Annotated in this window: 54 protein-coding genes, 2 tRNA genes and 6 pseudogenes (1 of these 62 cut by a window edge); 15 read left to right on the top strand and 47 right to left on the bottom strand. The window is 34.9% G+C overall.

Annotated elements, in window-relative coordinates:
• On the top strand, positions 1 to 270 hold a 270-nt coding region (locus AN957_RS12205), incomplete at its 5' end, for a transposase (protein WP_218970982.1).
• A 268-nt stretch (positions 271 to 538) separates the two neighbouring features.
• Here AN957_RS12205 and AN957_RS12200 read toward each other — a convergent pair.
• From AN957_RS12200 to AN957_RS12185, 4 genes are all read right to left on the bottom strand, one after another.
• Positions 539 to 1,513, bottom strand: coding sequence for a phage lytic cycle repressor MrpR family protein (locus tag AN957_RS12200; protein ID WP_056684351.1), 975 nt, complete (start codon positions 1,511 to 1,513; stop codon positions 539 to 541).
• Between the two features lie 11 nt (positions 1,514 to 1,524).
• The gene (locus AN957_RS12195; protein ID WP_056684348.1) at positions 1,525 to 2,862 is read right to left on the bottom strand and encodes a DNA sulfur modification protein DndB; all 1,338 of its coding nucleotides are present in this window, start codon (positions 2,860 to 2,862) and stop codon (positions 1,525 to 1,527) included.
• Positions 2,863 to 3,590: 728 nt separating this feature from the next.
• Complete coding sequence (locus tag AN957_RS12190; RefSeq protein WP_056684344.1) at positions 3,591 to 4,877, bottom strand: S1 family peptidase; 1,287 nt, start codon at positions 4,875 to 4,877, stop codon at positions 3,591 to 3,593.
• A gap of 147 nt (positions 4,878 to 5,024) precedes the next feature.
• Positions 5,025 to 5,528: a hypothetical protein gene (locus tag AN957_RS12185; protein WP_053475779.1), complete on the bottom strand. Its 504-nt coding sequence runs from the start codon at positions 5,526 to 5,528 to the stop codon at positions 5,025 to 5,027.
• Between the two features lie 230 nt (positions 5,529 to 5,758).
• Here AN957_RS12185 and AN957_RS12180 point away from each other — a divergent pair, with 230 nt between their 5' ends.
• Complete coding sequence (locus AN957_RS12180) at positions 5,759 to 6,463, top strand: DUF4163 domain-containing protein (RefSeq protein ID WP_056684340.1); 705 nt, start codon at positions 5,759 to 5,761, stop codon at positions 6,461 to 6,463.
• A 55-nt stretch (positions 6,464 to 6,518) separates the two neighbouring features.
• Here AN957_RS12180 and AN957_RS12175 read toward each other — a convergent pair whose 3' ends face one another.
• The 16 genes from AN957_RS12175 to yneA all read right to left on the bottom strand — a co-directional run bounded on the left by AN957_RS12175 (position 6,519) and on the right by yneA (position 17,034).
• Positions 6,519 to 7,076, bottom strand: a complete 558-nt coding sequence (locus tag AN957_RS12175; RefSeq protein ID WP_056684338.1) for an HNH endonuclease — start codon at positions 7,074 to 7,076, stop codon at positions 6,519 to 6,521.
• Between the two features lie 97 nt (positions 7,077 to 7,173).
• Positions 7,174 to 7,485 (bottom strand): hypothetical protein, encoded by a 312-nt coding sequence (locus AN957_RS12170; RefSeq protein ID WP_056684335.1) that lies wholly within the window; start codon positions 7,483 to 7,485, stop codon positions 7,174 to 7,176.
• A 309-nt stretch (positions 7,486 to 7,794) separates the two neighbouring features.
• Complete coding sequence (locus AN957_RS27680; RefSeq protein WP_156341140.1) at positions 7,795 to 7,956, bottom strand: hypothetical protein; 162 nt, start codon at positions 7,954 to 7,956, stop codon at positions 7,795 to 7,797.
• 49 nt (positions 7,957 to 8,005) lie between these two features.
• On the bottom strand, positions 8,006 to 8,179 hold the full coding sequence (locus AN957_RS27675) for a hypothetical protein (protein WP_156341139.1): 174 nt from the start codon (positions 8,177 to 8,179) through the stop codon (positions 8,006 to 8,008).
• A gap of 62 nt (positions 8,180 to 8,241) precedes the next feature.
• Complete coding sequence (locus AN957_RS12165) at positions 8,242 to 8,430, bottom strand: hypothetical protein (RefSeq protein WP_053475774.1); 189 nt, start codon at positions 8,428 to 8,430, stop codon at positions 8,242 to 8,244.
• 286 nt (positions 8,431 to 8,716) lie between these two features.
• Positions 8,717 to 9,121, bottom strand: a complete 405-nt coding sequence (locus AN957_RS28515) for a hypothetical protein (protein WP_231690055.1) — start codon at positions 9,119 to 9,121, stop codon at positions 8,717 to 8,719.
• 12 nt (positions 9,122 to 9,133) lie between these two features.
• Positions 9,134 to 9,325: a hypothetical protein gene (locus AN957_RS28510; RefSeq protein ID WP_245637780.1), complete on the bottom strand. Its 192-nt coding sequence runs from the start codon at positions 9,323 to 9,325 to the stop codon at positions 9,134 to 9,136.
• Positions 9,326 to 9,587: 262 nt separating this feature from the next.
• Positions 9,588 to 9,896: a hypothetical protein gene (locus tag AN957_RS12155; protein ID WP_053475773.1), complete on the bottom strand. Its 309-nt coding sequence runs from the start codon at positions 9,894 to 9,896 to the stop codon at positions 9,588 to 9,590.
• Between the two features lie 1,528 nt (positions 9,897 to 11,424).
• Entirely contained in the window at positions 11,425 to 12,027 is a 603-nt protein-coding gene (locus AN957_RS28505) for a tyrosine-type recombinase/integrase (protein ID WP_056684333.1), read from the bottom strand.
• A gap of 150 nt (positions 12,028 to 12,177) precedes the next feature.
• Positions 12,178 to 12,438: a phage integrase SAM-like domain-containing protein gene (locus tag AN957_RS28500; protein ID WP_056684330.1), complete on the bottom strand. Its 261-nt coding sequence runs from the start codon at positions 12,436 to 12,438 to the stop codon at positions 12,178 to 12,180.
• 201 nt (positions 12,439 to 12,639) lie between these two features.
• A complete protein-coding gene (locus tag AN957_RS12140) occupies positions 12,640 to 12,852 on the bottom strand; it encodes a YneF family protein (RefSeq protein ID WP_053475770.1) in 213 nt (70 codons plus the stop codon).
• A gap of 88 nt (positions 12,853 to 12,940) precedes the next feature.
• The gene (sirA, locus tag AN957_RS12135) at positions 12,941 to 13,378 is read right to left on the bottom strand and encodes a sporulation inhibitor of replication protein SirA (protein WP_053475769.1); all 438 of its coding nucleotides are present in this window, start codon (positions 13,376 to 13,378) and stop codon (positions 12,941 to 12,943) included.
• A gap of 180 nt (positions 13,379 to 13,558) precedes the next feature.
• Positions 13,559 to 15,565, bottom strand: coding sequence for a transketolase (gene tkt / locus AN957_RS12130; protein ID WP_053475768.1), 2,007 nt, complete (start codon positions 15,563 to 15,565; stop codon positions 13,559 to 13,561).
• 170 nt (positions 15,566 to 15,735) lie between these two features.
• Positions 15,736 to 15,966: a DUF896 domain-containing protein gene (locus AN957_RS12125; RefSeq protein ID WP_053475767.1), complete on the bottom strand. Its 231-nt coding sequence runs from the start codon at positions 15,964 to 15,966 to the stop codon at positions 15,736 to 15,738.
• Between the two features lie 73 nt (positions 15,967 to 16,039).
• Positions 16,040 to 16,690, bottom strand: a complete 651-nt coding sequence (locus tag AN957_RS12120) for a YneB family resolvase-like protein (protein ID WP_056684327.1) — start codon at positions 16,688 to 16,690, stop codon at positions 16,040 to 16,042.
• A gap of 20 nt (positions 16,691 to 16,710) precedes the next feature.
• Positions 16,711 to 17,034: a cell division suppressor protein YneA gene (gene yneA, locus AN957_RS12115; protein WP_172797636.1), complete on the bottom strand. Its 324-nt coding sequence runs from the start codon at positions 17,032 to 17,034 to the stop codon at positions 16,711 to 16,713.
• Positions 17,035 to 17,188: 154 nt separating this feature from the next.
• Here yneA and lexA point away from each other — a divergent pair, with 154 nt between their 5' ends.
• Positions 17,189 to 17,812 (top strand): transcriptional repressor LexA, encoded by a 624-nt coding sequence (gene lexA, locus AN957_RS12110; RefSeq protein ID WP_053475764.1) that lies wholly within the window; start codon positions 17,189 to 17,191, stop codon positions 17,810 to 17,812.
• A 95-nt stretch (positions 17,813 to 17,907) separates the two neighbouring features.
• Here lexA and glnA read toward each other — a convergent pair whose 3' ends face one another.
• The 4 genes from glnA to hflX all read right to left on the bottom strand — a co-directional run bounded on the left by glnA (position 17,908) and on the right by hflX (position 22,384).
• Entirely contained in the window at positions 17,908 to 19,242 is a 1,335-nt protein-coding gene (gene glnA / locus AN957_RS12105; protein WP_053475763.1) for a type I glutamate--ammonia ligase, read from the bottom strand.
• A 35-nt stretch (positions 19,243 to 19,277) separates the two neighbouring features.
• Complete coding sequence (locus AN957_RS12100) at positions 19,278 to 19,679, bottom strand: MerR family transcriptional regulator (protein WP_053475762.1); 402 nt, start codon at positions 19,677 to 19,679, stop codon at positions 19,278 to 19,280.
• A gap of 162 nt (positions 19,680 to 19,841) precedes the next feature.
• Positions 19,842 to 21,113 carry a methionine gamma-lyase family protein gene (locus AN957_RS12095; protein WP_053475761.1) on the bottom strand — a complete coding sequence of 424 codons (1,272 nt, stop codon included), beginning with the start codon at positions 21,111 to 21,113 and terminating at the stop codon, positions 19,842 to 19,844.
• Positions 21,114 to 21,127: 14 nt separating this feature from the next.
• Positions 21,128 to 22,384, bottom strand: coding sequence for a GTPase HflX (hflX, locus tag AN957_RS12090; protein WP_053475760.1), 1,257 nt, complete (start codon positions 22,382 to 22,384; stop codon positions 21,128 to 21,130).
• Positions 22,385 to 22,651: 267 nt separating this feature from the next.
• Between hflX and AN957_RS12085 the strand changes: the two genes are divergently transcribed.
• Positions 22,652 to 23,254 (top strand): trimeric intracellular cation channel family protein, encoded by a 603-nt coding sequence (locus tag AN957_RS12085; RefSeq protein WP_053475759.1) that lies wholly within the window; start codon positions 22,652 to 22,654, stop codon positions 23,252 to 23,254.
• A gap of 71 nt (positions 23,255 to 23,325) precedes the next feature.
• On the opposite strand, the gene spoVK is transcribed toward AN957_RS12085, so the two are convergent.
• Positions 23,326 to 24,273 carry a stage V sporulation protein K gene (spoVK, locus tag AN957_RS12080; RefSeq protein ID WP_053475758.1) on the bottom strand — a complete coding sequence of 316 codons (948 nt, stop codon included), beginning with the start codon at positions 24,271 to 24,273 and terminating at the stop codon, positions 23,326 to 23,328.
• Positions 24,274 to 24,838: 565 nt separating this feature from the next.
• On the opposite strand from spoVK, the gene AN957_RS12075 reads away from it, so the two are divergent.
• From AN957_RS12075 to AN957_RS28495, 3 genes and pseudogenes are all read left to right on the top strand, one after another.
• Positions 24,839 to 25,129 (top strand): DUF4257 domain-containing protein, encoded by a 291-nt coding sequence (locus AN957_RS12075; RefSeq protein ID WP_053475757.1) that lies wholly within the window; start codon positions 24,839 to 24,841, stop codon positions 25,127 to 25,129.
• A gap of 388 nt (positions 25,130 to 25,517) precedes the next feature.
• Positions 25,518 to 26,288, top strand: coding sequence for an anti-sigma-V factor RsiV (rsiV, locus tag AN957_RS12070; protein ID WP_245637779.1), 771 nt, complete (start codon positions 25,518 to 25,520; stop codon positions 26,286 to 26,288).
• 206 nt (positions 26,289 to 26,494) lie between these two features.
• A pseudogene (locus tag AN957_RS28495) lies at positions 26,495 to 26,626 on the top strand (ABC transporter permease); the annotation flags it as partial.
• Positions 26,627 to 26,800: 174 nt separating this feature from the next.
• Here AN957_RS28495 and hfq read toward each other — a convergent pair.
• On the bottom strand, positions 26,801 to 27,031 hold the full coding sequence (gene hfq, locus AN957_RS12065; protein ID WP_053475754.1) for an RNA chaperone Hfq: 231 nt from the start codon (positions 27,029 to 27,031) through the stop codon (positions 26,801 to 26,803).
• A 28-nt stretch (positions 27,032 to 27,059) separates the two neighbouring features.
• On the bottom strand, positions 27,060 to 28,070 hold the full coding sequence (gene miaA, locus AN957_RS12060) for a tRNA (adenosine(37)-N6)-dimethylallyltransferase MiaA (protein ID WP_053477510.1): 1,011 nt from the start codon (positions 28,068 to 28,070) through the stop codon (positions 27,060 to 27,062).
• Positions 28,071 to 28,375: 305 nt separating this feature from the next.
• Between miaA and mreBH the strand changes: the two genes are divergently transcribed.
• Both mreBH and AN957_RS12050 read left to right on the top strand, forming a co-directional pair.
• On the top strand, positions 28,376 to 29,383 hold the full coding sequence (mreBH, locus tag AN957_RS12055; protein ID WP_053475753.1) for a rod-share determining protein MreBH: 1,008 nt from the start codon (positions 28,376 to 28,378) through the stop codon (positions 29,381 to 29,383).
• A gap of 397 nt (positions 29,384 to 29,780) precedes the next feature.
• On the top strand, positions 29,781 to 30,080 hold the full coding sequence (locus tag AN957_RS12050) for a hypothetical protein (protein WP_056684322.1): 300 nt from the start codon (positions 29,781 to 29,783) through the stop codon (positions 30,078 to 30,080).
• A 336-nt stretch (positions 30,081 to 30,416) separates the two neighbouring features.
• On the opposite strand, the gene AN957_RS12045 is transcribed toward AN957_RS12050, so the two are convergent.
• The 3 genes from AN957_RS12045 to AN957_RS29170 form a co-directional block, all read right to left on the bottom strand.
• Positions 30,417 to 31,226: an alpha/beta fold hydrolase gene (locus AN957_RS12045; RefSeq protein WP_056684319.1), complete on the bottom strand. Its 810-nt coding sequence runs from the start codon at positions 31,224 to 31,226 to the stop codon at positions 30,417 to 30,419.
• 143 nt (positions 31,227 to 31,369) lie between these two features.
• Complete coding sequence (locus tag AN957_RS12040; protein ID WP_053475750.1) at positions 31,370 to 31,999, bottom strand: hypothetical protein; 630 nt, start codon at positions 31,997 to 31,999, stop codon at positions 31,370 to 31,372.
• Positions 32,000 to 32,348: 349 nt separating this feature from the next.
• A complete protein-coding gene (locus tag AN957_RS29170) occupies positions 32,349 to 32,480 on the bottom strand; it encodes a hypothetical protein (RefSeq protein WP_379999487.1) in 132 nt (43 codons plus the stop codon).
• A 195-nt stretch (positions 32,481 to 32,675) separates the two neighbouring features.
• Between AN957_RS29170 and AN957_RS12025 the strand changes: the two genes are divergently transcribed.
• Positions 32,676 to 33,808, top strand: a protein-coding gene (locus tag AN957_RS12025) for an IS3 family transposase (RefSeq protein WP_425388891.1) whose coding sequence is annotated in 2 segments (ribosomal slippage) — positions 32,676 to 32,910 and positions 32,910 to 33,808 — 1,134 coding nt in all. Because the reading frame shifts where the segments join, the coding sequence is not laid out codon by codon here.
• 741 nt (positions 33,809 to 34,549) lie between these two features.
• On the opposite strand, the gene AN957_RS12015 is transcribed toward AN957_RS12025, so the two are convergent.
• From AN957_RS12015 to AN957_RS11995, 5 genes and pseudogenes are all read right to left on the bottom strand, one after another.
• A complete protein-coding gene (locus tag AN957_RS12015; protein ID WP_056684313.1) occupies positions 34,550 to 35,662 on the bottom strand; it encodes a DegT/DnrJ/EryC1/StrS family aminotransferase in 1,113 nt (370 codons plus the stop codon).
• Between the two features lie 132 nt (positions 35,663 to 35,794).
• Positions 35,795 to 36,359: pseudogene (gene pdxT / locus AN957_RS12010) on the bottom strand (pyridoxal 5'-phosphate synthase glutaminase subunit PdxT).
• A gap of 24 nt (positions 36,360 to 36,383) precedes the next feature.
• Complete coding sequence (pdxS, locus tag AN957_RS12005; RefSeq protein ID WP_056684310.1) at positions 36,384 to 37,271, bottom strand: pyridoxal 5'-phosphate synthase lyase subunit PdxS; 888 nt, start codon at positions 37,269 to 37,271, stop codon at positions 36,384 to 36,386.
• 1,310 nt (positions 37,272 to 38,581) lie between these two features.
• Positions 38,582 to 38,776: a LysR substrate-binding domain-containing protein gene (locus tag AN957_RS12000; RefSeq protein ID WP_056684308.1), complete on the bottom strand. Its 195-nt coding sequence runs from the start codon at positions 38,774 to 38,776 to the stop codon at positions 38,582 to 38,584.
• A gap of 481 nt (positions 38,777 to 39,257) precedes the next feature.
• Positions 39,258 to 39,332: transfer RNA gene (locus AN957_RS11995), tRNA-Cys, on the bottom strand.
• 212 nt (positions 39,333 to 39,544) lie between these two features.
• Here AN957_RS11995 and pdxR point away from each other — a divergent pair.
• Complete coding sequence (pdxR, locus tag AN957_RS11990; RefSeq protein WP_056684305.1) at positions 39,545 to 40,945, top strand: MocR-like pyridoxine biosynthesis transcription factor PdxR; 1,401 nt, start codon at positions 39,545 to 39,547, stop codon at positions 40,943 to 40,945.
• A 162-nt stretch (positions 40,946 to 41,107) separates the two neighbouring features.
• On the opposite strand, the gene gcvPB is transcribed toward pdxR, so the two are convergent.
• The 4 genes from gcvPB to AN957_RS11975 form a co-directional block, all read right to left on the bottom strand.
• On the bottom strand, positions 41,108 to 42,571 hold the full coding sequence (gene gcvPB, locus AN957_RS11985; RefSeq protein ID WP_056684302.1) for an aminomethyl-transferring glycine dehydrogenase subunit GcvPB: 1,464 nt from the start codon (positions 42,569 to 42,571) through the stop codon (positions 41,108 to 41,110).
• Positions 42,564 to 43,913 (bottom strand): aminomethyl-transferring glycine dehydrogenase subunit GcvPA, encoded by a 1,350-nt coding sequence (gene gcvPA, locus AN957_RS11980; RefSeq protein ID WP_056684299.1) that lies wholly within the window; start codon positions 43,911 to 43,913, stop codon positions 42,564 to 42,566. Before gcvPA ends, gcvPB begins: the two co-directional genes overlap by 8 nt.
• Before the next feature lie 12 nt (positions 43,914 to 43,925).
• Positions 43,926 to 44,066, bottom strand: a complete 141-nt coding sequence (locus AN957_RS26845) for a glycine cleavage T C-terminal barrel domain-containing protein (RefSeq protein ID WP_342668514.1) — start codon at positions 44,064 to 44,066, stop codon at positions 43,926 to 43,928.
• A 262-nt stretch (positions 44,067 to 44,328) separates the two neighbouring features.
• Positions 44,329 to 44,402: transfer RNA gene (locus tag AN957_RS11975), tRNA-Cys, on the bottom strand.
• Positions 44,403 to 45,043: 641 nt separating this feature from the next.
• Here AN957_RS11975 and AN957_RS11970 point away from each other — a divergent pair.
• A pseudogene (locus AN957_RS11970) lies at positions 45,044 to 45,487 on the top strand (site-specific integrase); the annotation flags it as partial.
• A 599-nt stretch (positions 45,488 to 46,086) separates the two neighbouring features.
• On the opposite strand, the gene AN957_RS28295 reads toward AN957_RS11970, so the two are convergent.
• Together AN957_RS28295 and AN957_RS29165 are read right to left on the bottom strand one after the other, a co-directional pair.
• A complete protein-coding gene (locus tag AN957_RS28295; protein WP_056684290.1) occupies positions 46,087 to 46,587 on the bottom strand; it encodes a recombinase family protein in 501 nt (166 codons plus the stop codon).
• A gap of 161 nt (positions 46,588 to 46,748) precedes the next feature.
• Positions 46,749 to 47,164 (bottom strand): annotated as a pseudogene (locus AN957_RS29165) (MOSC domain-containing protein); the annotation flags it as partial.
• A gap of 376 nt (positions 47,165 to 47,540) precedes the next feature.
• Here AN957_RS29165 and AN957_RS11950 point away from each other — a divergent pair.
• Entirely contained in the window at positions 47,541 to 48,437 is an 897-nt protein-coding gene (locus AN957_RS11950) for a LysR family transcriptional regulator (protein ID WP_056684283.1), read from the top strand.
• A gap of 29 nt (positions 48,438 to 48,466) precedes the next feature.
• Here AN957_RS11950 and AN957_RS11945 read toward each other — a convergent pair whose 3' ends face one another.
• Together AN957_RS11945 and AN957_RS11940 are read right to left on the bottom strand one after the other, a co-directional pair.
• Positions 48,467 to 49,009 carry an aminotransferase class III-fold pyridoxal phosphate-dependent enzyme gene (locus AN957_RS11945; protein WP_082446538.1) on the bottom strand — a complete coding sequence of 181 codons (543 nt, stop codon included), beginning with the start codon at positions 49,007 to 49,009 and terminating at the stop codon, positions 48,467 to 48,469.
• 102 nt (positions 49,010 to 49,111) lie between these two features.
• Positions 49,112 to 49,378 (bottom strand): aminotransferase class V-fold PLP-dependent enzyme, encoded by a 267-nt coding sequence (locus AN957_RS11940; protein ID WP_056684280.1) that lies wholly within the window; start codon positions 49,376 to 49,378, stop codon positions 49,112 to 49,114.
• 103 nt (positions 49,379 to 49,481) lie between these two features.
• Here AN957_RS11940 and AN957_RS29160 point away from each other — a divergent pair.
• Together AN957_RS29160 and AN957_RS29155 are read left to right on the top strand one after the other, a co-directional pair.
• A pseudogene (locus AN957_RS29160) lies at positions 49,482 to 49,820 on the top strand (transposase); the annotation flags it as partial.
• Positions 49,821 to 49,925: 105 nt separating this feature from the next.
• A pseudogene (locus AN957_RS29155) lies at positions 49,926 to 50,453 on the top strand (IS3 family transposase); the annotation flags it as partial.
• A gap of 80 nt (positions 50,454 to 50,533) precedes the next feature.
• Here the strand turns inward: AN957_RS29155 and thiD are convergent.
• The 4 genes from thiD to AN957_RS11915 all read right to left on the bottom strand — a co-directional run.
• Positions 50,534 to 51,370: a bifunctional hydroxymethylpyrimidine kinase/phosphomethylpyrimidine kinase gene (thiD, locus tag AN957_RS11930; RefSeq protein ID WP_056684275.1), complete on the bottom strand. Its 837-nt coding sequence runs from the start codon at positions 51,368 to 51,370 to the stop codon at positions 50,534 to 50,536.
• Positions 51,371 to 51,461: 91 nt separating this feature from the next.
• Positions 51,462 to 52,127 carry an aminotransferase class V-fold PLP-dependent enzyme gene (locus tag AN957_RS11925; RefSeq protein ID WP_056684272.1) on the bottom strand — a complete coding sequence of 222 codons (666 nt, stop codon included), beginning with the start codon at positions 52,125 to 52,127 and terminating at the stop codon, positions 51,462 to 51,464.
• Positions 52,128 to 52,135: 8 nt separating this feature from the next.
• Positions 52,136 to 53,443, bottom strand: a complete 1,308-nt coding sequence (hemL, locus tag AN957_RS11920) for a glutamate-1-semialdehyde 2,1-aminomutase (protein ID WP_056684269.1) — start codon at positions 53,441 to 53,443, stop codon at positions 52,136 to 52,138.
• A gap of 245 nt (positions 53,444 to 53,688) precedes the next feature.
• On the bottom strand, positions 53,689 to 53,706 hold the final stretch of the coding sequence (locus AN957_RS11915; RefSeq protein WP_056684266.1) for a MarR family winged helix-turn-helix transcriptional regulator. It continues 588 nt past the right edge of the window; the window shows 18 of its 606 coding nt (coding positions 589-606); its start codon lies beyond the right edge, outside the window; the stop codon is at positions 53,689 to 53,691.

Raw genomic sequence — 53,706 nt, 5'->3', positions numbered from 1 at the left:
TGTTGTTTTGGGGAAACAGCAAGTAAAAGAACGATTTCTCGACCAATTGCACATGAATTGTTGGAAGCAAATACTCAGAGGGCAAAAACTAGTGAATATAAAGCATTCCAAAAGCTCCGAAGAGTTTGGTGTGAAGGTTCCTTCGGAACATTGAAATCTAAGCATAACCTGTATAAAACATATAAGAGGGGCATTGAAAAAATTTCTGAACAATGCCTTTTTTCAGCGTTGGCATTAAATTTAAAAAGAATTATAAAGGTAATGAATTAAGACAAAAATTATAAAGAAAACTAATAAATATACTCTTAAAAAGAAAATGGGAAAGGAGCAAAGCTCTTTTCCCATTTTGTCAACAGCCCCATAATTGGAGGGTTTTTCCTTTTGTCTAGATTTGTCGAATGCATTGAAGCCTTATCGAAAATGAATAAATGGAAATAATTACTTTATAAATTCCATCCCCCATAACGTTTTAATGATCTATAATTTATTTTAGTAATTATGTATAGCCTTAACCCCAATATTAGGGCTAGGTTAAAGATTATTTATACAGTTTATTTATGTTCTCTTCATTAATAAATCCGCTCATATATGCCCTATTATAACTTTCATAGCCATTATTGTTTATTTTAGACAAATTAAAGTGTTCCCCTATTTTATCAAAGTCCTCTTTAATTAATTCATTTCTACCTTGCATTAATTGACTAGCCATGTACAACATTCCGGATCTCCATATACTTTTTGGAGTTAAGTCTAACCAACCAATGTACTCTTTTATTATATTTATTCTAGATATTATACTACTCTGACCTATTCTATGTCCTTCTTTTGCTGCACCACGCTTTAGACTCTTTACTATAAATTCACTATTAACTAAGTGTGAATTCGGACTCCTTCCTTCAGCCATACCATTCTTATTCATATATTCTTCTTCAAAATTTGCTTTATGAAGCAATTCTATAACATTTTCATCCAACTTGATATATCTTTCACCTTTAACATCATCATATAACCTAGTTGTGCCATCTTCTTGAATATCAGTTAATTTTAAGTTTCTTATTTCCGAGCTTTCTGTTCCATATACACCATTAAATAATAACACAGGAATGATCTTATCTTGATAATTAACTAATTGACTCACCATTTCATCTAATTCTGTTTTAGAAATAAATTGTTTTAAACTTGTATCTACAAATTGAGCATACCAAGATTCATCAATATTTTGTAAAGGATTAAGGTTATCTCTTCTCAAGTTTACATCTGGAGAAATAGCCCATGAAATATATTGAGAGATAAAACTTCCTCTTGTCTTTGCTACATTGAGGCTTTTAGGGTTTGAGTTAGCAATAACGCTTCCTATTTGATCCAAACTAAAGTCATACAAATCTTTCCCTAAAGGCAACTCATTTAAATATGCGTAAAAGAATATATACTTAATAACTTTTCTTGTTTCTTTTGAATCATATTTTTCTTTTAAGAATCTCCATTTAATATCTTCATTGTACATCTTGTTCATACCTTAAACACCTACTCTTCAATATTTAACTCACTGAAATATTTTGCAATAATTTTTCTTACTTTACTAGTATCTTCAATATTTCCTTTATCATTTAAAATCCCTAGCTCTTTCCAAAATGAATTATCTTTTGAAAAGTCTATACTCTTAATTATTTCTGTTAATTTTTCAACAGGGATTTGATTAACCATCATTTTATTTGCTAAAACTACATAACCAACAAATAAATTGTTATGATTGATTAAGCTTTTATTTCTATATTCAATTGTATTAAAAATAAATTCTTCTGGAAATGCTCCAATAAGTTCATCAAAAAACTCTATGAGAAAATCCCCAACTTTTTTTGCATCTCTTTTTGAAATAATATTCATATAACTGTCTATGCTATCAGCCAAAACATTATAGCTTACAAGTTGATTTGCTGTAGTTTTGAGCTGTGTATTTTGGGAAATTCTATCTTTTAAATCACTCTCTTGCATTAATCTTGTAACTATTCCATCACTATATCTCGCATTCTTCAATTGAGTTTGTCTGTTTTTAGAAATAGGAGTGGCTTGTGCAAGCTGATATTGATACTGTTGAGCCATAGATTTACTGTAATTTGTAATTATTAATACAAAATTAAAATCTAAATCTGGTCGTTGACGAAGTGCCTTTTGTAATCCTTTGTGTCGGTGAAAACCATCTACAATGGCAACCTTAGTATTTTCAGTAATAGTTAAGGTATTAGTTTTGTTGTCAAATACTAACTCTTCACCTGAATCAGACGAACCTAACGCAGCGTTCCAAACTAAAGTCGTTGGAACAAGAGTTCCGTTTATCATATGCTCAGCAATTTCGTCTACATTCTTCTTAATCACTGTAGGTTCATAACGTATCCCTTTTTTATCTGTAATAACAGTCCTTTCTCTTTGCAATTCTGGATCGTAGTGTAACAATTGATTATTTAACATCATATCAATCATTTTGATATCAATTGGAATAGAGTGTGCTCCATTACCAACAATAGTAGCATTTTCAAACGTTATTGGAAAATCAAAGTGTGGTCTTTTTATTGAAGCATCATATATTCTAGACTCTCTAATTTCTACATCAGTGAAATAAGATTTAGGGTTAATAATCAAATCGCCAGTCTTTAAATACACTTGTTCAGTGAATAAATACAGTTCTCTAATATCTAATTCTTGAAGTTTTTCCTTTGGGCTATTTATCCATTCTTGTATATCTCCAGCTAAAATATCATGCTTTTGAGCTAACTCTAATTTAATATCATTAACAATATTACGTTTTCTTTTAATTTCTTGGATATTACTAGATAAATTTTCAATTAATTCTGCTTTATCTTTCAAGTCGATAAACCTCCGATAATTTATTTTATTATCTATAAATAATTTAGACTATAGTCAATAAAGTGTAAATATATTTATACTATTTTTACCCAATCTCTGATCTTTATTTAAACTTTCAATTCCTCTGAGCAACTCTTCATGTGAAACTTTCTTTAATAATTCATTATCTAATTTTCCTGATGAAGAAACTGCGCCTAGAATACCATAATCAGTCTCACCAACATAAATCTGAGTATTGTTTAAATTATATGCCCTGCTGCCTTTTTAGCCTGCATAATGTCATTACTTAAACGAAATTGAAAAGTTACCCCACACTTACGAATTGAATGAAAAACCACGTTTCTTTTATCCTCAAATTGCATTTGTGATTTTAGATAATTCATCATGTCTTGAATTGAAGTTTCACTTATATTAAAGACTTTACCATCTTTAGATTCAGATTTAATTTGTAGTAACTCATCATAAAACTCTTTAGAAATTCTTAAATTTCTTTCCTCATTCCCCTTATCTATAGCTTTAATTTCAATATACTCTTAATGTTCTATAAAATCACTCCATGTTAAATTTAACAAAGCACTCTTTCTCAGGCATGTATCATAGTGCATAATTCGAAAAATCAATCTTTTATTTAATTTAAAGTATTAATTTATTTAATTAATAATATTGTTTTTAAAGAGCTTGTCTAAACAAGCTCTCCATTTACTAATACTACATAAATCAATATTTTACTAATTTACTATTTTATAATTCGTATCTGAGGTGTAGAGTGTAATTGAGTATAATGCTTGAATATCTCTATATTGTGTAACGTAGCCACCAACAATAGTACCATTTGTTTCTTTCAGTCCAGAAACAATACCACTTAGATATAGATCATTTCCTGTTTGGAAGAATGCAGCTCCACCGCTATCACCTTTTTTAACGTAATCTGTTCCTTTAATTTCTGAAACATTAAATGTTGGATATCCAGTATATTTAACAGTTGTGTTTGCATTTACAACCGTTCCACAAGTAGTGTTAGTGGTCTTTCCTGTTTTACATATTTGTACACCATCATACATTGTTGTCCAGTTCTTAAAAGATCCATCGAAAACATCAGTAGATGACCAACGCTTGATTTTATTAGTAGCATATCTACCACCTGTTAGATAAGTTCCAGTGACTCTCACTAGTCCAACATCTAGTGAACTTCCACTACCAATAGCATGTTGACGACCAACGTTAGTATTATATTGTCTAATTAAGTCTCCACCAGTTGAAGAGGTATCACCAGCAAAGCAGTGTGCAGCTGTCAGAATAAAGTAGTTACCATTTTTACTTGCCATACCTGCAGTTGAACAAGTACCACCATTGATATTTTTAATACCTAATCCAGCACCTAATTGATTCCAATCTTCTTCTCTACCTTTTGCCACTTCTGATGTTGTATCAGTAAGTTTTTCTTCAAAGACATTACCATATGAGTTTTTCAATTCATTTACTAGTTCTTTATCTAAGCTGTTATGCTCTAATATAACTTTTTGGTTAGGAAAAGATGCAGCGATATTAAAAGAAAGTTCATTGTATTCTTCTGGTGTATAAGCACTCTTAATATCAGTTAATACTTTTTCTTTGATATTATCCAATTCCCATGTAGAGTATTCAACTGTATTGTCTGTAATAATACTATCATTTACTAATTCAGTAATACTTTGAACAGCTTTTGAGTTTGTGTCAGATTTAAGTTTTGCAGAAGATTTAGAGAATCCTAGATGTACAAAGCCATCCTCATCAAAATAAAGACCGCCAATTTTCTCGAAATTTTCCAGAGATCCATAAACTTTTTCAATTTCATTAGTTATCTCTAAAACATAATCCGATGCATCCACTTCAGTAGATACATTTTTCGAGTTTTTCTCTTGATTCAAAGCATTTGAGTTGTTTTTACTATTATTCTCACTATCAGCAAAAACATTCAGTCCACTCAACCCTAAAATCAAAGTACTTACGAGTGACAAAACCCATACTTTCTTCAAATCGTTACCTCCTAATATAGTATTTTTACAAGGTAACAATAACATAATAATCCAAAATTTTACAGTATATTCTATTATTTTAACATAAATGTAATATTTTGTATTTTTTATTAATGTTTGATATACATCTTATTGCTTGCTATATGATTATTTTCCTTTTATAGGTAGCACAATCTCTTGTTTACCTTGTACAAGTGCAACCTCCGCTATATTATTTGAAAAGGTTTTATCTATAGCTATTACAAAGCTACGCGGACTTTCATCTGCTGTACAGTTTGCTTCCATATCTGAAAAAACTATTGTCATTTTTGATTTTTCTGAAGTAGTTAATTCTTTAATAGAATAGGGACAACTACTTGATTCATATAGCCCTAAAAAAATTACATCCTTTTTTTCCAGATCAATTTCCATCAAGTCTTTTTTAATTTGAAACGTATCCCACATTTCTTGGTAGTCTTCATTATTCTTAACTCTCATAACTAGAAACTTGCTATTGGACTTTTTATCAATAGTAGACATTTGATCAAATGAGGTAGGTAGAGTTTTATCTGTAGCCATTAAACTTGAATTAATATCTAACCCCTCCTTACTTTCACAGCCAGAAACAAACAATAATAATGATAAAAGAACGATAAACATTATTTTATTCACCAATTCCTCCTCCTTACAGATATTTGATGTGTAAAGTTTTGGTTTACTGTTTAATTCGATCTGTTTTTAATAAGTCCTTTAATTTCAAATATTTTCCAGAAGCTTTCTATAATCTTATTTATTGCCATTAAAAAATATAATCAAATGGATATCTTATTAAAACGTTTTATTTATTTTGAAATTTTTAGAGTTATAATAAAAGTGTAAATAATTACAGGGGAGGAATATAAATGCAATATCGTCAATTGTTAAAAATAACAATGACTTTTGTGGTTACCCTCACACTTTTCCTAATACCATCTTATAATCACAAAACAAATGCAACAACACCTGTACCAAAATTTACAAGACACGTATATGAAGGAAATAGTTTATTATTGTATCCTCAAGTTTCCGGTATTAATATAAAAGCAGCCAGTAAGATTAATTCCACATTAAAGGGAGCAGCTGAAAAATCATATGATAATTACATCAAATTAAAGAAATCTGAAAAGGACATTCCAAGAAAAAAACTTTGTAAAAAAACTAATAATAAATGTAGATATTCGTATAACTCTCATTATGAAGTTAAATATAATTCAAATGGAAAACTTAGTATCATTTATTATGACTACGTATATACTGGTGGATCAAAAGGTAAAGGTTCTGCAACAATGTACAATTTTGATCTCATGACAGGCAAACATTATAAAATACATGATATTCTTAAAACTTCTTGTAATTATAAAAAAGTTCAAAAGTATGCATTTGACTATTTGAGTAAGCATGAACCGTTTTCCAAATCTGTTTCTAAATTAGGTGACGTTACAGTTAATAAAAACACTCAATTCTCGTTTGCTAAAGACGGAATTTACTTGGTGTATCAAGAAAATGAATTTCAATCATACACTGATGGATATCCATTTATTAAAATACCGAAATCAGTTTATAAATAACTGATATTAAGTGCGATTAAAATTTTATTGTACCTTCTCCATTAAAATCAGATTTTTATGCTAATTTATTCAATCTTGCTTTCGTTCCTTTTAGTTCAATCGCTCTTTTATTATATGCCCTTGCTGCTTCTATTTCTGAATCAAACTTTCCAAGTACTTCTCGATTATAGGTGTGACATATTTGAGAAAGCCATTTATTTTCATGCCTACTAAAACTGACTCCCAAATAATCAGATGTCATATTATTTCCTGCCTTATATTTTTCCCATTCATTTTTAGACATATATACTGCATCATTTAATTTACAAAACTCATCATGTAAATCTTTAGCGTAATAATTATATGCATTAGCTGCTGCTATTTCTTTTGTAAAACAACCTATATGATATCTTGTAGAGTCTGACTTTATTTGCACTTTCCACATATTCATTTTCTTATTCCACCAAACACCTTTATATTCTGACCTAGGTTGCTTGTCTAATTGTTTTCTATTGGGTTTTCGATTCTTTGCATTATCAGCATGACTGCAAATTCTTAAATTTGATTTTTGGTTATTTAATTTATTTCCATCAATGTGATCAATATTTATTGATCTCCCTGTTTTGTCTGGCAACTTTAATAGCTTATGTACTAAATTCACCTCTTATAAAATATTCTTTTTATGTGATATTTTTTATTAATTGAAAAGCACTTATAAAAGTGCTTATTACTTACAAACGCTCTTCAAGAGATAATATTCTAAAATTTAATTCGAAATTGAAATCTAAGAATCCTATAACTATCTGATTCTCTTGTGTTAGGGTTACAAATCTGAAGGTTGCATTATTATCGATCAAAAAATTTGAATCCAGTGGTGATTCCATCTTTGCAAAGACAGTTTGCGTATACTCAAGTGGAAGAACATCATCTACCCCATTATCTGGTCTACCAATAAAATTAAACATAATATTTTTCAGTGTCATTTGTTCAATATTCGATAAACTCTTCTTAAATGCTAGTTGGTTTGCAGTAATATTTTTCAACTTTATCACTCCTTAATAATAGATAAAGTTTATATTTAAAGACTTCCAGCATCAAGGGTATTATGATGACAAGCTTTTTACATTTTTATTACTTAATATTAATGAAATACCTGTTTTATTTAAGTTTAATACCGTGTAATTCACGTTCTTTCTCTCTTATCATTTACTGGTTTGGAATCCACCTACTACTAACCCTTTTTCGGTAAATAAAAAACTGGGTTTATGATGTTTGCTCATATAATTCAATTTCAATAATTCCTGCCCCTCTACAATCAGCCATATACTCATTGCTTTCTTGCCAGTAAAAATCTAATTCCCATTCACCTTTGTAATTATATAAAGGTATACTTCAAATCCATCTTCGATAAGCCATTGTGACGCTGCCCTGTAAGTAGTAAATGCTTTTTCAATCCAAGCTCTGTAATCCTCAAAAGATTCATAATTATTTATTTCAACTAAATATACTTTCATCATATACTCCCTTTTTGTATTCCCCTTAAAACAACTTAAAATGTGTATTTTAAATGAACCTATGAATCTCATTTCTCGTCAACCTTACAACGTTCCCATATGGTGAAACACCTATAAATATTGGTTTTCCTAATCCTTGATGAAACTCAATTTTCCTACATGTTGCTACTCTTTTATTACCATCATGAGTAAAATATTCAAATCCTTTTCCTATGTATTTCATCATGATCCTCCATTTCCAATTAAAAAGTCACTTTTATACTTAATACTTTTTAATACTGTTCGTCATCCTTTTTCAACAATCCAACCATTTATCCTCGCATATTTTAATTTTCTTGAATACTTACGTTTCCATTCATCCCACTCTTTCATTCTCCCATGTGCAGCAAACACATTTTGTTTCTTTTGTTCATCGAGAATTTCAGCTACCCATTTAGGGACAACAGGCTTGTACAAATTGTTATTACTCTTCATCCATTTAACTCCTCTTCACTATTTAATCATTAAGGTAAAACAACATTTTTATTATGTATAACTGGTGATTCCCGAAGAAACCACCATACAAATCATTAGTTATAATTTATTTTATTAATTATTGAAAAGTGTCTTTACGTGACATTAGAATTTCTTTAATTTCATCATAATTATGTCCAACTTTAATAAAAGAAGCCATTACAGTTTCAACTTCAACAACCTTTCTCAAATCCTCTAATGTAAACGAATCTCGAAGTGGATCATTTTTATCGAGATCATATAAATTTCATAACTGGGTTACGTTACAATCAAATAATACTTTGTAAACTAAGTTAGTGAAAGTAACGTATTCATGTCCTTTTATTGATTTTCCTTCATAGAGTTTGATTGCATCAGTTAACCTTCTTCTTTCACGTTTACTGATTTCTCGTTCTACTGCCCAAAGTCTTTGCTCTTTGTCGGAAACTTCCTCAATATTAAGCAAATAATTTCTTACTGTTTTAGCTACTTCTGATTCGGTTAGGAGCATTCCTAGTCTTAAGAGACCTCTCCTATTAACAAGTGTCAAAGATGGAGCTGTTTTTAACTCAGGTTCAAGCTGCACCTGACCTTTAAAGTCCTTTAAAACCTTACCTTTTAGTATTCTGATTTCACCATACTCATTAAATTCATCTCTTTGACGTTTTATCACTGACTTGATTGTTTAAAATGGTACTTCATAATAACTTGCTGCAATTTGAATAGTTACCTCAAAATCATCTGTTAAAAAAGCTACTTCTTTTACCTCTTTAAGCATTTCATCCCTGTACACATGTTGATCCCTCATTGTTCGACTTTCTACTAAAATTAATTCATTTGAATATGTTAAACTAGCTTCCAGTTGCTTAATAGTCATTTAATTGACTCCACATTATAATTTATTTATCTATTAAACAATGATAATAATTATTCACTGTTATATAGCTTTTGTGATATACTAATCAACAAATCAAATGTCGATGTTCCAATAAGAACACTCTTGACCTTGGGTTGCGGTTGTCCTCTTCTGTGGTAGGAAGAGGACTTTTTAATAAATGATAGATTTTTTTACTAATTTATTTAATGTATAAAATTTTAAAAAATAAGGCATGTTTCACTCGACCTGTAATATGTATTTTTTACTCAACCTTATCAATTTTAATTAATCCATCCACCTTGCTCGATTCTTTAAAATAACAAATTACATTGTCTCCTACATTAATAATCTGATCAGGTTGTAATTTATCATGAGTAAAGAATATTACATTATCATTGTCCACTGACTCTCCAGTGTAGCCCTCGCTAGTCTTGTCTACTATGACATATTCATGTGTTATATAGTCTTCCGGTGATTCAGTATTGAAATTCGAATCAATTACCATTCTATAATACAGGTAAACTACCATTAGAACTAACATTAAACCTAAAAGTATATTCATTTTACCCATTTGTCCCATCCTCTTAGCTGCTCTTTTCCATCTTGTTTATCCTGTATGACCCAAACAGAAGTTCATTATTTTATCTCTAAATATATTCACACACAACCTCAAATATTAATATTTATTTATTAATTTATTTTGTCCATTGTGCAAAACAATGAATTTTGTATATCTATTCACTGGCGATATTTTGGGCTTACTGTTATATGCTTATCCTTGTTTAGATCTTTGCTCTGCAGCTATCATCATTACTTCACTAACCACAAAATAACATTCATCTGACATTGCTTAATATAATGCTATTTTCTCTTGGTCTTCTTTATTCATGAAAGGAATAATTAAGTTTATGAACAAAGAGGGAATCTTTGTCTTATTGTTCTGTTTCCTCTCTTCTCATTCTTTTCTCTCAATATGAATTTAAGTTGATACTGTACATTTGTTCATGTTCTGATTCTCCATTCTTAGATTTAAAATCCAGTGGTATTTTGTTATTTGTAATAGATTGAATTATAGGATTTCACGCTTAGATAGATTAATGAAATATGGCTTTGGAAGGTCTATTTTCTTAAGTAGGTTGATTGTTTTTCTTAGGTTAATCATCGTAGTTCCTCCCTTCGATATTACTGTTATTAATTTATTTTAACTAATTTATTAATAAAGTAACATTTGTTGTCTAGAGTAATAATTTTCTTTTCTCCCAGATATTCAATGGGTGCTTAAACAATTCCAGTATCAGTGATTACTTCCGCATATTCATTTGTTAATGTCCATAGTTTCATTTTAATTAACTCCTTTCATAAGCCAGTGATTTATTTTGAATTTTGTTATGCAAAAATTAAAATATTAAGTATATGAATTTATTTTATTTTTGTTATGTAAGTTATAACAATCCATTTATTAGTGGATGTTATAACATTTAATAAAAAAGAAGGCTCAGATAGTCCAGCGATATTATGAACTAACTGTTATGCTGCTTTCGACTAATGATCATTGTAGTGATTGTTATAACTGTTGTTATGGCTAGTAATATATTTGCTGTTATGAGTAACTTAGATGTATAGTCTGAAGATAGTCTTACAATGATGTAACAAGCAACAAAGACAAGGAATAATAAATCAGAATATTTTCTAAGTGATTGCATAATTTTTTGAGTGTGTGATCTAATGACACTTGAAAGGGAACTTTGTTAGCTTCCCTATTCAAGTTTTAATTGTCTAAAGTCGTATTATCGTTGTTGCCTTCTTCTAGTCCTAGCTCGACTTGATGAAGACTTTTTCTTTTGTATTCCTTTGTTATTAAGTCAGCAATTAAGCCTTATGTATGCTATGTAATATTTGCCCACCCACTTAAGGTTGTTATTCTTATTGCAATTTCTCTTTCAAACATGTAACCTGTTCTAAATGATTTATTTTACATAACGGAAGAGGACAGCGAGTAATTGGCTGTCTTTTTTATTTATAGTGTACTTGTCTGGGACACTAACCTTCAAATACACTCATAAACAGATCATTTACTTGTTGAGACTTTAATTTACACTTTAAAATACCCGTATAAAGGCGAATGGATTGCGAATGTTCTTATTAGCTTTAACTTTAGCTATTAGCTGCTTAAATGACTCTACGCTGATCCTAGAAATGCTCTCAGAATCCATATCAACGTTCTTAGACTGCATTAAAACAACTCGTGCAAATTCAGTCACTTCTTTAGCAGAATAGTAGTAAGAAGCTAATTTAGATAACTCCGAAAGTCTATTATTTAAACGAGATAATGAATACAAATCTATTCCACTTAATAGACACTGAACCGCATAAAAATGCCTGAAAGTATGTGGAGATACCCTCTTACCTTCTATACAAGTCCTTTTGCCTGCTAATTTAATCTCATCATCCAGTGCGTTATGTGATAAATCAGATCCCAGATAGGTGAGAAAATAATAACTTGCCGTATATTTATTTATAAAATTTTGTTTTTTAAGTCTTTCAAACTTTATTAAAATACATTTTAAAGCTGGTGAAATAAAAACTATACGTTCTTTCCCCCCTTTCCCATTTACTAGAATAGTTGTTTCTTTAACATTCTCAGATAGTAATCCTCCGATCTCCATCGCTCTAAGCCCACAATCAGCCATCATAGCAATCATTGGCTTTATTTCTGGCTTCTATGTATCCCTTGAAGGAAAAAGCGTCTATCATGGCTTGTACTTCTTTTTGAGTGAATCCTTTTAGTACTTTCTTAGATACCTTTGGTAGTTCAACCTTTTTAGTAATATTCTCTTTTAGATATTCTTCTTTTACACACCAAGAAAGAATGTACGAATTAATTTGAACATCGTAACTATAGATTGAGGTTGTAATTTATCTTTTTGTTTTAATCTCATATAAGCCTCTAAATCATGTGGAGTGATATTTTCTAAATCAACAATTCCTCGTTTAACAATTAAATACTCTTTTAACTGCTTTAGTTCTTGCCGTTTGTTAATCATTGTCTTTTTTGTGAATCCTTTCGCTTGGCAATGATAAAGATATTCTTCCAATACATCTTCTAATAACAACAAAAAAACCACCCTTTCTAGGTTAATCATTCACCCAGAAAAAGTGGTTTTGGTTGCAACTAAGAAAAATTAACCAATTTGAAGTGAAATTTAAGGGGAAGGTTTAACCTTTCCACGTTCCCTTTAAGGAAAATCCCAGTATCTTATTGGCTATCAATCAAACGTCAAACCCTTATTTATCAATGATTTGCTTGTCCACCATTATTTTGTTTGCTTGTTCATGGCGTTCATCATTTGATTGATTTTCTTTTGTGAAGGCTTTTGGCCCATTTGCATCATCATCATTTTTAACATTTGTTCATTGATTGGCGGATTTTTCTTTAAATAGCTCATCATATACTTTCGAGCAATGAAAAATCCTAGTGCTATTCCAGCAAGAAGAGCTAGAACACCGACTAGAATATAAGTCCACATATAAAACTTCCTCCTTCGTGTTGTCTACCATACAGTGTACTAAACCAAAGGTTATTATACAATATTTGCTTCATATTTTCTTCTTTTTTTAGACGAATTTTCTTTCTTTGATTGGTTTTAGCCAACCATAGCGGTGATGTTCAAGGTCAATGGCCAGAAAAGAAGACTCACTTTTCCTTAACACTTCAAAAAAAATGGTTTCGGCATCATAGTTTCCGCTTGCTTCTAATACTAAGGATTGATCATTGACTTCAAGTTTCGCATTGCTTCTTTTTCCCATTTTTATATAGTATGCACCTTTTTTTACGAGAAAATCATTCTTTCTATATAATTGTTGATTGACGTATTGATGAAGTTTTAATCCCGGTATCGGTTTTGTAATATATTGAATCTGCTTAGCTAAGATCGACTTCAATGCACCGGATGATTCCTCGTACTCCTGAAATAACTGAAAAAACATCTTTTCCCTGCCAAAGTAATGGGAAGCAAACTCCTCTTCAATTAAATACAAATGATAGGCTCTCATCCAAACCTCTCCTTCCGGGACAACCCCCTTTCTTCCTATTATAATGAATATTCACAAAACATTCTGTCTGTTGATGGCGAAAATTTCCTCTTGTTTTGTCGAAAGTGTATTATTCACACTATCGTTAATGGAATGTTGTATAAAAAAAGAAGAGCATGTATCGCTCTTCTTTTTCTTCTGTTAATTTTGTAATAATGCTTTCACACGGGAAACGACATTACTAACAGAGAAGCCATACTCCTCCATTACTTTTTCACCAGGTGCAGATGCGCCAAATTGATCGATGGCAAGTACATCGCCTTCATCGCCTGCATATCGATGCCAACCTAGAGAAGAACCCATTTCAATCGCTAATCTCTTCTTTACATCTTTCGGAATGACACTTTCTTTATACTCTTTAGACTGAGCTTCGAAACGATCCCAAGCAGGCATACTTACAACGGAAGCATAAATATCTTCAAGTGCTAAAGCTTTTTGTGCTTCAACAGCCAAACTCACTTCTGAACCTGCAGCAAGTAATAGTACATCGGCTTTCTCTTTGCCAGCTGGCGAAACAACATATCCACCTTTAGAAACACCATCATAAGCATTGCTATTTGTTCCTTTTAATGTTGGCAGGTCTTGTCGTGTCAATACTAATGCCGTTGGTTTATCTGTTGATTCAACTGCTAGTTTCCATGCAGCAGCCGTTTCATTCCCATCTGCTGGTCGAATAACAGATAAATTAGGCATGGCACGTAATGCAGCTAATTGTTCGATTGGTTCATGTGTAGGCCCATCTTCACCAACTGCAATACTATCGTGAGTAAATACATAAGTGACAGGTAGCTTCATTAAGGCAGCTAGACGTATTGCTGGACGAAGATAATCAGAGAATACGAAGAAAGTTCCTCCAAATACATTAAGTCCACCATGTAAAGCCATTCCATTTAGGGCAGCACCCATCGCAAATTCACGTACACCAAACCAAATATTTTTTCCATCAAATGAGTCTGGAGTAAAGTCCTTTTGCCCTTTAATCATCGTTTTGTTTGATCCTGCAAGGTCTGCAGATCCACCAATAAATGAAGGCAAGTTCTTAGAAATACCATTCAAAGCTTCTCCTGATGAAGCACGACTAGCAAGGCTTTTTCCTTCTTCATAGACAGGAATATCTCTATCCCATCCCTCAGGAAGCTCCCCTTTAATAGCTTGGTCAAGCTGTGCACCTAATTCGGGGTACTGATTTTTATATTGAGCAAACATGTCATTCCATTCTTGCTCTTTCTTTTCCCCTTGCTCCAACACTTGTTTTCTAAAATGCGCATAAACGTCTTCAGGAATATGGAAATCTTCCTCAAAAGTCCATTTATAAGCTTCTTTCGTTAATTTCAACTCATCAGCACCAAGTGGAGCACCATGAACATCTGATTTACCAGATTTATTTGGGGAACCGAACCCGATTACTGTCTTCACTTCAATAAGTGTAGGACGGTTTTCATCTTGCTTCGCTTCTTCGATTGCTTTTGCAATTTCAGAAAGGTCATTTCCATCTTCCACTTTTATATATTGCCAGCCATATGAAGTGAAACGTTGAGCAACACTTTCTGAGAATGATTTGTCTAAGTCCCCATCAAGTGAGATATCGTTAGAATCATAAAGGACAACTAAACGCCCAAGTCTTAAATGCCCTGCGAGAGAAGCTGCTTCAGCGGAAACACCTTCCATTAGATCACCATCTCCGCAAATACTGTATGTATAATGATCAACAATATTCATATTGTCTTTGTTATAAATTGCAGCCAAATGTCTTTCAGCCATCGCCATACCAACAGACATGGCAATTCCTTGGCCAAGAGGACCTGTAGTTGCATCTACACCAGGTGTATGACCGAACTCAGGATGGCCTGGAGTTTTACTTCCCCATTGTCTAAAGCCTTTAATATCTTCCATTGATACATCATAACCAGAAAGGTGAAGAAGACTATATAAAAGCATAGAGCCGTGTCCAGCTGATAGCACAAAACGGTCACGATTGAACCAGTTTGGATTTTTCGGATTATGATTCATATACCGAGTCCAAAGGGTATAAGCCATTGGTGCAGCTCCCATCGGCATGCCTGGGTGCCCGGAATTCGCCTTTTCAATCGCATCAATTGATAAAGTGCGAATGGAGTTTATAGATAGAGCATCATTTTGATCAAACATTAAAAACATCCTCCCTACGAGTAATCATTACTCTTATAATAATATAGACAGCTTCATCCATATTCAATAAATTGTATCAAAACCAAGTAAAAAAGCTGATTTATTTATATCTTGTCACTTTTATAAGCCCCTATGTAAAGAAGGAATACAAATCTAATGTATTCCTCCGATTAATGAAGATTCTTTTTTTGAACTTCTTTAAGCTTTTTCGGTGTGACATCATTGCCATTTGGATCAACGATTGTTACACTTTTTAATGTATTAAACATTGAAGAACGAAACGTCTCTAAATACTCCCTGCGAAGGGTAGATTGCTCCTTTGCTTCTTGTTCAGTTAGACCTGTTTCTTTCGCTTTCTTAGCTAACATATTGATTCGATCAAGCTTTTCTTTAGGCAGCATAGTTAGGCTCCTTTATATTTATCATTAAACTCAACTGCCATAATACTAAAAATGACTCCTTTTGACAAGAAGTTCACTCTATAAGCTCAGAATCCATATATTCCTTATACCTCCTGTGTACAGTTGCTTTTGAAATATCATAACCAAATCCTCTAAGGGTTGCAGCAATTTCCGAAAAAGTTAAATCATTCTTGCGAAGTCTAACTATCTCTTCAATCGGAACTTCTATACGTTCCCTCCCAGAATGGACCCCCAAATTGGACAAATTTTTTTCAGGCCTATAACCATTTTTAACAGCTCTTTTCATCCCGCGTTTAATCTTAATGTTATGAAGTTTTCTTTGATATTCCTCTACCATGCCGACAATATTCAAAACCATAGAGTCAGATTCAGAAAGCTGCAATTCCCCGCTGTGAGAAATGCTGAATAATTTTATTCCTTCTTTTAAAATGCAATGTAGAATGGCGATCTTCGCATTGCCTCGCCCCAGCCTCGTTTCATCCTGTATTAAAAGGACATCAGCTTGATGTCCTTTTATTAATGACAGAAGTTCGAGAATTCCTTCCCGCTCTAAATCATAGCCGCTAGCTTGTTCTCTAATAACCTTAACGATTTCTAAACTTTTTTCATTTGCAAGTTTTGTAAGTTCCTCTTCTTGTCTTACGAGCGATGTTTCCTGCGTTTCTTTCGTAGTGCTGACTCGGCAGTAGATAATTGCATTCATATATTTCCCTTTCTCCTAATCTATTTGCTTTGTGAACTTGCCACTTCTGTTCCGTTTCCTTTTTCTATAGCAATTGGAAGAATAAGTTCATCTCCCGGATAGATTCTATCTCCTGCAATTCCATTATGCCTTTCAACCCATTCAACAAATTCGTTCGCTGATAGCATATGTTCATCGGAAAAGTCTTCAGCTATCTGCCAAAGCGAATCCCCCTCATTAACAGTAATTTTCTTTAGGCCATCTTCTCCTGAAAGGCCATTATAAACTATAAGGATAAATGAAGTTAGCAAGCTTAAAACGACTAGAATAATAGCATACGAATATTGATTCCACAATTTTTTCATTATATTTACACCTCGATAAGAATATATGTTCGTTTATTGATTTCATTATAAATCGAACACTTGTTTCATGTCAACAATTGTTCGAACTTATGTTTGTACTTTTTACTAATAGATGCTATAATTGGGAAAAGAAATCATAAGTGAGGTAATTATGATGGTGAAATTATCGAAACGGCAACAGGATATATTAAATTTTATTAAGGATGAGGTAAAGCTTAAAGGATACCCGCCTTCTGTACGGGAAATCGGCGAAGCAGTTGGACTGGCTTCAAGCTCAACTGTTCATGGTCATCTAGCAAGATTAGAAACAAAAGGGTTAATTCGCAGAGATCCTACTAAGCCGCGTGCAATTGAGATTCTTGATTTAGATGAAGGTGCCGAGGCAATCAATTATAAAGTCGTAAATGTTCCGATTGTCGGAAAAGTAACAGCCGGTATGCCGATAACAGCCGTTGAAAATGTTGAGGAATACTTTCCTTTGCCTGAAAGGCTTGCCCCAGCAGATGAGCAGGTTTTTATGCTTGAAATCATGGGAGAAAGCATGATTGAAGCGGGAATTCTTGATGGAGATTACGTAGTAGTCAGACAACAAAGCACTGCAAATAACGGTGATATCATCGTCGCAATGACAGAGGATGACGAAGCAACCGTAAAAAGATTTTTCAAAGAGAAAGATCGAATTAGACTTCAGCCTGAAAATTCAACCATGGAACCGATTATTCTTCGTAATGTTTCTATTTTAGGTAAAGTAATTGGGGTATACCGAGATATTCATTAATAATTTTGCACTCGTGTCATTTGCACTGGGTTTTACTAGATTAAAAGAAAAAAGGGATGCTTAACTTTTAAGCATCCCTTTTTTTCAATCATATATTAATACATCGACATATATTGCTCACGTTCCCAAGGGTGGACTTGCGTACGGAACATATCCCATTCGATCTCCTTCGCTTCAACGAAGTGTTCGAAAATATGGCCCCCTAAAGCAGATATAATCGTTTCATTTCCTTTTAATTTTTCGAGCGCTTCAGCTAAAGTTGAAGGCAGATCATCAATCCCTTCAGCAATACGCTCATCTTTGCTCATCACATAAATATTACGGTCCACTGATGCGGGAGGAACAAGATTATTTTTAATACCGTCAAGACCAGCTTTTAGCAGTACGGCCATAGCCAAATATGGATTTGCAGCCGGATCCACGCTTCGAACCTCAACACGTGTACTTACTCCACGTGAAGATGGAATACGAATTAACGGAGAACGATTCTGTGCAGACCACGCTACATAACATGGGGCTTCATAACCAGGAACTAATCGCTTAAATGAATTAACTGTTGGATTCGTGACCGCTGTAAAACTTGTTGCATGTTTAAGAATACCCGCAATAAATTGCCGTGCATAATCACTCATTTGCAGATCGCCTTTTTCATCAAAGAACGCATTTCTTCCCTCTTTAAAAAGAGATACATTGCAATGCATACCTGATCCTGCTACACCGAATAATGGCTTTGGCATAAAAGTGGCATGCAAACCATGTTTACGAGCAATTGTTTTTACGACTAGCTTGAACGTTTGAATTTGATCACAAGCTGTTAGGGCATCCGCATATTTAAAGTCAATCTCATGCTGGCCTGGTGCTACCTCATGATGGGAAGCTTCGATTTCAAATCCCATTTCTTCCAGTTCAAGAACAATATCGCGTCGGCAATTTTCTCCAAGATCTGTTGGTGCTAAATCAAAATATCCTCCATTATCATTGAGCTCAAGGGAAGGGTCTCCATTTTGATCTAATTTAAATAAGAAGAATTCAGGCTCTGGCCCTAAATTGAAGTCTGTGAAGCCCATTTCTTCCATTTCCTTTAAAATACGTTTTAAGTTATTGCGAGGATCTCCTTGAAATGGAGTCCCATCTGCATTATGAATATCACAAATTAGACGAGCTACCTTGCCTTTTTCAGCAGTCCACGGAAATACTACCCATGTGTCTAAATCCGGGAATAGGTACATATCTGATTCTTCAATTCGAACAAAGCCTTCAATTGAGGAACCATCAAACATCATTTTATTATCAAGCGCTTTTTCAAGCTGGCTAATAGGAATCTCAACATTTTTAATCGTTCCCAAAATATCTGTAAATTGGAGACGGATAAACTTTACATTCTCTTCAGCTGAAATTCGTTTAATATCCTCTTTTGTAAACCTTGCCATATAATAATTCCTCCTTTTTGTTTAAAGCCACTTTATCAGTGGAATAAGCGTGTTATATTCCCTTGGCTTGATAAATGTTGGTTAAATCTCCCGGCTTGTACGATTTCTTTTCTAAGATGTCTTCTGATTTCGTCATTAGATAGTTCTCTCTCTGATTTAAGCGGTTTTACATCAGAAGCGATTACTTCTTGATTTTGCACAAATAATAGCTGTTTAATTCCAGCCATATTGATTCCCTGATCAATAAGATCTTTAATTTCAAGGAGTTTGTCAATATCATTGAGCGAGAACAATCTTCTATTGCCTTCAGATCGAGCTGGAGAAATCAATTGGTGCTCTTCATAATACCGAATTTGCCTTGCAGTCAAATCAGTCAGCTGCATGACAGGCCCAATTGGAAAAAGCGGCATGGAACGTCGAATGTTGCTTCCAGTCACTTCTTTCTCCTCCTTTACAAATTTTCTATTATTAGAATAAACGATGTTAGGTTTATTGTCAAACATATGTTAGATTTTCTGACATGACATTTAAAAAAATAAAAGGCTTGGATTATTGACAACCCAAACCTCTCAATTCTTATTTAACTTATTACAATTCTTCTAATTAACATCAATAAAACCCTTATCTGCTAATCCATTAAGAGCATGACAGATAGCGATTTTCACATGGGAATAAGTGAGCCCCCCTTGTACATAGGCAACGTACGGCGGCCTAATGGGACCGTCTGCAGAAAGCTCGATGCTTGCACCTTGAATAAAAGCGCCAGCAGCCATAATGACATCATCCTCATAGCCAGGCATTGGACTTGGATATGGTGTTACATGCGAATTGATCGGTGCCGCAAATTGAATAGCTTGGCAAAATGCAACCATCATATCACGGTCATCAAATTGTACCGCCTGAATTAAATCCGTTCTTTTTGCATCCCATTTCGGGGATGAGTTCATGCCAAATCGCTCTAGAATGGCTGAGGTAAACACAGCCCCTTTCAATGCTTGGCCGACAATATGCGGAGCCATGAAAAAGCCTTGATACATTTCTTGCAAGCTATATAAGGAAGCTCCTGCTTCCGCACCAATGCCAGGTGAGGTCATTCTATAAGAGCATGCCTCCACCCATTTTACTTTTCCGACAATATACCCGCCTGTCTTTGCAATCCCGCCTCCAGGATTCTTTATGAGGGAGCCAGCCATTAAATCAGCTCCGATATGACAAGGTTCCATCTCTTCAACAAACTCACCATAGCAATTATCGACGAAAACAACCACATCCGGTTTGATTTCTTTCACAAACTGAATCATTTCTTTTATTTGTGTGATCGTAAAGGATGGTCTTGTTGCATATCCTTTGGAACGCTGAATTCCGATCATCTTTGTATTTGGTTTAATGGCCTGTTCTACAGCACGATAATCAACTGAACCATCATTCTTTAAAGGAACACTATTGTATGAAATACCAAATTCCTTTAATGATCCGTTTCCGCTTCCCCTAATTCCTACTATTTCTTCTAGCGTATCATATGGCTTGCCAGTAATATATAGCAATTCATCTCCAGGACGGAGGACGCCAAACAAAGAAATGGAAATCGCATGTGTGCCAGAAATGATCTGCGGTCTAACAAGAGCAGACTCTCCGCCAAATACTTCTGCATAAATTTTTTCAAGCGTATCACGGCCAATGTCATCATACCCGTATCCAGTTGTAGGAATAAAATGTGAATCACTTACCTTATTATTTTGAAAGCTCTTTAATACTCTAAATTGGTTTTCATCAATCCGCTTATCAATATACTGAAGGACTGATGCAATTTGCTGCTCCACTTCATTTACAATCGGCTGCAGTTTTTCCCCATTTGATAATTGTTGAAACATGTTGTTCTCCTTATCTAAATCTTATATTTACTAATTTGTCCGGCTATTTGATGATCCTCTAAATAATAACCTTTGCAAATGTAGATTTGTTTTTCCTCATGAAAGGATAGTTCGCGAAGTATTGTCTCATTTTTCAACTGTGATAGAAGCTTTCCTTCTGTAGAAGGCACCTCCACATGATAGAAACTCATCATACTTAACACGATTTCTTCCAATAATTTCATTAAATTATTTCGGTCATACTCATCAAATGCACTAATTTGGATTGTTTTCGTTTTTGCTGTTGGGACAAAATCAGAATGCTGAAGATCTTTTTTATTATATACGACTATTTGTGGGATTTTTTCATTTTCTAAATCCTCAAGCAGCTTGTTTACAGTCTGTTCATGCTGGTAATAATCAGGACTTGAACTATCAACCAGATGAAGCAAAAGGTTAGCCTCTTTCACTTCTTCCAGTGTAGATCGGAAAGCAGCGATAAGAGTCGTTGGCAAATCTTGTATAAAACCAACAGTGTCTGTTAAGAGGGTCAAAAATCCGCTCGGCAAAATAACCTTTCTAGTCATTGGGTCTAGGGTAGCAAACAGTTGATTCTCTTCAAATGAGTCTGCCTCTGTTAGCCGATTAAATAATGTTGACTTTCCAGCATTTGTATAACCAACAAGGGCAATCTGGAAAGCTTTATTTTTTTTCCGTCTTTCCCGGTACCTATCCCGGTGTTTAACAATAACCTCTAGCTGTGTTTTAATGTCATTAATGCGATTTCGAATATGACGGCGATCAGACTCCAGTTTTGTTTCACCAGGTCCACGTGTTCCAATACCCGCACCTAACCTTGATAATTGTGTTCCCTGCCCCATAAGTCGAGGCAGCAAATATTGAAGCTGAGCTAGTTCTACTTGTAATTTTCCCTCTTTCGAACGAGCCCTACCAGCAAAAATATCCAATATTAATTGTGTTCGGTCAATAATTCGCGCTTCAAAATCTCTTGAAAGATTTCGAACCTGACTTGGTGATAATTCATCATTAAAGATGATTAAATCTGCTTCCAACTCTTCCTGCAGGGCAGTTAGTTCTGCAACTTTTCCTTTTCCTATGTATGTAGCTGGGTGGATGCGTTCTCGTTTCTGCGTAACAGTAGACACTACTTTTCCTTTTGCTGTTTCTGTCAATGATCCGAGTTCATCCATTGAATAACCAAATCGCTGATCATCTTCATTCGTTTGACAACCAACTAAAATGACTTTTTCAAATTCAGTCTTTTGTTCCAATCAACAACCTTCTTTCATCATTAATCTAATTCTCATCATATCAAAAATCGAGCGGCAACTCTAATTTTCGTAAGTGCTAAGTTTTATTTTATTATCCCTAATATTAACCCCTTAATTATATTAAAAGGATTGTAAATATCGATATTTTTGGTAAAATCATATTGTTTGCACAAAAACTAGTAATCTATAAACATATCTGGGTCTTTATCAAGTTCCACTTTTCATATCCTAATCAGTAGCAATCATCACCAAAGAGGAGCCGAAATCATGACATGGGAAGTTTTAAGTATGATTGGAACGATCGCTTTTGCCATAAGCGGAGCGATTGTTGCAATGGAAGAGGAATATGACATATTAGGTGTGTATATTTTAGGAATTGTAACCGCCTTTGGTGGAGGAGCCATTCGAAATCTTTTAATTGGTGTTCCCGTATCCGCCCTATGGGAGCAAGGACTGTTTTTCCAAATTGCGTTACTTTCCATAACAGCCGTATTCCTTTTTCCGAATAATTTATTAAAACACTGGCAAAAGTGGGGGAATTTTTTTGATGCGATCGGGCTTTCAGCCTTCGCTATCCAAGGAGCACTTTATGCTTCTGAAATGAATCATCCGCTAAGTGCAGTAATCGTTGCTGCTGTTCTAACAGGCAGCGGTGGAGGAATTGTTCGTGACCTTCTCGCTCGAAGAAAGCCTCTTGTTTTAAAAGCTGAAATATATGCTGTGTGGGCCATTCTTTGCGGGCTCGCCATTGGACTAAAAATCGCCGTTTCTTCTTTTGAATTATATACTTTATTTATTGTTATTACTGGATTAAGGGTACTTTCATATACGTATAGATGGAAACTGCCAGCCCGGAGACTAGGTACTTAAATAGATAAGAGCAACATCCGATATCCCCATATATAAAGGATTCCGTGAAGACGGAATCCTTTTGTAATCCGTTAATCCTCTTCAAAAACTAAATCATTGCTTCTAATCGTTATTAATTCATGCCGATCAAACGTATTTTGCATCAATAACCTCATCGCTTGAGCACGAATTGATTTTTCAATGACGTTCCTAATATATCTTCCATTTGAAAAACTTGCTGGGTTTAATACTGTTTTAACCCATATTAAATGCTCTCGAAGCTTCTTCTCAGCTTCATGGCTAAAAGTATATTCTCTGTCCTTTAGCATTCGTTGTCCAATATCCATCAGTTGAATAATCGAATAATCCGGGAAGTCGATGACAAGAGGAAATCGTGAATGCAATCCTGGATTTAAGGTGAGAAAATAGTCCATTTCCTTCGAATAACCTGCCAGAATAAGAATAAAATCATGCTGTTTATCTTCCATATGCTTAACAAGTGTATCAATCGCTTCCTTGCCAAAATCCTTTTCCCCGCCTCTTCCAAGTGAATAAGCCTCATCAATGAAAAGGATTCCGCCAATCGCTTTTTTTATTAAATCCCGTGTTTTTTGTGCGGTGTGTCCAATGTACTCGCCCACAAGATCTGCTCGCTCTGCTTCGATTAGATGCCCCTTTGATAACACATTCATTTTTTGAAAAAGCTTGCCAATTAACCTTGCAACTGTTGTTTTTCCAGTGCCTGGATTTCCTTTAAACATCATATGGAGTGCCTGTTTTCCTGCTTTTAACCCAGACTCCTCCCGTTTTTTATTTACATATAACCATGCATAAATTTCCTTTATCATTCTTTTCATTTCTTCCATGCCAACTAATGTGCCAAGTTCATCCTCTATATCTTTAAGTGCCGCATGTTCTGGTGGAATGTCTTTTGGGAGAGGTTGAGATTCAGGTAATTCTTTCGCCAATGTCTTTCGTTTCTGTGAATTAAGGACAATGCTAATCTGCCCGTTATTTTTCATGCGAATCGGCTGGTCCAAAAGCGTTCACCTCACGTTCTCAAAACAGTATACGCCTAGAAGATATTTTTGTGACAAATGCCTATATTTCATCACGATTACATTCTTAATAAAAAATACTATATCTATATGTATTCAAGCTGTGCTTACTTCATTAAAGATTTTACGGAAAACGCACAAAAATCCCCCGCTGCAGCTAAAATCTTAGTGTGGGTAAACTACTTCGAAGCCATTGCCACTTTATCATATTTATTTATTGTTTTGGACAATGCTCCTTTCCCTGCCAGCGAGCGGACTGTTACAGGTGTGACTTCATAGACTTTTGATTGAATGGTAATGGTTTGTCCAAGTTTGTCTTCTATTTTATTACTAAGATAGAGAACTATGCCTTAAAATATAATGCAATAGTATGACCATTTCAAAATTGTAATTATTATACAGTATACTTTTCCTAGGGAAATTATTGGAAAATTCGGTAATTTTACACATTCTATTTTAAACAATATCCTTATATACTAGTAATACACCAAGAATCAAACTAAGGTCGCTTAACCAAAAATCACGACTTTAGGAGTGTGAAGTGCAAATGTTGTTGAACATTATCTTCGCTGTTTTGATTGGTGGACTAGTCGGTGTGGCAGGGCATCTAAGTAAAGAGGGGAAACTAGTAGTGCCCCGAAAAACAAAAAAGTTTATTTATCTAGGATTTTGGGAAGAAGTCATCTTAGGAGCTCTTGGTGCAGTTTTTTTGGTTGTCTATACAGATCCTGATTCAACACTGAAAGTTATCCTCCTTTCTATCATTGCAGGTTTTGGAGGAGAAGCGTTGTTAAAAGGACTGGAGCTTTTAAAGGTTCGACAAAAAGATAATAGGTAATGGCATCCGAGTTACAGGATCTCTAGAATCCTTTCACAAAAAGTTTAATAATCTTTGAAAATGGCGAACAGTCTCAGTCACTGCTCGCCATTATTTAATTGCAATGATATTACCAAAATGCCATTTAACTCGAATGGATCTTGTCATCATTATTAAATCATGTTTCAACCTCTTTGAAGTTTTTTATAACCTTTACTATTAGAAAAAAATTTAAAGAAATTTTTCAAACTTTTTTCTCCCCCATCGGCGTCTATTTTATGTAACACATCAAAGATACGTATCTAACAAAAAGGGCCCTATAAAACATAAATAATATTATTGTTAGAACGGTGAAATAGCCGCTCAAGATACCGGAAATTTAATTAACTATAAAATGGAGATGATTCTAATGAAAAAAGGCTATAAATGGCTTATTGGATTAACTACTGCAGCAGCTATCTTTACAGCAAGTGTAAATACAAGCGCATCATTCGCAAAAACTTTATCAGACGTACCTGTAGTTGGCACTATGGTAAAGGGAGTTACTTTTACCGCTGAAGGAAAAGATGTTAACGCCCAGCTACAAGTTCCTAAAATAGAAAGTCTTGAGAATAAAGAGCTTGAGAGCAGTCTTAATCAAAAGTATTTAGCTGAAAACCAAAAATTATATGATGAGTTTAAAAAGGAAGTAAATGAAATAAAGGAAAAAGGAAATGGTCATTTAAGCGTCAATTCAGGCTATGAAGTAAAAACAGATGATGAACTCATATTCTCTATCGGAAGATATACTGATAAAGCTAAAGGCTCTTCATCTACAACAATGAAATACGATACAATTGATAAAAAAGAACAAGTTCTATTAACTCTTCCAATCTTATTTAAAAATAATGATTATATAGCAGATATTAGTGAAAATATTAAAAGTCAAATGAAGGAACAAATGAAGAAAGATAGCAATAAAGTTTACTGGGTAAACGACGGAGGCATTGAAGACATAAATATAGTAGATAAATTCAAGCAGATTTGTGCTGATCAGAACTTCTATATTAACAAGGATCATAAATTAGTTATCTCTTTTGACGAATATGAAGTTGCACCTGGTTATATGGGCATTGTTGAATTCGTTATTCCTACTGAAGTGATTTCTAAAGACTTAGTTGGTCACAATTACATTAAATAAGTAAAGGCAGAAAACTCTAAAGGGGTTCGGGATGAAATCATTCCGAACCCCTTTTTGCAGGTAATCTGCAGCTTCTATTTCTTCATAACACCAATGGAATAGATAAAAAATCAGGTTCCTGCTTTGCAACAGATTGACTGATAAGCTTATCAAATTTTGGGCTGCAGCAGTTTGTGAAGTTCCCAGAGTTCTTTGATGTATATAAATCAAATGATGCATTGAGCGTCATTTTGAATGGTCAATGGTGGAGGCTGTTTTTCCTTGGTCTTCTAATTTCATTATTGATATTTGCCTTTAATGCCTTTGGGGACGGATTACAGAATGCGCTTGATCCGAGCACAAATAATCACAGGAGGGTCTTTATATGCACCAATTTTTGCTTTTACCTTTTTTCCTTATTTAGCCAAAACTTTCTTCTGTATTCATTTTTATATAACTTAACTACATACAACAAAATCCCCCGCTCCAATAGAAGCGAGGGTCACATTCATTTTATTTATATAACTAGAATTTTACTGGTTATCCATATCAAGCTGTACATTTCGCTGAGGGGCAAATGTTGAAATAGCGTGTTTATAGACGAGCTGTTGCTTTCCTTCAGATTCAAAAAGTACAGTAAAATTATCAAAGCCTTTAATTTGTCCTCTGATTTGGAATCCATTTAATAAAAAGACCGTTACATTTGTATTATCCTTGCGAAGCTGATTTAAAAATTGATCTTGAATATTGATCGATGTTTTCATACTATTTCCTCCTCTTTTATCTCTAATATTATGTATTCGATTTTAATTGCAGCTTTCCTTCAATATACGTTGAAATTTCATCAAGTTTTTTTTCAAATCCACCTAAACTCACAGCATCTGTCATATCAAACCAATCAACATTCATTTTATTTCGAAACCATGTTAACTGTCTTTTGGCGTAACGTCTTGAATTTTGCTTTAACTGTGTGATCGCTTCTTCGAGTGTTACGTGTGCTTGAAAATATTCGTAAATTTCTTTATATCCAATTGCTTGAATCGATTGGCAGCCCTTTAATCCATGCACGTACAGCTTCTCTACTTCTGGAAGAAGTCCATCACTTATCATTAAATCTACTCTCTTATTTATACGTTCATACAGCATTTCCCGTTCCATCGTTAAACCAATCATAGCTGTTTGATACATCAATTCTGGCTGTTGATTTTTCTGGTAGTTACTTACCGTTTTTCCAGTAACATGATACACTTCTAGTGCTCTAATTACTCGGCGAACATTATTAGGATGGATTTTATTTGCACTTTCTGGGTCTACTTCCATCAATTCTCGATGCAGCTTCTCATTCCCTTCAATATCTGCTCTTTTTTCCAGCATGATACGAAAATGATCGTCAGATGGTGCATCCGAAAATTGGTAATCACAAATGACTGACTGAATATATAACCCGGTACCGCCAACAATCATGGGGAGCTTACCCCTTTGTGAAATCTCTGCAATTTTCAATCGGACAAGTTCTTGAAACTCTGCAACTGAAAAAGGTTCGTCTGGATTTTTTATGTCAATTAAATGATGTGGGATTCCTTCCATTTCACTTGGCATAATTTTTGCCGTACCAATATCCATCCCTTTATAAATCTGCATCGAATCGCCACTAATAATTTCTCCGTTAAATCTTTTTGCTAATTCAATACTTAATTTCGTCTTCCCCACTGCTGTTGGACCAATTAGCACAACAAGCTTTTCTCTCTTGTTCAATCTACACTCACTGCCTTTGCTGCCTACTATAATATCTGTTTCCTTCATGTATAACAAGGATATTTGCCCTTATCGTATCATATTGAGTGAATACTTTCCTGTTATTTATCTTATCAAAAACATATTCGTTTTCCACATCTAAACATTATTAACAGAAAATGTTCCTCCTATTCATTTTTCATTGGATATAATCTACCATATTCTTTTCATTTATTAAATATATAGGTTAAAATTTCCTCAATCATTACATTTCATTTACGTTACGATAACAATTCATTTTAAACCCCCAAATTCGTGTTAACGTATTAGAAGATTATAAGGAACATGAAAGAATAGAAAATAGGTGGGAAATAATGATTACAACTTATGAACTAGGAATTGATCTAGGAACTGCAAATATTCTCGTATATTGTAAAAATAAAGGAATTACTTTTAATGAGCCCTCTGTTGTAGCAATTGATACAGTAACTCAAAAGGTGTTAGCGGTCGGAAAAGAAGCAAAAGAAATGATCGGTAAAACACCAGGCAAGATTATCGCAATTCGTCCATTAAAGGATGGCGTGATTGCAGATTATCAAACAACTACTGATATGCTTAGATATGTAATAGGAAAAGCAACGAAAAAAGCTGGATTTTCAATTAGAAAGCCTAATGTAATTATATGTACTCCTTCTGGTTCTACGAGTGTAGAAAGAAGAGCCATACAGGATGCTGCCAAAAATGCTGGAGCAAAGCAAGTCCATTTAATTGAAGAACCTGTTGCGGCAGCAATTGGCGCTGACTTACCAGTTGATGAGCCGATAGCAAATGTTGTTGTTGATATAGGTGGTGGCTCTACAGAAGTCGCCATTATTTCATACGGAGGAGTTGTAGCCTGCCATTCTATTCGTATTGGAGGAGATAAGCTTGACGATGATATCATCCAATATGTTCGCAGAGACTTCAATGTCCTAATAGGTGAAAGAACTGCTGAGCAGGTGAAAATGGAAATTGGCTATGCCCTTATTGATCATGAGGAATTAACAATGGATATCCGTGGACGAGATCTTGTAACTGGCCTGCCAAAAACGATTACATTGTCATCATACAAAATTCGTGAGGCCATAAGAGAATCATTGCTTCACATTCTCGAAGCAATCCGAGCCACATTAGAGGATAGTCCAGCAGAATTAAGCGGCGATATCGTTGATCGTGGCGTCATATTATCTGGTGGCGGCGCTCTTATTAATGGGCTGCAGGAATGGATTGCGAATGAAATCTCTGTGCCTGTTCATCTAGCCCCAAGTCCACTAGAATCTGTAGCAATTGGGACAGGCAAAGCTTTGAAGTATATTGGGAAATTGCAAACTGCGACTAAGTAAATAGATTGAAATGGAGTGTACTCTTCAAAGAAATGAGTGCACTCTATTTTAACTCACCTATAGTTTACATAATAATATTATAATCAATTTATATTCATATAAAAAATACACGTGTTAACTTGTGAAAAGTATACAAGGGAATAGATATAATATTTAGATAACTATCATCATTGGTTCATACCTTTTCTTCTTTGGAGTAATGTTTTAACGACCGATTTCAGATACTCCAGTGAATTTGTCAGCCATGAAGGTTCATATGGATTGGTTTCTGTAGCCCTAAAGGGTATTGGAAACCATATTTGTTAATAGTGAGGTTTCTTGAAGATAACATGGTATTCGTAACTTTGGGGAATCATATGAAAAGTTACAATCATTAAGAAACAAAGGGGAATATACAATGGATAAAAGATTAGCTGAAATTCAACAAAGGCTAACAAAGGAACAAAAAGACTTATCAATTTTCGTAAAACATGTATTTGATGAGTATGATAAGAAAGCAGACGAACATCGACGTCTAATCGCTTCGAACGCACTAGCTGGTATAAAAACAACTGGAGTTGAAGAAAAAGTATTCTACGATACGATACAAGAAACTAAACGATGGATGCTTAATGTCTTGGAGCGTACAGCTCAAGACTTAGAACACACTGGAGATAAAAATTGGAATAAAAATTTTCCCGATGGTGTACATGAATAGGTATAATATATAGAAAACTTTAGATTTGCTTAACTCTCTTATAGATGACATACAGCTCTTATTAAGAAAATAAAAAAACTAACCTAAGTGTTAATTAGCTTTTACTTCAAAAGCGAATGAAGGATATTTTCTTCGTTACCTGACCAAGTTTGATCCTTCATAGCCCCGATGAAGGTCATTTCTAGGTATCTGATAGGTTTTGTCCTTCATATTTGATTTCTATAGGTTTAAACCTATAGAAATCTCCTTGATATAGTGTTAATCCATTTAATAAAATAAATTTTCTGGTTCATATAAGAATAATTTTTGACAACTGAACCATTGTTCCCGCCTTAATTACTTAATTGTTAGTAACCAATCTTGAACTAAGCATTGAACAATTTGCCTTTTTTCGATTTGTATCATATGACCAGTTTGATCTAATATCGCAAAAGTTGCATTTGAAAATTTGTTTAAAAGCGATATATGATCTTTATATCCGCATATTGAGTCTTGTTTTCCCATTATGAAAAGAGCTGGCTGAGAGAGTTCCCCCATATTTTTAAAAGGTTCTTCTGAAAGAAAGTACCCTTTCTCCCTCCAATTTGAATGTAAAAATTTTTTATTTGCTAACAAGCGCCCTGGCTGAATTTCCTTCAGAAAATATTCTATATGTTGTTTATCTTGATAATTCATGAGAGTTTCAATTGCAACACATATATCAGGATCTAATTGACTTAGCAAGATATTATCCTTAGTAAATACTTCTCTTTTTGGAAGCGTTCTATCTCTAATATGCAGTGCAGTAGAAAGTAAACAAATACTTTTAACATTTGTTTTCCTAGTATGCAGAATACCTTGGGCTAAATAGCCTCCGTACGAAAATCCAATCAGCGAGAACTTTTGATTAGGAATAATACAGTCAACAAAGTCTAATATGCTTATGAGCATATCATCTGAGGAACTAAAGTTTTCTTCAATTACACTTTTCCCATGAGCAGGTAGGTCTATATATATTCTTTTAAATCCTTTAATGGTTTGAAATATAGGCTCTATCCAACTTGTCATTGAAAGGTGATCGGTCCCCATTGAATGCATTATCAAAATTGGAAATCCGCTTCCATGGACTTCATAATTAATACTGCCTTTTTTCACGAGACACTGCATATCATTTTCTCCTCTCTAAACATATGCGATTCAAAATAAAAGGGAGATTCCTTTTATTGGAATGAGGGACAACTCCTGACAAATTCCTCACATACCATTTTATTTAAAATAAAATGCACCTTAAACTTCGTGTAGAACTATGATTATTCGCTTTCATTTAATGCTTCAGGATATACAATCGTATTAAACACTTCTCCTGTTGCCTCACTTTTAATAAAAATTGTCACTTTATAATCTTCTGGACTAACCCCATTAAATAGTTGATAGTACATTCCTGATAGGCCTAATCCAAATGCAGCAAAGCCATCAAAGCTATTTTCGAACTTATCTTGATCGACAATTAAAGTAAATTCCGAGAATGTCTTATTATGAGTAACATCTTTAATTGAAACATAATCCTCATTATTTTTAGCATCTTCAATGGATTCCATCAACCCCTCTTCTAGTTCCTTCATCATTTCTTTATGCTTTGACTTTGACATTTTGTAAGTTAAAGAACCGTCAGCGTTTTGTTTAACATCTTCTATACCTTCATTCTTTGCTTCAGCAATAACAGCATTAATGTCTTGGTCTTCAAATAAAGAAGCTGGCAAAGTAATTTCAACGTTTAATAGTCCCTTATCCACTTCAATTGACTTTTCTTCAGTAGATTCTTTATCATTTCTCTCAGAATTACTATCTGTTGAGTTGCTGTTATTCGTTTTTTCCTGTCCACATGCTGAGATCATAGTAAAAAGTATACATATAATAATTAAAGACAATAGTTTCTTCATTTCAATCTCCTCCTTTAACCCTCCTATAATACTACCATAATTGTATTATTATGGATGTGAATATTCTATCTTACCTCTTGTCTTTGTCACAATTGTTGTTTACATAGCCTAATGGTTCGAAGAGATTCACTACCATCATTGCAAGCAGCTATACGATTTACTAGGGCACTAAATGAAACAGCGGAACATTTATTGGGAGATTTAGTGGACAAAATAAAGCTCTTCTCAAATGAGAGGAGCTCCACGTTATAATACAGAAACTTTCATAATGTCCCTAAATTGAAATTGATTAATCTCAGAGTTCTTTTCGATATGAATGAATCTAGTACGGCTATCCATTTTTATAATATTACCTTGGACCATCTTCCCAGACATCTAATATTACTTCTAATATTTCATCATGTGCTTCTACAAGCGTATTACCGATCTCTCCAAGCTCATATTCGTCTCTTGTAGGTCTTTTTTTCTTAACTTTAGCCATACTTATGCCCCTCTCCTTGTGTTCGAATTCAACCGAATAAAGAACAAGCGTTCCTATGTAGGCGTTATTTAGAATAAGCGATACTGTTAGTACAATAACTTCAATAAAAATAAACAGTAATTGGAGCTAGTATAGAAGTATGGACACATTTTAGTTAAGTCCTTATCCTAGAAATTAAGAGAGGACGTGTCCGTTATGAAACAAAAACGTTACAATCAAGAATTCAAAGAAACGATTGTTGAACTTTATCGTGCTGGTACTCCCGTCAACCAGCTTGCTAGCGAATATGGTGTCTCAGAAGTAACTATTTATAAATGGATTAAAGTGCATTCTCCTATTGGGGGAAATGAGTCATTAACACCCGCTGAAATCGCAGCTATTCAAAAAGAAAATTTACGTTTAAAACAAGAGGTAGAAATATTAAAAAAGGCTATGACCATATTCGCGAAAAAGTAATGGATCAAGAAATTATCGAACATATCAATGAAGAAAAGGCACACTATCCTGTTCAAACCATGTGTCGTGTATTAAAGTTGCCTAAAAGTACTTATTATCAAGCTGCCCATAAAATGCCTTCGGCCTATCAAATAGAAAATGAGGAAATAACCAAACGTATCCGAGAAATCCATAAAGCAAGTAAGGGTCGTTATGGAGCTCCTAAAATTCATTACTTATTGCGTAAAGAAGGATTTCAGGTGAGCATCAAACGTGTACAACGCTTAATGAAACAGGCTGGAGTTCGTTCTATTATTGTTAAAAAATATCGTCCTTCATCATTTCAAGGTCATATAGAAGAACGTGAAAACAGATTAGAGCAGGATTTTCAAACAACCTCTATTAATGAGAAATGGGTAGCTGATATTACATATATTCACACACATAAAGATGGCTGGTGTTACTTAGCTTCAGTGCTAGACCTTCATTCTAAGAAAATCGTAGGATATAACTTTGCCCGACAAATGACGGTTGAATTGGTTACACAAGCACTAGACAATGCCATTCAAAATCAAGACCCTAATGAAGGGGTTATTTTGCATACGGATTTAGGCACACAATATACGAGTGAAGCATTCCAAAAGCAGTTAAAGCAACATGGATTCATTCAATCGTTTAGTCGAAAAGGTTGTCCGTATGACAATGCATGTATGGAATCATTTCATGCAACATTGAAAAAAGAAGAGGTTTATAGGAACCGATATCTGGACTTTGAAACTGCAAAAGTAGCCTTATTTACTTACATTGAAAGCTGGTACAACCGAAAGCGAATTCATGGAGCAATAAACTATTTAACACCAGATGAAGTAGAAACATTATGCCGAGCAGCATAAGGAATGGGACTTAACTTTTTTATGTCCAAGATATTGACTTAGATCCAAAATAAAGGATTGTTATCAGTTTTAGATAACAAGCCTTTTGTTAATGCATTTCTTACCAAATATTAATTCATCTCCTTAAGTACCATTGTTATTTTCACTGAGTTTCCCTGACTTGATATCTTCCAACAGTGTGTTTAGTAGTTTTAAAGCTCCTGCTTTTTCCCCTTTTTTTAATGCTTTAATTACAGGATTATTCATATTGTTGAAATAGTTTAGCCACATTCGAATATCGGCGATCATTGGTCCTAAAGGAGCTATTCGCCAACTTGCCAAGGTCCATGAATTAACCTAACATCGCCTTCCGATTATGTATCAGCTAACTCTTGCTCATTTTATGTGCTGATCACTGACACTATTGTTGGTTACTAAAAAACTCGTTAATGTCAAGGATTAACGAGTTTACTGAAAAGAACATAAATTACATTATAGTTGGTACTAGTTTTCAATACTAATTAGTCTGCTTAATTAATGTTAGTATGACTGATTCATTACTTCTTACATTTTATTTACTACCTTAGGATGCATTGGCGTTGTTGTTACATGATCAGATATTCTATCTGTTCACTTACTTTTATTTTTTCATAAAACAAAAGTAACCTAAAAATCATGTTAAGTTTGAGTAATGAAATCAACATAATTCTATGTGAGATTACAAGATATTTAACCTAATTATTTGAAATACAGTATCTAAACTTATTTCCCATAAAATTCGGCAATTTTCGCCACAACATTTTCTTGCTGCACTAATTTAAGTTCCGGATACATTGGAAGTGACAATGCCTCTTTAGCTGCCTTTTCGGTCGCAGGAAAGTCCCCTTCTTTATACCCAAGACTTTTAAATACAGGCTGAAGATGAAGAGGTAGCGGATAATAAACCATTGTTGCAATTCCCTGCTCTTTAAGATACGACTGAAGTTCGTTACGTTTCTCTACTCTAATCGTGTACTGATGGAAGACGTGATAATTTCCTTCCTTCTCAACTGGAGTTATCACTTCTTCACCCACTATTTTCTTTAGGAGGCTTGTATATATTGCAGCCTTTTCACGCCTAAGTTCACCCCATCGCTCCAGATGAGGAAATTTGACATTTAGAACGGCTGCCTGAAGTTCATCTAAGCGGCTATTATAACCATTAACATGATGATAATACTTAGGCTTGCTTCCATGAACACGGATAATTCGACTTAGTTCTGCTACTTCATCATCATTTGTTACTATCATGCCGCCATCTCCATAAGCGCCCAAGTTCTTAGTAGGGAAGAAACTGTATGTTGCAACTGTTCCAAATTCACCTACAGTCTTCCCATTATGCTTCGCTCCTATGGCCTGTGCAGCGTCCTCCACTACTGCAAGATTATGTTTATTGGCAATTACTGAAATTTTCTCCATATCAGCCATTTGACCATATAGGTGTACAGGTATAATGGCCTTGGTTTTTTCTGTAATAGCATCTTCAATTTTATTTGGATCAATGTTGAATGTTACAGGGTCAATATCGACATAAACTGGTGTTGCACCTAATCTTGTTATGGCCCCACCCGTTGAAAAAAAAGTGAAAGAAGTTGTAATAACCTCGTCCCCTTTAGTTACTCCTAGAGCTTGTAAAGCTATAAGGATTGCATCGCTGCCGTTTCCGCACCCTATTCCGTGTGTAACATTATTAAACTTTGCAATGTCGTGTTCTAGTTTCTTAACATTTTCACCCAATATAAAACTTGAAGAGCTCATTACACTATCAAGTACTTCCAATACTTCACTCTTTATTGATTGATACTGCTCACTAAGGTCTAACATAGGAATTTTCATTTTATTTCCTCCGAAAGTTATTATTTTATCAAGGTATTCTTATTTGACAGGACTAAACTAGTAAAAAAATCAAAGGTTTTACTTTGACTATTCCATTAAAATGTAGGGTTTATCCTCTATTATTCATTCTACTTACACTTCTTTTTGCTTCTTAATCACTACAATTTCAAGAAATACTTGAAGAAAACGAGTATCAGAAGTTAACTCTGGATGAAAGGCGCAAGTAAGGACATTTCCTTCTCTTGCTGCAACAAATCTCCCATCTTATTTTGCAAAAACCTCTACATTTTCACCAATACTTTCAATATAAGGTGAACGAATAAAAAGAGCCTTATACGGATCGTCAATACTTGATATATTAAGATATGCTTCAAAACTAGCAATTTACCGGCCAAACTCATTTCTTTTTACAGTAATACCCATAATTTGAAGGGTGTGATTCCTCTGAACCAACAAGTTCCTTAGCAACTAATACCATGCCAGCACAAGTTCCAAAAATCGTTTTTCCAGCCTTGTGAAATTCTTTTAATGGGTCGAAAAAGTTGTAACGATTGATAAGATTTCGCATAGTTGTGCTCTCACCGCCACGAAGAATTAAACCATCCATTTGTTTAAGCTGCTCCAGTTTCTTGACGACAACAGTCTTTAATCCCAGGGCTTCAATTTGTTTTATGTGTTCTGTAACCGCACCTTGCAATCCTTAAATTCCAATTTTTTCATCTTACCAGCCACGTTCTTGCATTCTTTCTTCAAGAGACAATATGGAAATGTCGATTCCTTTCATTGCAGCTCCAAGTTCCTTAGAAAGCTTGCCAATTAAATCATAATCAGTGTAATAAGTTGTAGCTTGAACAATCGCACCTGCAAATTTTTTAGGATTTCCGGATTTAAAGATACCTGAACCAACAAACACTCCATCAGCACCAAGCTCCATCATTAATGCAGCATCAGCAGGAGTAGCAATACCACCGGCAGCAAAGTTAACTACTGGCAGCTTGCCTAGTTCTTTAATTTGCTTTAAAATTTCAAAAGGCGCACCAAGAACCTTTGCTTCTGTCATTAATTCATCATCGCTCATCACAGAAACCTTACGAACCTGTGCATTTATTTTACGCATATGGCGGACTGCTTCCACAATGTTACCTGTACCAGGCTCACCTTTGGTACGTAGCATTGCAGCACCTTCACCAATACGGCGAGCAGCCTCTCCAAGATCACGGCAGCCACATACAAATGGTATAGTGAAATCACTCTTTAATAAATGGAACTCTTCATCAGCAGGCGTTAACACTTCACTTTCGTCAATGTAGTCAACACCCATTGCTTCCAACACTCTCGCTTCCACAATATGACCAATACGTGCTTTAGCCATTACTGGGATGGATACTGCACTCATTACTTCTTCAACAATGCGAGGATTTGCCATTCTTGCAACCCCGCCAGCAGCGCGGATATCGGATGGAACTCTTTCTAATGCCATTACGGCAACGGCACCTGCTGCTTCTGCTACCTTGGCTTGCTCTGCATTGACGACGTCCATAATTACGCCGCCTTTTTGCATTTGAGCCATGCCCCTTTTTACAGTTTCAGTTCCTATTAACTTTTCCACTTTTTATACACTCCTTTTTCACTAGCTATTGCATTTTTTAATCTATTGACTATTATAAAAATCAATTGATAGTATTAAAAGTGTCAGTTTTTTAAAAAATAACAAGGTCAGTTATAAAAGGGCTACTGTAAATGGAAATCGAAATGTTATCATGTCATTTAAATGGTTTAAGTGATATACCCTTTATATAAACAAATTATATTTATATATAAAAAAAGTAGGAACAGAAAGGCTCATACTAAAGGACCTGTCCGAAGGATCGAACTGGTCCTTTTACTATTACCTCTCTAGTTGGGCAAATAGTTTGTGGAATGCTTCAACAGTTTTCTTTATATCTTCTTTTGTATGTGCAGCTGATAGAAATAATCTTTCAAACTGTGAAGGGGGATGATAAATCTCTTCATCAGCCATCAATTTTTAATAGTTTGCAAGCAATTCCAATTTGGATGTTTTTAACAGTTCCATAATTGATGACCTCCTCATTGATAAAGAAGAAGCAGATCATTGATCCTACGACCTTAACCGTGTGAGGAATTCCATATTTCGTTTCCACTTCGCAGAAGCCAGCCTAAGGTCCATTCCGATCCCAACTAGAATATTATCACTGAAACTTTGTGAACCTATGTATTTAGTTTCAGTTCCTAATTATTTTTCATTCTTTATACACTCGGTTTATCTAACTATTGTATTTTTAATCTATTGAAAATTTTAAAGAGAAACTGAATTGAAAGTGTCAGTTAAATTAAAAATAGCCACGCCAAAATTAAGGAAGTAGACAAAATAGAAATATTATTATGTAAATTAAATAGACTAATAGTATATGGACAGCCCATGATTTTAAACTAGGCTCTAGTAACCTTTCTTGCGATGTAATCATGCTCGGTGGGAAACTCTAAAAAAAGATTCCCTAGGAGTCACGAATTGATTTTTTACCTTGTATATTTTCTGATGTGATTTAAGAAGTACCATATACTATTCGATAAACGTTCTGCAGGACGTGTTATTACATTCGCTATTGCATCCTTTGGAGTATAACCGCTCCAATAGTCAAGCCCACCATGGACTAATTCAAGCTTAGCTGCAGATTCTTAAATTACCCCGTATCCCATACCTTCTTTCACAAAGTGTTTAACTGCCTCTATAGAATTCATTTTTATAATATCTAATTCGGAATCCCTATTAAACATAAAGTAGCAATCTTCAGGGATTAAAAGAGTTTGTTTACGTATGGGGGCTGTTGTCTGAATACCTATAAATCGATCCCGAGAAAATTCAGTAATTCTAAAAAACAAATGATTTTCTGGAAATTTTTATGTCAGCCCAATATCAACAGCACCTGTTTGAACCAATTTTTCAATTTCTTCATCCGTCCTAGTTTGTATATCAACTTTTAGATCTGGATAAGCTTCGGTAAATGAAAGAAGTTTTTGTGGCAAAAAATAGGTTCCAGCCACCTGAGAAGCTGCTATAACAATTCTGCCTCGGTTTCCCTGACGATCTTCCATCTCCCGTTTGATTTGCTCCTCTAGAGATAAGATAGAATCTGCATATTCTAAAAAACCCTTCCAGCATCTGTTACGGAAATGTTACGCCCTATAGCCTATTTCTTGTTTGTTCCCTTACGGTCTTGAGATTTTCCTCGACTAAATTCCCCACGTTCTTCCCTCTTTCCACTCTGTATTCGCGTATATATATAATGTTTATTAGAAGACATCATAGATCTCTTGATTAATATTTCTCTTTTAAGAAATGGTCTAAATTATTTAAATTCCTGAGTTTTAATACTTATTTAAGCGTTCAAGCATGCTGAACTAAAAAGACATGATTTAGGTCCCACCTAGTCTCTAATTAGAAATAAGGGTTCTTCAAAGCTTTACCTTTCCTCTTGGCAATGGTTCCATCAATATTGGTTAGGAAGATAAGAATATACTTCTTGACCTTTTTAATTCCTTACTTTTTGATCACGGACAAGCAAAAAGTCCACGTTGGGGGCGCCACCTAGACTCGAACTAGGGATAAAGCTTTTTGCAGAGCTTTGCCTTACCTCTTGGCTATGGCGCCATTCAATAGGGTTAATTAACTTCATTATCTTGAGATTTGTGAACCTATGTATCTAGTTTCAGTTTCTTCCTATTATATTACTGTTTATTCACCCCGTTTCACTATCTATTGTATTTTTTGAATCTAGTTATTATAATAATGAGTAGGTGACTCTGTTAAAAGTTCCGATTTTTTTAAAAATAACCATACCAGAATTAAGGATGTTGATAAAAATGGAAATGTTATCATGTCATTTGAATAGGTCAAGTGATATACCTTTATATGAACAATTATATTTATATATTAAAAAAGAAATAATAGAAGGGCACTTACAATACGGAGCAAAGCTCCCCTCTAAGCGAAAGCTAGCTGATTTTCTAAAAATCAGTCAAAATACGGTTGAAATAGCCTATCAGCAATTGACCGCAGAAGGATATGTCGAAGCTTACCCCCGTAAAGGATATTTTGTCATGATGCATGAAGACTTAGAATATATGCAGACAAGTCATCCCTTAAAGGAAAATACAATAACAACTCAGACTTATATAAAATACAATTTCCTTCCAAGCACGATTGATACTGAAAATTTCCCATTCTCCGTATGGCGTAAATACGCCAAAAATACGATCAACAAAGAAAATCATTCTTTGTTACCGCTCGGCGATTCGCAGGGGGAGATGGAATTACGGCAGGAAATCGCTTTCTATTTGTATCATGCCAGGGGGGTACGATGCTCACCAAATCAAATTATGGTTGGGGCTGGTATCGAAATTTTATTGCAACAGCTCTTTCTTTTATTTGATAAAAAAATGGTTTATGGTGTAGAAGACCCAGGTTACCATTTGATCTTGCAGATTCTTAAGGGCTTTCCAAATGAAGTGTATCCTCTTGAAGTAGATGAGGAAGGGGCAAAGGTAGATAGTATTTATCAAAAAAATATCAATGTCGTTTATGTAACTCCTTCCCATCACTTTCCATACGGTACTGCATTATCTGTAAACCGCCGAACAAAGCTATTAAAGTGGGCTGCATCGGAGAAAGAGCGTTTTATTATCGAAGATGACTATGATAGTGAATTTCGCTATAGCGGTAAATCAATTCCCTCCTTACAAAGCATGGACCTTCATGAAAAAGTGATTTATCTAGGTACATTTTCAAAGTCATTAATGCCATCAATTAGAATTAGTTATATGGTGTTGCCTAACCTTCTCTTGCAACAATTTAAAGAGAAATTGTCGTTCTATCATTCCTGTTCCGTATCAAGAATTGACCAACATATTTTAGCTCAATTCTTGAAAGAGGGGGATTTCGAAAAACATTTAAATAAGATGAGAAAGATTTATCGGCGTAAGCTCGAAAAAATTATAGATTTGTTAAAACCATATCAGGATAAACTCTCTATCATTGGAGCACACTCTGGCCTTCATATCGTCCTTGCCGTTAATAACGGTATGAATGAGGAGGAACTAGTTCAAAAAGCAGCCGAGAAAGCCCTGAAGGTTTATCCATTATCGGCTTACTCACTTGGAAGAAAACCTGAGAAAGCCCCGGAAATTATTCTTGGTTTTGCCGGAATTCATGAATGCGAATTAGAAGATGCTATCCAATTGCTATTAGAATGTTGGATGTTTTGAATTATATTAAGGGATAAGACTCCTCTATTTTCTCCCAGGCGACTTTAAAAAATGGTCAGGAAAAGGAAAAACAAACATAATTAAAAGGTCTCTGCTAGATTTCAGCAGAGGCCCTTATCAATTAATATTATTGATTTTGATAGCGAAGGAAATTCATTCGCGTTACCCTTCTCTTTGAAAGCGTAAAATTGGCTTACGAGATGCAGTTGTTTCATCTAAACGTTTTATAACAGTGTTATGTGGAGCTTCTTGAACAATTTCTGGATTGCTCTTAGCTTCATCAGCAATTTGAATCATTGCATTGATAAAATTATCCAAGGTTTCTTTCGATTCTGTTTCAGTAGGCTCGATCATAATTGCCTCTTCCACAATTAATGGGAAATAAACAGTTGGAGGATGAATTTCTAAATCCATTAGTCGTTTGGCAATATTCAATGCCCTCACGCCAAGTTTCTTCTGTTTTTTACAAGATATGACAAACTCGTGTTTACAATATTGTGTAAATGGGAGTTCATATTCTTTTTCAAGGCCTCGCATCATGTAGTTTGCATTAAGGACAGCGTATTCACTAACTTTCTTTAATCCTTCTGCACCCATTGTACGGATGTACGTATATGCACGCACATTAATTCCAAAGTTTCCGTAATAACTTTTCACCATACCAATGGATTGCGGTAGATCGTAGACTAATTCATACACACCTTCGTTTTTACGAATAACGGGTTTAGGCAAGAACGGAGCAAGATCTTCTGAAACACCGATTGGGCCAGATCCTGGACCGCCACCACCGTGTGGACCAGTAAATGTTTTGTGCAGGTTCAAGTGAACCACATCAAAACCCATATCTCCTGGACGAGTATACCCCATTATAGCGTTTAAGTTTGCACCGTCATAGTACATTTTCCCGCCCACACTGTGGATAATCTCTGACATTTCAAGGATTTCAGTTTCGAACAAACCTAGAGTGTTCGGGTTTGTTAACATGAGAGCGGCAGTATTTTCATTTACTAAACGTTTTAAATCCTCAATGTCAACTAATCCTTTTTCATTTGATTTTACTTCAACAACCTTAAATCCTGCAACTGCTGCAGTAGCCGGGTTAGTACCGTGTGCTGAGTCAGGTACAATTACCTCATCACGATGATGATCACCATTTGCTTCGTGGAAGGCTTTAATCATCATCAATGCTGTCCACTCACCTTGTGAGCCAGCAGCTGGCTGTAACGTGATTTCATGCATACCTGTGATTTCTTCAAGGTGAACTTGCAAATCATACATTAATTCAAGAGCACCTTGAACTGTTTTCGGATCTTGATAAGGATGAATATGACTAAATCCAGGAAGTCTGACAACATCTTCGTTAATCACCGGATTATATTTCATCGTACAAGACCCCAGTGGGTAGAATCCAGAAAGTATACCGAAGTTACGGTTGGATAACCCTATATAATGACGCATTAATTCCAATTCATTTACTTCAGGAAGTTCTGCATCGACAGTACGAACATATACATCCTCAAGTTCTTCTTCCAAATTAACTTCTGGAACATCAAGCGTCGGCAAATTATATCCCAATCTTCCTTCTTTACTGCGTTCAAAAATTAATGGAAAGTTCTCTTTAGCCATTGATATCCCTCATTTCTTTTACGAAAACATCAATTTCTTCTTTTGAGCGAATTTCAGTGGTAGCAACCAGCATGTGGTTTTCTAATTCTGGATATGCTTTGCCAAGATCAAACCCGCCGATAAATCCTTTTTCAAATAACTGATCATTTACAACAGATACTGGTTTGGAAAGTTTAATTACAAATTCATTGAAAAATGACCCATTAAATGCAGCTGGTAAGTTAGCCTCTTCTAATTTTTGCTTTGTATATCTTGCCTTGTGCATATTTAATTTCGCCATTTCTTTTACACCGTTCTTACCAAGAGCACTCATTGCAACTGAACTTGCTAAAGCGTTCAAAGCCTGGTTTGATGTGATGTTTGATGTTGCTTTCTCACGCCTAATATGCTGCTCTCTCGTTTGTAATGCTAAAACAAAACCGCGTATGCCATCTCGATCTACGGTTTCACCAACAAATCGACCAGGTACTTTACGCATTAATTTTTGAGTTGTTGCAAAGTAGCCACAATGTGGCCCACCAAATTGCGCTGGAATGCCAAATACTTGCGTATCCCCAACAACAATATCTGCACCAAATTCACCTGGAGGTGTTAAATACCCAAGTGCAAGCGGGTTACTGGAAACTACAAACATTGCTTCCTTTTGTTGCCTAATCAACTTATTAATTTTTTCCAGCGGCTCGATTTGTCCGAAGAAGTTAGGATATTGAACAAGAACTGCTGCTGTATTTTCATCAAGTTCTTGTTCTAATTGTTTTAAATCAGTCAAACCGTCTTTGTAATTGATCTCGACGATTTCGAGTTTCTTCCCGTTTGAGGCTGTTTCAACAAGCTGCCGATACTCAGGGTGCATAGCAGCTGAAATAAGAACTTTTTTGCGTTTTGTCTGAGCTACACTCAAGTATACAGCCTCAACTACAGCTGTTCCCCCATCATATAAGGAAGAGTTGACAATTGGCATTGCAGTTAATACAGAAACCATTGTCTGGAATTCAAACATAGCTTGCAGTTCTCCTTGTGTAAGTTCCGGCTGATAAGGTGTGTAAGCTGTATAGAATTCTTGTCTAGAAATAACATGATCAACGACTGATGGTATGAAATGATCATAAACACCTGCGCCTAAAAATGAACGATATTCAGTTAAATTCGCATTTTTGCTTGCCATTTCTGTTAGTTCTTTTTTTAACTCAAATTCACTAACTGGTTTTTTAAGGTTTAATTCCCTGTCCAATCTAACTTCTTCCGGAATATCAGAAAACAGTTCTTCTGTGGATGATACACCGATTTTATCTAGCATTTCTTTTTTATCGGTTTCAGTTATTGGTAAATAACGAAATTTCATTACGATGCCCCCCTATTTATCTCGTTTATAAAATGGTGTTTTTACGATATCTGCTTTTAACTTTCGTTTTCGAACTTTTATTTCTAATTCTGTACCTTTAATCTCAAACTTCGAATTGATAACTGCTAATCCGATATTTTTGTTTAAATCCAGTGATTGTGTATCAATTATTTTGAAACTAATTTCACATTTCCCTCATTGCGTCACGCCAATTCTATCTGTTGTCTCACTGTTTTAAAATTATCCTAGACTAAAATCCTCATGTTCTTCTGTATTCTCTTTATCCTATAGTGATAATTTTAGAGATATCATACACCACAAACTGATATTTACCCCATAAAAAAAGGGTAAAAGATTCAAATTCTTGAATGTTTGATTTCTAGTCAACGTTCATGACTGCGCGAAAAGTACATGATGGAGGCGCCACCTAGAGTCGAACTAGGGATAAAGCTTTTGCAGAGCTTCGCCTTACCACTTGGCTATGGCGCCATCAGTTCTGTTTTTTTCTACTGTGTTCCTAGCACAGATCGGGAGTAATTACTGAAAAAGTGTGGCAAAAAAGTCTATTCCGATCCCTTCTAGAAAATTGTCATAGAGATTTTATGAGTCTATCTATTTAATCTCAGTTTCTAATTATTTTTTTCAGTTTTAATACACTTAGTGTTACTATCTATTCTATTTTTTGAATCTATTGAATATTATAAGGAGCAATTGATTGTATTGGAAGGGTCAGTTTTTCTAAAAATAACCATGCCAGAATTGGAAGGGATGAGTACAAGTTTGCTAATGTCGACAAGGAATAAATTAAGTAAGGGAGTATCGACTTTCTGAATCGTCTTATAAAATATATGGTTGTGTTGTGTCGACTTTTCCAAGTTTTAAATTCAATAAAAGAGCCACCGGTTCTGATTAGAATTCGTGGCTCAGCTATTTAAAACATATTTCTCCATTAGGATGGGAACATATTAATTTCTTAGGAGAATACCGATTTAATAAGAAAGAAATTGCACCTTTAGAATCTCTTCGACCACTACAAATAAATTAACAATAAAAAGCCGATTATCCCTTAGCGTACAGGAAATCGGCTTTTTCTATGTGAAAAATCGCTTAGCGTACGAAATTCACGTTTTGTTGATGCACCCCATACAACAGTAAAAACAAAAACATCAAGAAGACAAGTTCCTATTTCTGATAATCTTAAACAGGCTTTACTTTCCCATAAAAAACAACAGGATGATTGGCTCGATCGTCTTGGTGACATGTATCAAAATTTTGATTATGTTATTTGTAACTTAGAAGGTAAAATGCAGGATCCACGTAATGTATTGCGGGTATTTAAACGACTATGTAAATCTGCTAATGTTACGCCAATTCGTTTCCATGATATACGACACACCCACGCATCTATTCTAATTTCGGAGGGTGTAGATATTGTCAAAGTTGCTGCTCGTTTAGGACATGCAAATCCTAAAATCACTTATGGGATTTATTCACATCTTGTTCCCAATGAAGATAACAAAGTTGCGGATATCTTCCACAAGGCTATTGGAAAAAAAGCGTTAGCAAATGGTTAGCAAATGATGCCAGACGTACAAAAGACCACTCCCAAAGGAAGCGGTCTTTTGTACGGGAACCCTTTGTTCCGAAGGGTTCCTACGGGTTTGGCACCCAATGATCTGAGAGGGATTTGAACCCCCGACCCTACCCTGTCAATCTAAATCAGTGAAATCAATCTAGTTTAACTGAGTTAAATAAAACTATTGAGTGCTGTTAAGTTAGGGATTTTAGGGGTTCAATATCAATTCAGTAAAATAAGTTAAGCTCTGAAAAAAGTATGTTAGCAAATGTGTTAGCAAGATTGTGAGCAGGTGGTCGAATTTTTAAATTTATTACGTGTTTTTTTTAAATAAATTATCTTGTATTTATATTACAAATTCCCAAAAATGTTTCCACACTCCACATGTGTCGTGGCTATTATTGGGATACAATTCATTGACCTCGTTTATAGTATTGGAACACAATTCATTAGAAGTTTCTTTTTTTATTTTTTGTATTTCTTCTTGGTAGTTTAAAATGATTTCCATCCAATGAAATGCTTGTTCAATAGTTTCTTCCGGTATCCCTTTGCTTTCTGGACAACTTTTTTTCCTTTCTTTGTGCTCGTCACACAATGCTATATAATCTTATTATATTGAGTTCCACCATGCCAACTTCGCCTTGATAATGAACTCCCGCAATAAACGCATTTTAATAAACTACTAAAAGCAAACTTACGACTATATTTTTCTCTTTTTCCATCGTTCTTTTCTACAGTATTTTTACTCCACGATCTGCGTAACCTAATTTCTTCTGCTTTATCGAACATTTCGGTACTTACAATGGGATCAAGGTGATCTTTTATATAATACTGATCTTCTTCCCCATGATTATCTAACCGACGTTTAGAAATAGGAATTACAGTTGATTCTTGCCATGTTGTAAAGCCTTTTTTGGTTTTACGACCTAAATTTGCAATCTTTCTGTCGCCAGCTCCCTGCACATACCTCTCAAATATATAACGTACTATTTCTGCTTCTTTTTCGTTTACGCTGAGAGTTTGATCCTCTGGGTGATAATCATAACTAAGGTAACCTTGAAAACCTATCATTTCCCCTCTTTTCATTTTCATTTTCATTTTTAACCCTTTTTTTACATTAGCAGATATATTTTCTACTTCTTGTTGTGCAACGGGAACTCAATACAACAAGTAATAATTCATCATCCATTGTAAGTATATTAATTTTTTCGTCTTCAAATAAAACAGCAATGTCTCTTTCTTTCAACATACGAATATACTTAAGCGTATCTAAAGTATTTCTTGCAAAACGAGAGAACATCATTGCATTTAGCCACAATCCATTCAGGGAATGGTCTTTCTTGAAGTTGTAGATAATCTCCTGCTTGTATCTCACCCTCTTTAAGAACACGAAAATACCATACTGTTAAGCCCTCTTGTTGTATTTGTGAAGCTAAATCTTTTATTTCCAGTGTCTTGCTGGTCTCCAACATGGTTGCCTTGGTTGCGAAACTTGAACGACAGCCCCACCAATATGAAATACATCACCGATACATAAATCATCTTCATTGATGTTTTTAACAGCTAAGTTTTCACCAAATGCACCGACGGAAAAGTCTGGCCTTTGTAATTTTTTTTGCCAATAATCATAATGAGAAACCGTATAGACAAAAATTGCTTTTTTCGGTCCGCCATGTCGCTTAAGATCTGCTTATCCGTCCCCTCCAAGATTTGTTTTCCCTGCCCAAATCTTTCCTTTAACTGAATATTTTACAATTCCAGTGGTCCACTCACGATTCATTGGATGTTTTGCATCTTTATTTCCGAATGTTTATGGCTTTCCTACCATTATTTTATCTATCACAGGTTGACTCACCGATATCAAACTCATTATTAAAATTAATTTTGATTCATATTTCAGCTTCTCATAATTTTGAGATGGTAATGCATAAACTCAAATATTTTTTAAACCATTTTCCACCATATTTCATCTATTAAAAATATATAATAAATTAGTATATAATAATAGTTAAAACCTATCATTGTAAATATAAATACTTGGGAGGAAATCGATGGAACTAAAACAATTGGAATACTTTATCGTATTATGTCAAGAGCTGCATTTTACACGTGCGGCGGAGAAACTAGGTATTGCCCAACCTTCTCTTAGTCAACAAATTGGCTTGTTAGAACATGAAGTAGGGCTGCCTTTATTTGATCGTATTGGCAAAAAAAATATACTTACTGATGCAGGTAAAACATTGCTCCATCATAGCTACAATGTTTTTCATGAAATTTCTCAGGCACGTGCTGCAATTAGCGAGCTTCAGGGGTTAGAGAGGGGCACGCTCAAAATAGGCTCCCTACTCACAGTTGTTAATTATTTGCTTTCCCCAACAGTTATCGGGTTTCACAATGCTTATCCCAATGTAGAACTTTCTGTACAAGGGTTACGAACTGGAGATATTTATAAAGGACTATTACAGAATGAATTGGATTTGGGTATCGTTTTTTTACCGTTGGAACATGAAGACCTAGAAGCTATTCCGCTCTATAAAGAAGATCTTGCTTTTGCTGCACCTATAGATCACATCATTGCAAAAGAGGCGTGTGTATCACTTCAAGTTTTAAAAGAGACACCATCTATTTTATTACCTGAAACCTATTTTCTACGACAAGTTGTTAACGAACAGTGTCGCTTAATGAATTTCGCACCCAAACCAGTACTTGAAATGACGACGATGGAATCTATCATTCAAATGGTAAGCAAAGGCGTCGGTGTTACGATACTACCAAAAGCTTACTTAGATTATATTGATAATATTCATATTAAAACGATTCCTATTCAAGATCCGGTAATCACCACACAGATTGGTATTGCCTATCGAAAGAACAAACATTTATGTGCTGCTAGTCGTGTTTTTATGGACCAATTGATTAAAACAGTTAAAGATGAACGCTTTTACTAGAGCTTTATCAGGAATAATCTTTATGCTTTTCAATACTTTTTCAGTACAACTTCAATGAGGTCAACGGCTTGGTCAATTTCTTCTTTAGTAATTAATAAACTCGGTGCCAGACGGATTACATGGGTTCCCGCTGTAAGTACGAGCAGTCCTTGTTGCAGCAGCTCTTGAATTATTGGGGCAATCGGTTCGCGGCATTCAATACCAATTAAGAGACCAAGCCCTCTTATATTTTGTACACTAGGATAGTGCTGAAGTTGATCTGTCAAGCGCTGCAATGCGTATACTCCAAGTTTAGTAACATGTTCCATTAAGCATCCCTCAAGTAGCGTTTCAAGAGTTGCAAGACCTGCGGTTACCGCAAGAGGACCTACCCCAAAAGTCGATCCATGACTCCCTGATGAGAAAGCCTCTCGAAGTTCTTTCTTACCCATCATCGCGCTGATTGGAAACCCGCTGGCTAGTCCTTTGGCAAGCGTGATGATATCTGGTTCGATACCATAATGCTCATAAGCGAACAAACTCCCTGTACGCCCCATGCCAGTCTGTACTTCATCGATAATGAGTATAATCATCTTCCGAGCTTCCTGCAATAACAGTCTCGCCAAATTTTCTCGCTTCTGCTATCGCCTTTTCTGACCATGTTCCGCTATGAAAGTAACTTGCATTACATCCTTCTACAAAAAGTTCATAGGTACCATGGCAAATTGCGTACTTGCACCACCTTGAAGAAATAACACCTTATAATCAGTAGGAATGTTAAGAAGATCCTTCAACAATTGTTGTGTTTCTCCATTGATATTCTCATACTCCTTACTTCTATGTGATATCTCTAAAATAGACAAACTAGTTCCCTGTAGATCGAGGAGTTCATCTTGTATTTGAAGCATTACTTCTAAAGGTAATGTTGCTGGCCCCGCATTAAAATTATTAACTTGTTTCATTCTTGTCCCCTTATTTAATTGCAGATACTTTTAACTGATATGCTCCCCATTAGGTAGACAGATTAAAAATAATAATCTGTTTGCTTTAAGGGGAGTATTTTTTATGTCAAAAAGAGGACATTCATTAGAGGATAAAATCAAGATAATAAAAGCTATAAAAGATGAGGATTATTCTATTTATGAACTGGAATCGATTTTTAATGTAAATAATCTCTCAATTTATGATTGGGTTTATAAATATGAAAAATACGGAGTGGAAGGATTAAAAGAGAGCTCAACTTGGAGAAGGTATTCGAAGGAACTTAAACTGGAGGCAGTAAAGGAATATCTTGATGAAGGGTACTCCCTTGGGGAAGTTACTAGAAGGTATGAAATTCCGAGTACTACCACTCTACGTCAGTGGATTAAGAAGTATAATAGTTATAGAGAATTAAAGGACACGTCGAAAGGAAGGACGAGCTCTATGACTAAAGGGAGAAAAACCACTTGGCATGAATGGATACAAATTGTGCTTGATTGTTTAGGGAATGCCAAAGATTATCAACGAAAACATGTGGCGGAGAATGTGTTGAATCGTGAATTCACCTCGGAAAAGCCAAATGAAAAGTGGGTAACGGATGTCACAGAATTCAAATATGCTTTCTCAAAGAAAGCATATTTAAGTGCGATTCTTGATCTGTATGATGGATCCATCGTTAGCTATGTTTTAGGGCATTCAAATAATTATCATCTCGTATAAAAGACGATTGAACAAGCAATAGAGCTTTTGGATGGAGATCATCCACTTATTCATAGTGATCGCAGGTTTCAGTACACCTCTAATAGGTTTAAGCGCAGGATAGATAAGGCTGAGATGACTCAAAGTATGTCACGAGTCGGTAGGTGTATTGATAATGGACCAATGGAATCTTTTTGGGGAACAATCAAATGCGAGAAATATTATTTACATAAGTATGAAACATTTGGGGAACTCTCTAATGCGATAAATGAGTACATCTATTTTTATAATCATAATCGATATCAAAAACGACTAAACGGCCTTAGCCCTATGGAATATAGAGCTAAAGCCGCTTAAGTCAATTTTATTATTTCAACTGTCTACTTGACAGGGGGCAGTTCAAACTTCTTCATAGCTCTTCTTTTTTAATATTCTTGTTACTGAAATTCTATAATGTTTTCTTTGACCCCTAATTCCCCATGTCTATGGTAAGCAGCAAAGTCTGGAGGACCTACGCCTCGCTTAAATGCAATGGAATGACGAATGGCAGCTGTAATAAACATTTTTGCTTCTTTAACAGCATCTTGGACAGGTTTACCTTTTGCTAACAGGGCTGTGATTGCGGCAGAATAGCTACATCCTGCTCCATTTGTATGAATTGTATCAATACGCTGCGCTTCGAGTATATGTAATTTCTCTCCATCATATAGCACATCAACAGCTGGACCTTTCAAGCGACCTCCTTTGACAAGGACATATTTTGAGCCTAGTTTTTTTAATTCTATTGCTGCTAGTTTTAAGTCATCAACAGTTGTAAGTTGTTGATTTGATTTTAATAATAGTGCTGCTTCTGGCATATTTGGTGTAATAATTGTCGCTAAAGGTATTAATTTTGTTATAAGGGTATTGATAGCATCGTCTTTTAACAAAGGCGTGTCCATTTTACCAACCATGACTGGGTCCACAACAACATTGGTTGTGTCGGCTTCTTCAATCCACTTGGCTACATGGGAAATATTCTCCTTTGTATAGAGCATTCCCGTTTTTATCGCATCTACCCCGACGTCACGAAGCGCTGTATATACCTGTGCTTCAATAGCACTTAACTCTATAGGAAACACATTTTGATTTGTATATGGATGGTATGCAACAATACCAGTGACAGAACTTAGACCAAACACACCCATCTCCTGGAAAGTTTTTAAATCAGCTTGAATCCCAGCACCTCCTCTTGCAGCAGAACCCGCTATTGATAAAGCTCTAGGTACCCACATATAATCAAAACCTCTCTTGTTTATGAATCTAAATTTTCTTTGTCTATAATTTGTGACCTAGTGTTTACCCATCCATCGAAATAGATTGTATTTACGAGGATATTAAAATAAAATCACTCTTTAAAAACTCTTTCGTTTTCTCTAGTGCTAAAATGAATCGTTCGATATCTTCTTCTGTATTGTATAAGTAAAAGCTGGCACGTGCCGTAGCACTAGCTTCAAAATGTCGCATTAATGGTTGGCAGCAATGATGCCCAGCGCGTATTGCTATACCATAAGTGTCGAGAACCGTGGCTAGATCATGCGGATGAACTTTGCCTAAATTAAACGTAACCAACCCAAAACGTCCGTCATCAGGTCCATACATTGTCACATCTTCAATTTGTTTCATTCGTTCTACCGCATAGCTAGTTAATTGTTTATCGTGCTTCTCTATCGTATCTAATCCTATTCCTTCTAGAAAATCGATAGCTGTACCTAAACCAATTGCACCTGCGATAATTGGAGTTCCCCCTTCTGGATTAAGGAAATTAGCTACTTTCTTCCGTGCTCCTTCATAAGCATCTGTAGCACGTGAACTTAACGTATGTACTCCTCTGTGTACATTAGCATTATCTTGTTTATAGTATTGTTGCAATGATTCAATGACTTGGAGCGATTTCTGTGTTGATGCTGCGTTATCTAAGTAAACCAACGGATACCCATGAATCTTTTGATTCAGTATCGGAAATTGTTTTTGTATATTGATCGATTCCATTATTATTCTCACCCAATACTTTTGACATTACTAAGTACTTGATAATGAGCCTTGATTGTATCTTCAATATCTTCATCGGAGTGTGCTGCCGATATGAACATCACCTCATAAGGTGTAGGGGCTGTCAAAATTCCCAAATTCAGCATACTCGTATAATATTTTTTAAAAACTTGCATATCCGAACTCTTAGCTGTTTCATAATCAACAACCTCTTGTTCTGTAAAAAAGGTAGAAAGCATGGAGCCTACCCTGTTGATTTTTAATGGCACACTTGTCAATTCAGCATTTTGTTTGAAACCTTCTTCTAATCTAGCCGCTTTTCTTTCCAACTCACCATAGATTTCAATCTGCTCAAGTAACCTCAGAGTTCTATATCCAGCTGACATTGCAAGTGGATTCCCTGATAATGTACCTGCTTGGTAAATAGGTCCTGCGGGTGCAATTTGCTCCATGATTTCACGTTTACCTCCATAAGCTCCCACAGGCAATCCCCCTCCTATGATCTTTCCTAAACAAGTAATATCGGGATCGACTCCGTATAGATTCTGTGCCCCATGATAGTCTACGCGAAAACCAGTCATTACTTCATCAAAGATAAGCAAGCTACCGTACTGTTTGGTAATCTCACGTAACCCTTGGAGAAATCCAAGATTTGGAGGAACAACTCCCATATTTCCTGCAATTGGCTCGACAATAACAGCTGCGATTTGTTCCCCATATTGTTCAAAGGTATGACGGATACTCTCCATACTGTTATAAGGTACTGTAATAGTATCAATAGTGACATTATTGGGTACCCCCGGACTATCGGGCAATCCTAATGTGGCCACCCCAGAACCTGCTTTGATTAAAAAAGCGTCAGCATGTCCATGATAGCCACCTTGAAATTTAACAATTTTTTGCCGCCTTGTATATCCTCTTGCTAAACGTAATGCACTCATTACAGCTTCTGTTCCAGAGTTCACCATACGTACCATTTCAATAGATGGAACAATTTCACATATTAATTTAGCCATTTTCACTTCAATCTCAGTAGACAATCCAAAGCTTGATCCATCTCTTAATGCCTTCTGTATCTCTTCCTCCACTGCTGGATGGGCATGTCCAAGTATCAAAGGTCCCCATGAGCATATATAATCAATAAATTCATTTCCATCAACATCAAATATGTGAGATCCTCGACCTTTTGTAATAAAAACAGGAGGAGAGTCAACCAACGAAAATGCACGTACCGGGCTGTTCACTCCTCCAGGAATCACACTTTTTGCTTGTTCAAATAATGCTTTGGAGTAAGAATCCACTCTTTTTGTATTCATTTATTTTCCCCTCTCAATGAATCTTCTGCTCATTCATAAGTTCAATCCCTATATTTCTTTTATTTTTAAATAAAGATTTAAAATTAAAACATAATTATTGGTAATTATCACAAAAAATTAACTTAATATAGAATATCATCATTACTTATTTTTATGATTATTTTACTATGATAGTTATTTCCTATGACTATAGAATAGTTACGAAACTTCCTAAATTAAACTCTTTTCACCAGTTTTTTGACTTTTTAAAAAGGTGTGTGTTC

The sequence above is a fragment of the Cytobacillus solani genome (assembly GCF_001420595.1).
GTDB lineage: Bacteria > Bacillota > Bacilli > Bacillales > Cytobacillaceae > Cytobacillus > Cytobacillus solani.
This window is presented reverse-complemented; position numbering and strand designations above follow the sequence as displayed.

What these genes read in the sequence shown, in the direction of transcription:
- mreBH (WP_053475753.1), top strand. Translation starts at nt 28,376, where the DNA reads ATGATTACAACTTATGAACTAGGAATTGATCTAGGAACTGCAAATATT.
- AN957_RS12155 (WP_053475773.1), bottom strand. Translation starts at nt 9,896, where the DNA reads ATGGGTAAAATGAATATACTTTTAGGTTTAATGTTAGTTCTAATGGTA.
- hfq (WP_053475754.1), bottom strand. Translation starts at nt 27,031, where the DNA reads ATGAAAACATCGATCAATATTCAAGATCAATTTTTAAATCAGCTTCGC.
- AN957_RS11925 (WP_056684272.1), bottom strand. Translation starts at nt 52,127, where the DNA reads ATGGAATCGATCAATATACAAAAACAATTTCCGATACTGAATCAAAAG.
- AN957_RS12050 (WP_056684322.1), top strand. Translation starts at nt 29,781, where the DNA reads ATGGATAAAAGATTAGCTGAAATTCAACAAAGGCTAACAAAGGAACAA.
- AN957_RS28510 (WP_245637780.1), bottom strand. Translation starts at nt 9,325, where the DNA reads ATGACTATTAAGCAACTGGAAGCTAGTTTAACATATTCAAATGAATTA.
- hemL (WP_056684269.1), bottom strand. Translation starts at nt 53,443, where the DNA reads ATGAATACAAAAAGAGTGGATTCTTACTCCAAAGCATTATTTGAACAA.
- AN957_RS27675 (WP_156341139.1), bottom strand. Translation starts at nt 8,179, where the DNA reads ATGAAATACATAGGAAAAGGATTTGAATATTTTACTCATGATGGTAAT.
- AN957_RS12120 (WP_056684327.1), bottom strand. Translation starts at nt 16,690, where the DNA reads ATGAATGCAATTATCTACTGCCGAGTCAGCACTACGAAAGAAACGCAG.
- AN957_RS12015 (WP_056684313.1), bottom strand. Translation starts at nt 35,662, where the DNA reads ATGAAAATTCCTATGTTAGACCTTAGTGAGCAGTATCAATCAATAAAG.
- AN957_RS11940 (WP_056684280.1), bottom strand. Translation starts at nt 49,378, where the DNA reads ATGAAACAAGTTAATAATTTTAATGCGGGGCCAGCAACATTACCTTTA.
- AN957_RS12140 (WP_053475770.1), bottom strand. Translation starts at nt 12,852, where the DNA reads ATGTGGACTTATATTCTAGTCGGTGTTCTAGCTCTTCTTGCTGGAATA.
- yneA (WP_172797636.1), bottom strand. Translation starts at nt 17,034, where the DNA reads ATGAAAAAATTGTGGAATCAATATTCGTATGCTATTATTCTAGTCGTT.
- tkt (WP_053475768.1), bottom strand. Translation starts at nt 15,565, where the DNA reads ATGTTTGATCAAAATGATGCTCTATCTATAAACTCCATTCGCACTTTA.
- AN957_RS11950 (WP_056684283.1), top strand. Translation starts at nt 47,541, where the DNA reads ATGGAACTAAAACAATTGGAATACTTTATCGTATTATGTCAAGAGCTG.
- glnA (WP_053475763.1), bottom strand. Translation starts at nt 19,242, where the DNA reads ATGGCAAGGTTTACAAAAGAGGATATTAAACGAATTTCAGCTGAAGAG.
- AN957_RS12085 (WP_053475759.1), top strand. Translation starts at nt 22,652, where the DNA reads ATGACATGGGAAGTTTTAAGTATGATTGGAACGATCGCTTTTGCCATA.
- AN957_RS12200 (WP_056684351.1), bottom strand. Translation starts at nt 1,513, where the DNA reads ATGAACAAGATGTACAATGAAGATATTAAATGGAGATTCTTAAAAGAA.
- sirA (WP_053475769.1), bottom strand. Translation starts at nt 13,378, where the DNA reads ATGAGAGCCTATCATTTGTATTTAATTGAAGAGGAGTTTGCTTCCCAT.
- AN957_RS12095 (WP_053475761.1), bottom strand. Translation starts at nt 21,113, where the DNA reads ATGTTTCAACAATTATCAAATGGGGAAAAACTGCAGCCGATTGTAAAT.
- AN957_RS28295 (WP_056684290.1), bottom strand. Translation starts at nt 46,587, where the DNA reads ATGAAAATGAAAATGAAAAGAGGGGAAATGATAGGTTTTCAAGGTTAC.
- thiD (WP_056684275.1), bottom strand. Translation starts at nt 51,370, where the DNA reads ATGTGGGTACCTAGAGCTTTATCAATAGCGGGTTCTGCTGCAAGAGGA.
- AN957_RS12000 (WP_056684308.1), bottom strand. Translation starts at nt 38,776, where the DNA reads ATGGAAGATCGTCAGGGAAACCGAGGCAGAATTGTTATAGCAGCTTCT.
- pdxR (WP_056684305.1), top strand. Translation starts at nt 39,545, where the DNA reads ATGGAAATGTTATCATGTCATTTGAATAGGTCAAGTGATATACCTTTA.
- AN957_RS12165 (WP_053475774.1), bottom strand. Translation starts at nt 8,430, where the DNA reads ATGAAGAGTAATAACAATTTGTACAAGCCTGTTGTCCCTAAATGGGTA.
- AN957_RS28505 (WP_056684333.1), bottom strand. Translation starts at nt 12,027, where the DNA reads ATGATTGCTATGATGGCTGATTGTGGGCTTAGAGCGATGGAGATCGGA.
- AN957_RS12075 (WP_053475757.1), top strand. Translation starts at nt 24,839, where the DNA reads ATGTTGTTGAACATTATCTTCGCTGTTTTGATTGGTGGACTAGTCGGT.
- miaA (WP_053477510.1), bottom strand. Translation starts at nt 28,070, where the DNA reads ATGAAGGAAACAGATATTATAGTAGGCAGCAAAGGCAGTGAGTGTAGA.
- rsiV (WP_245637779.1), top strand. Translation starts at nt 25,518, where the DNA reads ATGAAAAAAGGCTATAAATGGCTTATTGGATTAACTACTGCAGCAGCT.
- gcvPA (WP_056684299.1), bottom strand. Translation starts at nt 43,913, where the DNA reads ATGAAATTTCGTTATTTACCAATAACTGAAACCGATAAAAAAGAAATG.
- gcvPB (WP_056684302.1), bottom strand. Translation starts at nt 42,571, where the DNA reads ATGGCTAAAGAGAACTTTCCATTAATTTTTGAACGCAGTAAAGAAGGA.
- AN957_RS12180 (WP_056684340.1), top strand. Translation starts at nt 5,759, where the DNA reads ATGCAATATCGTCAATTGTTAAAAATAACAATGACTTTTGTGGTTACC.
- AN957_RS12125 (WP_053475767.1), bottom strand. Translation starts at nt 15,966, where the DNA reads ATGCTGCCTAAAGAAAAGCTTGATCGAATCAATATGTTAGCTAAGAAA.
- AN957_RS12045 (WP_056684319.1), bottom strand. Translation starts at nt 31,226, where the DNA reads ATGCAGTGTCTCGTGAAAAAAGGCAGTATTAATTATGAAGTCCATGGA.
- AN957_RS27680 (WP_156341140.1), bottom strand. Translation starts at nt 7,956, where the DNA reads ATGAAAGTATATTTAGTTGAAATAAATAATTATGAATCTTTTGAGGAT.
- lexA (WP_053475764.1), top strand. Translation starts at nt 17,189, where the DNA reads ATGGTGAAATTATCGAAACGGCAACAGGATATATTAAATTTTATTAAG.
- AN957_RS29170 (WP_379999487.1), bottom strand. Translation starts at nt 32,480, where the DNA reads ATGGCTAAAGTTAAGAAAAAAAGACCTACAAGAGACGAATATGAGCTT.
- AN957_RS12040 (WP_053475750.1), bottom strand. Translation starts at nt 31,999, where the DNA reads ATGAAGAAACTATTGTCTTTAATTATTATATGTATACTTTTTACTATG.
- AN957_RS11945 (WP_082446538.1), bottom strand. Translation starts at nt 49,009, where the DNA reads ATGATTATACTCATTATCGATGAAGTACAGACTGGCATGGGGCGTACA.